This is a genomic window from Solidesulfovibrio alcoholivorans DSM 5433 (assembly GCF_000702665.1).
GTDB lineage: Bacteria > Desulfobacterota > Desulfovibrionia > Desulfovibrionales > Desulfovibrionaceae > Solidesulfovibrio > Solidesulfovibrio alcoholivorans.
In genome coordinates, this window is the sequence record NZ_JNJA01000019.1 from 1 (window position 1) to 56,018 (window position 56,018).

Sequence of the window (56,018 nt, forward strand, 5' to 3'; positions counted from 1 at the left end):
CGGGAGGTCTCACCCCCCCCTTGAAAGTTTTTCGGGGAAGGAGGGGGCGTGGGGGAGGAAACCCCCTTTTTTCAAAAAGGGGGTTTCCTCCCCCACATCTCACGCTTTCTTCCGCTCCGCCGCGAGCCACGCCGCCAGGCGGTCGCAGCCGGCGTCGATGTCGGCCTCGTCGCCGCCGCAGGACAGGCGCAGGCTTTGCGCGCCGCCCGGGCCGAAGCTGTCGCCCGGGATGACGATGACCTGCGCCTCGCGGATCAGGCGCGTGGCCACGTCCATGGGCGCAAGGGGCAGGTCGTAGCGGGCCATGGCGTAGAACGCGCCGGCAGGGCGGTTGAAGCCGACGGCCGGGGCCATGGCGGCCAGGCGCTTGACCAGGCGGTTGCGCCGCGCGGCCAGGGCGGCGACGAAGCCTTCGTAGATGCCCTGGGGGCCGGTCAACGAGGCCAGCGCGGCGATCTGCGCCGGGGTGGGGGCGCAGATCGCCGCGCAGTCGTGGACCTTGAGCATCTGCGCCATGATCGGCTCCGGTGCGAAGGCGAAGCCGACGCGCCAGCCGGTCAGGGCGTAGCGTTTGGAAAAGCTGCCCACGGCGACCAGGCGCGGCCGCAACTCCGGCACGCTGGCCAGGGAGAAGGCCGGCGCGTCGTAGGAGAGCGCGTCGTAGGTGTCGTCGCAGATGACGCACAGGTCGTGGCGCAAGGCGATTTCGGCCACGGCCAGGAGGTCTTTTTTGGCGAACACCGCGCCCGTGGGGTTGTGGGGCGAGTTGATGACGATGGCCCGGGTGCGCGGCGTCACGGCCGCGGCCACGGCGTCGGGGTCGAGGCCCCAGTCGTCGCGGCGAAGCGCCACGAAGACCGGCACGCCTTCGGCGAGGAGCACCTGCTCCACGTGCGAGGGGTAGAAGGGCTCGGGCACGATGACTTCGTCGCCGCGCTCGCACAGGCAGAGGATGGCGCACAAAAGCGCCTCCATGCCGCCGACGGTGATGGCGATTTCGGTTTCCGGGTTGGCCGAAAGGCCTTTTTCTACGGAAAGGCGCTCGGCCACGGCCCAGCGCAGTTCGGGCATGCCGGGCTGGAGCGAATACTTGCCTGCGGCCGGGGAGTCGCGCAGCGCCCGACACACGGCCTCGACCACGTGGGCCGGCGTGGCGAAGGAGGGCACGCCCTGGCCCAGGGAGACGCAGTCCCCGACGCCCGCGGCGAGCATGGGCATGAGCTTGGTGGCCGATATCTTGATGTTGCGGGCGCGGGTGGAAAACACGGGGGCGTCGACGGGAGCCATGGAATCGTCCTTTGCGGGGGGCTAGTTGCCGAAAACCATCTTGGGCTGCGCCGGAGCGGCCTTGCCGGCGGCGGCCAGGGCCTTGTCGAATTCGGCCGTGGAAAAGCCGGGGATGACGATGTCGCCGATGATGACCAGCGGGACGCCGCGCACGCCGTACTTCTGGTAGCGCATGTTGGCGACCGGGTCGTTTTCGATGTCGAAGGCGGTGTAGGGAACGCCCTTGGCGTCGAAGTAGGCTTTGGCCTTGGAGCAGTAGGGGCACCCTCTGGTGACGAAGAGTTCCACCTTGGGCGGGCCGGCCAGGGCCGGGGCCTGGAAGGCGAGCAAAGCGGCGAAAAGGACCAGGGCCGGGACGAGGGAATGCGGGAACAGTTTGGCGGGCATGGGGAATCCGGGGTTGGAAAGTTGCGAATGCCTGGTGGTAGCGGCGGCGGGGAGCCGCGTCAAGCGGGAGGCTTCTTGCCAGCCTTTGGCGGGGGTGCTAGGAGGCGCGGCATGCCGGGTTTCAAGACGCACATTGCCGGCGCGGCGGTGGTCGCCGCCGGGGCGGTGGCCGGCACGTCGTGGCTTGGCATCTACCGCCCCGGATTCGAGACCATGGTCTGCCTGGGGCTTTTCTCCGTCCTCGGGGGCCTTTTTCCGGACGTGGACACGGACTCCAAGGGGCGGCGCTTCTTTTACGGCGCGGCCCTGGTGGTGGACGGCATCCTCATCTTTCGGCAGCAGTACCGCTACGCCTCGGTGCTGGGCTTTTGCGCCCTGTTGCCGGCCATCGGCTCCCACCGGGGCTGGACCCATTCGTGGTGGGCGGCGCTGCTCATCCCCTGTTCCGTGCTGCTTGCGCCCATGCTGCTGCTCGGCCTGCCCTGGAAGCCCTTCTTTCCGTACTACCTGGCCACGGTGCTCGGGTACTTCTCCCACCTGTTGCTGGACCGCAAATTCTGAGCCTCCGCCGCGTCCCTAGTGGCGCATTGCCGCAAGCTGCCGGCCGCGTTGCGCGGCCTCGCCCATGAATTCCCCGATGGCGGCGTCGAGGCGCGCCAGGACGTCCGGAGAAACACTCAGGTCGCACATGACGTGACGGAGGTTGCCGGGCGGGGCGTCCGCCAGGGGACACAGGCGCACCGCGGCGGCAAGGGCCTTGTCCTGCCCCGTGCGCCAGGAGAATTCCTCGGGCTCGATGAGAACAGCATCCAGCCGGCCCTTGGCCAGCAAGGGGAGCATCCGGGCGGGGTCGGACAGGCGGTGGAGGCGTCCTTCGGGCAAGGCGGCGAGGAGCGCGTCGGCCTGGGGGCCGTAGGAGAAGGCGTTGCGCAGCCCCCAGTGCGGTTTCGCGGCCAGGAAATCGGCCAGGGTGGCCTTGTCCGGACAGGGGGCAGCACCCACAGCCACGGCCAGGGGGCGGTCGCGGGATATGGGCACGCTGAAGCGCGCGAAGGCCGCACGGTCCGGGGTCTTGAACCAGCCCACGGCGCAGGCGACGGTGTCGCGGTCGCGGAAGGTGGAGAGCACGCGCCCGGGCGGCATTTCCTCCACGACGTAGGGAATGCGCGCCCGTTCCAGAAAAGCCAGGGTGTTGTCGAGCAGAAAGCCGCCTTCCGGACGGCCGTCCTTCAGGCGGTAAAACGGAGGCCTGTCGAAGACGAGAAGCGTGAGCGTCGGCTCGCCTGCCGCGCCTGCGCCGTGTGTCAGGCCGCAAAGGGCGGCGAGCGCCGCGCAAACGCCATGGAAAAGACATTTCCACATGACGCCCATCCCCGGAATAATGGAGGAAAGATGTGAGCGCATCGCGCGCGATGCCTCATTACTCTCCATGACGCCATGTGATCGCGGCGTCAAATGGAAATACGTTGAACGCGGCCTTGCCTTTTGGGGCGGCGACGGAATAGACTGGCTACACGTCGCCCCCAGACGGCCCCCTTCCCGTCATCCCTGCGGAGCCCCGGTACCATGAGCAACACGAACATCCTTCTCGAATCCGGCACCAACGAACTGGAAATCGTCGAATTCTATCTCGAGGAGCCGTTGCCTTCCGGCAAGACCTATGTGGGCTATTACGGCGTCAACGTGGCCAAGGTCCTGGAGATCATCCGGCTGCCGAAAGTCACGGAAATGCCGCAGACGCCCCATCCCTGCGTGCTTGGCACCTTCAATTTGCGCGACAAGGTGGTGCCGCTGGTCGATCTTGCCATCTGGCTCGGCAAGGACCGCTCGGACAACGCCTCGGACAAGGTGGTGGTGACGGAGTTCAACCGGGTGGTCAGCGCGTTTCGCGTCTCCGGCGTCACGCGCATCCATAGGCTCAGCTGGGAGCAGATCGAACCGCCGAGCATCCAGGTCCAGACCTATTCCGGCAACTCCGTCACGGGCGTGGTTCGGCTGGAATCGCGGGTGGTCTTCATCCTCGACATGGAAAAGATCGTGGCCGAACTCAACCCCGGCCTGGCCCTCAAGGAACTCGACGAGGAGGTCTTCGTCGAACGCCGCAAGGAGCTGCCCGACAAGGACATGACCTTCAAGGCGCTTATTGCCGACGACTCCACGACCATCCGCCGCATGATCGGCACGTCCCTGGAGAAGGCCGGCTTCGAGGTCACGCGCACCATCAACGGCCGCATCGCCTGGGACCAGCTCACGGAGTGGAAGGAGGCCGCGGCCAAGGAAGGGCGGCCCATCACGGATTTCGTGCACATCCTGGTCTCGGACATCGAGATGCCGGCCATGGACGGGCACAGCCTCACGCGCAAGGTCAAGGAGGACCCGGTGCTCAAGCAGTTGCCGGTGATCCTTTTCTCTTCGCTCATTACCGACAGCCTGCGCCACAAGGGCGAGGCCGTCGGCGCGGACGACCAGATCTCCAAGCCCGAGATGCTGCAACTGGCCGAGCGGGCCCGGGCGTTGGCCTGGGAGCGCCTGGCCGCCACCGTCTGAGCCGCTCTAACGTCCTTTTTCCCCGTCACACCAGACCGCGACCGCCCGGGCGATGGCTTGGGCGGTTTTTTGTCGCCGCTGCGGCCCGGACAGGGCGATTTCCTCGTCCCGGTTGACGATGACCCCGGCTTCGACCAGCACGGCGGGCATATGCGCGCCGGCGAGCACCGCCAGCCCGTCGTAGCGGTAGACGCCCACGGCGTCGTCCACGAGTTCCCGGCGTTCGCCCGGGAGGTCGGCGGCGTGGTGGCGGGTGAAGGCGAGCCCGGCCGCGGTCAGCTCTCGGCCGATTTCCTTGGCCAGGGCCAGGCTTTGGCCCGCGAAGGCGTTGCGCGTGGAAAAAAAGAGCGAATACCCGGCGTAGCGGTCGCAGTAGCGCCGGTTGCGGCCGTCCACGCTCCAGGTTTCGAGGAACTGCGGCTGGACCGAGTCGTGATGGATGGAAACAAGCAGTCCCGCCTTGGCGGTATTGGCCCTGGCCGCGCGCGCCGCGGGCGGCAGGTCGCTGCCCTTGGGGTCGAGGAGGAAGGCCTTGGGGAAGCCGGCGGCGGCAAGGGCCGCGACCACGTCCCTGGCCAGACGCAGGTTGAAGTCGTATTCGGGCGCGCCGCGGGCGCTGGTCGCGCCCGGGACTTTTGGCCCGTGCCCGGCGTCCACGGCGATGGCCAGGGACGCCTTGGCGCAGGAAGCCCTGGCCGCATCCGCCGCCGGAGCGGCGGATGCGGCCAGGAAAACGCACAAGAGCAGGGTGGCGAGAACCGGGCGCATGTGTGGCCCTTTATCCGCAAGCCCGGTCAGGCCAGCTTGCCGGCGTCCTTGAGCGCGGACTTGAGCCCGCTTTCCTGGAGGTCCTGGGGCGCGGTGAGCAGCTGGTGCAGGAATTCGCTGGTGTTTTCCGAGAGCCAGGCGTCCTTGTCCAGGGTCTCGATCAGGCGCAGGCGCTCGGCACGTTTTTCCGCGGGCTGGGACTTGTCGGCGTCCAGGCGGTGCTTGAGGAAGTGCACGAAGAGGTTCGCGCCGAAAACCGAGGTCTTGGGGTCGAGGTTCACGAACACCCGGTGCAGGTCGTCGCGGGTGCGTTCGGCGGCGATGCCGCGCAGGAAACGCCAGGGGGACGTGCCGCAGGTCAGGGAGGCCCAGAAGTAGCGCAGTTTGTAGAAGCGCCGGCCGGTGGAGAAGGCCTGCTCCAGGTCCGTGCCCGTGCAGATGCCGTCCACGCAACTGCGCAGCGCCCGCCGGTAGGGCAGCTCCATGGCGGCCAGGACGACCTGCCACAGCAGGTAGAGGTTGATCAGCGTCATGATGAGGATGCTGCTGTTGCGCAGCGTCGGATTGACGTCGCTGGCCCAGTTGAGGAACAGGTAGATGAAGATAAACAGCAGCACGGCGTAACGCAGTACGTTGGCGAGCACGTGGCCGAGTGACCCCATCTTCCATTGCAGCCGCAGCAGCAGGGCGATGAAGATGAGAAATACGACGGTCTGGAAGTAGATGCTCATGTCCATTTTCGCCAACTGATCGAGCATGGCTCACTCCTCGAAGGTTGCGTGGTAAGAGGGGGCGCATGCCGGCGGGAGGACCGCCGGCCGGGCCGGGCTGCTGTTGTCGCGTGTCGCTTCCGTGTACCGCCGCAGGGGGGGCTTGGCAACGGTCGCGGCCCGGCTGCGGCGGGCGCTACAGTTTTTCCTCCACCGCGCGGACCTTGGCCGCGAGCCGGCCGGACGGGCCGTCGCGCAGGTCCACCCGGATGACCACGTGGATGCGGCTACAGTCCGTGGCCAGCGCGTCCTTGCAGCGGGTGACGAGGGCCATGACCTCGTCCCATTCCCCTTCCACGCTCGTGGACATGGGGGAGAAGACATAGGGCAGCCCGCTTTCCTTGATGATGCGCACGGCCCTGGCCACGTACTCCGAAAGGCTGTCGCCCTTGTCCAGCGGAAAGATGGAGAAATCCAAAACGGCGCTCACGAGAGTCCTCCTTGTTATTCGACGCCCACGGTCACGGCGTCGCTGCGTCCCTGGTCGTCGACGCACACCACGCGGTGGCGGCCGGGGCTCGGTTCCCAGAAAAGCCGGTCGCCGGGCGGTCCCTGGGCGGCCAGTTCGCCGTCCACATACCAGGAAAGCCGACGGCTGTCGGCAGGGGCCGCGGCGGCAAGCGCGATGCGCTGGAGCGAGGCCGGCACGTCGCGCCGAAAGACGTAGGGCGTGGCCGCGCTCGGCGAGACCACCCGGGGCCCGGGCCCGGCCGGCGCGCCGCAACCCGGCGCGGGCGCGGGCGGGGCCTCGAAGGGGATGCCCACGGCCCGCCAGTAGGACACGAGCTCGGCCGGATAGCGGGGCACGACCACGGAGGTTGCCTCGTGGCTGCCCAGACAGTCGGCGGAAAGGGCCAGTCCCGTGGCCGCGTCCACGAGCTGGCGGCGGTGCACCGGGCAGGGGCCGAGGTGCGTCACGCCGGGGATGATCCTGGCCGTCACGCGGCGGGGGCAGTCCGGGCCGGGCAGTTGCCGGCTTTCGGCGCAGACTTCCACCTCGCGGATGTTGCACCACAAAGGCGTGGCCAGGCGCGAGCCGTGGGGCTCCACGGCGCGGAAGAGCTCGAACAGGATCGGCCCGGCGTGGACCGCGCCCGAGATGCCCTTGACCGGCGTGCCGTCCATGTTGCCGACCCAGACGCCGACGACCTTGTCCGCGCTGTACCCCACGGCCCAGGCGTCGCGGTGGCCGTAGGAGGTGCCGGTCTTCCAGGCCACGGCCGGCACGGCCAGGGCGCGTTCCCAGGACGTGGGCAGGTCGGGGCGCTCCACCTTGGCCAGCATCTCCGTGACCAGCGCGCTGGCCTCGGGGGAGTAGAGGCGCGTCGCGGCCCCGGCCGGGCCGGCCAGGAGCTTGGGCGGGCGGTGTTCGCCGCCGCAGGCCAGGTCGGCGTAGGCGTCGGCCAGGGAGAGGAGCGTCACCTCGCCGCCGCCGAGGACCAGCGACAGGCCGTAGTAGGAGGCCGGCTTGTCCAGGGTCGAAAGCCCTTCCTTGCGCAGCAGGTCCAGGAACCGCGCCGTGCCCACGTCGTTTAATAGCCGCACCGCCGGCACGTTGAGGGAGGCCGTGAGCGCCTGTTCCGTGGTCACGCGGCCGCGAAACAGGCCGTCGTAGTTTTTCGGCTTGTAGCCGCCGAAGGCGGTGGGGATGTCCAGGAGCTGGCTTTGGGGAAAGACGAGCCCGGCGTCCATGGCCATGGCATAGAGGAAGGGCTTGAGCGCCGAGCCGGGCGAGCGGCGGATGGTCGCGCCGTTGATCTGGCCGAAGCGGGCGTCGCTGAAAAAGTCCGTGGACCCGACCATGGCCAGCACGTCGCGGCTGGCGACGTCGAGGACCACCGCGGCCACGGCCCCGATGCCCTGGGCGGCGAGCGCGCTTTTGCGGCCGCGCAGGATGTCCGCCGCGATCTTTTGCAGCGCGGGGTCGAGGGTCGTGTCCACGCGCGCGGCGCTTCCTGCCGCCTCGCGCGCCAGATCGCAAAACTGCGGCGCGACAAAGGGCGGCTCCATGAGCTTTCGCGGCACGGGCGCGGCCATGGCCGCGGCGGCGTCGGCGGCAGTAAGCACGCCCCGGCGGGCCATGCCCGCAAGGAGCGCGTCGCGGGCGGCCTTGGCCCGCCTGGGATGGCGCAGGGGGTCCAGGGCGTTCGGCGCGCGCGGCAGCACGGCGAAGAGCGCGGCCTCGGCCAGGGAGAGGCGGTCCGGGGTCTTGCCGCAATAGAACATGCTGGCCGCGCCGATGCCGACGATGTTGCCGCCGTAGGGAGCCATGTTGAGGTAGCGTTCCAGGATGGCGTTCTTGGACAGCCGCCGTTCCAGGGCCAGGGCGGCCAGGGCCTCGCGGCATTTGGCGAGAAGCGTGCGGGACTTGGGCTCGGCGAGCCTTGCGAGCTGCATGGTGATGGTCGAGCCGCCGGAGACGACGCGCCCGGCGCGCAGGTTGGAGACGGCCGCGCGCGCAAGCGCCAGGGGATTGACACCGGGGTGGCTGTGGAAGTGCCTGTCCTCGGCGGCGATGACCAGCCGGGGCAGGATGGGGGCGATGGCGGACAGGCGCGTGGGAAAACGCCAAGCCTCGTCCGGGGCGAGGTAGAGGCGAAGCGGCACGCCGTTTCGCGCCGCGACCACCGTCGCGCCCGGCGGCGCGAGCGCGGCCAGGGGAAAGGGCAGCCGCGACGTGGCCAGCCACAGGCCGCCTGCGGCCAGGAGCGCGAGCGCGACGACGCACGCGGCGGCGCAAAGAAGACGGCGTTTCGTGGCGGCGCCTGTTATTGGCCTGCCCTGGCGCACAGTTCGCGGTAGTTGGCCAGGATTTCCAGCATGTCGAGCTGCTGGTGTACCCGGCAGATGCATTCCTCGACCTGGACGGGCTTGACCAGGAAGTCGTTGGCACCGACCTTGAGGAACTTGACGGTCTGCGTCCCGCCCTCGGCCGAGACGCCGATGACGGCCAGCTTGTCCTTGGCCCAGGTGGCGCGCAACTCCTCGATGAGCCCGAAACCGTCGAGGTGCGGCATGTTGTAGTCCGTTACCACGAGGCTCACGTCGCCTTCCCGGCGCAGCACGTCGAGGGCCTGCCTGCCGTCCTCGGCCTCGAGGACCTGCAGGTTGAGGTTGCCGAGCAGCTTCGTGAGGTGCAGCCGGAACAGCCGGGAATCGTCCACCACCAGCGCCTTGAGGAACTGGTTCTTGTACAGCCGCTCGATGAGCCGTTCCATGGCCGTCATCTCGGACATGGTCTTGACGAAATAATCCACCACGTTCTGCTCCAGGAGCTTCTGGCGGACCTCCTCGTCGAAGGTGGCGGTCATGACTACGGAGGGGATACCGAGCGATGTGGCCAGGGGCACGATGCCGCCGTCCTCGTCGTCGGGCAGGTTACGGTCGAGGATGGCCACGAAGATGGCGTCGCGCTTTTCCGTCATGGCCTCTTTGGCCTCGGCCAGGGTGTGGGCGACGAGGGTGGGGAAGGGCGTGGCTTCGGCGATGTGCTGGCTGATGATCTTGGCCTGGACGCGGCTGTCTTCCACGACCAGGACATGGCGCAATTCGTTCATGACACCATCCTTATGCGTCCCGAATCATGGGGAAGCATAAGAGATGGGACGGCCGGTGGCAAGCCGGCCGCGACGCGCTACCAGTGGCGGGCCATGGTGTAGGGGATCATTTCCCGGCGGAATGTCTCGGCATCGACGGTGGAGACCGTGGGCGTGGAAGAGGACGCTCCCGGCCCGCCGAGCGCGCCCACCGTGGCGTCCATGGGCAGGGTGCGGTTGGCCGCGGCCACGATGTTGTTGTTGCGCGCGTCGATGACCTCCAGGGCGAAGCGCACGCCGCCGGGCGTGACCACGTAGGTGCCGGCCACGACCAGGGTCGCGGTGGCGCGCCCCACGGCCAGGGCCTTGGCGTCGCGGGTCAGGGTGAATTCGCCCTGACCCCGGCTGACCATGATGTCCCCGGCCTTGCGGATCTCCTGGACGTTGTAGCCGAGCGCCACCAGGGCCGTGGACAGCTCCTGGCCGAAAAGCCGCGCCAGGGGCGAGGCGCGGCTCAAGTCGCTCAAATCCGCCGGCGTGGTCACCACCACCCAGTACAGCCCCCGGCTGTTGTCGCGGGTGTACATGCCAAGGCGCGGCACGAGCTGGCGGTCGAGCTCCCCGGCCAGGGCCATGGCCACCTCGGGGTATTGCGGCTGGGGCGGCGCTGTGTTGCCGCCGCACAGCGCGGCCATGAGCAGCGGCGCGAACACGAACGGCAGAAGCAGAAGTGGCAGGGCGCGAAGAGCGTATTTCATGGCGGCCTCCTTGGTCATTGGCCTTGGGCCGGCTTGGGCGCGGGTTGCGGCGCTTGTCCGGGAGCGGGTTGCGACGCGGCATTCGGGGCCGGGGCCGGCGCGGGCTCGGGCGGGAATTCCACGGGCGAGGGCTTCGCGCCGCCCGCTCCCGCCGGGCCGTCCTTGGCCGGCGCGGCCGCCGGCATGGGGGCCTGGGCCGGAACGGGGTCCAGGGGAATGATGGATTCCGTGGGCGGCTCGTAGCGTTGTTCGAGCTTGGGCCCGGCCGGGGCCTGGGCCTTTGGCGCGGACTGTTGCGGCGCGGGACGCGGCTGGCGCTTGCGCGGCTTTTTCACCCGCCGGCGCTTTGCCGGAGCGGGAGCCGGCGTGAAGGGCAGCGGCGGCGTGTTCGGCGTCGGCGGCGCGTTGATGTCGCGGATGGGAATCTGCGTCGGCAGCGGCGCGGGCATGCCGGCCTCGGCCGTGTCGCGGGTTTCGACAAGGCTTGCGGCGGCGATGCACGCCGCCAGGACGCAGGGCAGGAGCGTTCGCGCTGGGTGCATGGGGTTTCTCCACGGGGCCCCCTTGGGCCTCCTGTCCCTGTCATCGGTCGGTTGGGGGAAATCTTTACGGCTGCGGGGACAGCCGTTGCGAAGGTGTTTCCGTTGCGCCCGGGGGTTGCGCAAAGAGCCGGGAAGTGGTTTATGGAACCATAAGGTGTTGCCCGCTCCGCGCGCCTGGTTCTCCCCGGCCGGCCCGCGCGAGAAAAGACTATCGGGGATCAGAAGGAGTGTAGCAAATGGCTAAGCAGCTGGAAATCTACAAGTGCGAAGTGTGCGGCAATATCGTCGAGGTCCTGCATGGCGGCGACGGCGAACTGGTCTGCTGCGGGCAGCCCATGAAACTCATGACCGAGAACACCGTGGACGCTTCCAAGGAGAAACATGTTCCGGTCATCGAGAAGACCGCCGACGGCTATCTGGTCAAGGTCGGCGCGGTGGCGCACCCCATGGAGGCCAAACACTGGATCGAGTGGATCGAGTTGGTCGCCGACGGCAAGGCCTACCGCCAGTTCCTGAACCCCGGCGACACCCCCGAGGCGACGTTCTGCGTCAAGGCCGAGAAGGTCTACGCCCGCGAATACTGCAATATCCACGGCCTGTGGAAGAAGGACTAGCCCCATGCTGTCCCCGACCATGGTGAAGGCGCTCAACGATCAGGTGCATTGGGAACTGTATTCCGCCTACCTGTACGTGTCCATGGCCACCTATTTCGAGGACAAGGGTCTCATGGGGTTTGCCAACTGGATGCATGTGCAGGACCAGGAAGAGAAGTTCCACGCGCAGAGGTTCTACAACTACATCGTGGAGCGCGGCGGCCGCGTGATTTTGCAGGCCATCGAAGCGCCGCCCCACGACTGGGCCTCGCCACTGGCCGTGTTCGAAGAGGCTCTGTCCCACGAGGAAGGCGTCACGGCCCGCATCTACAAGCTGATGGACTTGGCGCTCGAGGAAAAGGACCACGGCACGGCTTCGTTCCTCAAGTGGTTCATCGACGAGCAGGTCGAGGAAGAGGCGAGCGTGGCCGATGTCATCTCCAAGCTCAAGCTCGTGGACCAGACCCCGGGCGGGGCATTCATGCTCGACAAGGACCTGGCCGCGCGGGTCTACGTGCCGCCGACCACCGCCGCCTAGCCGTTTCGGAAAATATGTCCAACCCCGGCCGCCCGCGCCCGTCGCGGGCGGCCGTCCTTTTGCGCAAGGGAGCGAGACATATGGGCGCATCCGCCATCAACATCGTCATCGGAGGCGAAGCCGGCCAGGGGCTCGTGACCGTGGGGGAATTTCTCTCGCGGGCGCTGGTGCGCGCCGGCTACGCCATCGTCGTCACCCAGGACTACCAGTCCCGCATCCGGGGCGGCCACAACACCTTCGCCATCCGCGTGGGCAGCGAAACCGTGGCCGCGCCGACCGAGGGCATCGACCTGCTCGTGGCCCTTTCCGCCGACGCCCTGGCCATCCACAAAGAACACCTCACGGACCGCGCCCTGGTGCTCGCCGACGCGGCCCACGGCCTGGCCGGGTCGCCGGGACTGGCCATTCCCTACAAGAAACTGTGTCCCAAGCCGCTTTACGAGAACATGGCCGCGCTCGGCGTGCTCGGGGAACTGCTGTGTCTGGACCCGGCCTTCCTCACCGGGCTTGTCGCCGAGAAATTCGGCAAGAAGGGCGAGGACGTCGTCGCCGCCAACCGCCAGGTGTTCGCGGCGGCCGCGGACTGGACGCGCGCCCAGAAGGCCTCCTTCGCCTGCCTGGCCCCGCCCGCTTCGCGCGGCAAACGGGTCATGCTCCACGGCAACGAAGCCATCGCCCTGGGCGGCATGGCCGCGGGCGTCAATTTCTGCTCCTTTTACCCCATGACCCCGGGCACCTCGGTCATCCAGACGTATATCGACCACGCCGACCGTATGGGCATCGTCTGCGAACAGGCCGAGGACGAGATCGCCGCCGTCATCATGGCCCTTGGCGCGTCCTACGCCGGCGCGCGGCCCATGGTCTCCACCTCGGGCGGCGGATTCGCGCTCATGGTCGAAGGCGTGAGCCTTTCCGGCATGCTGGAAACGCCGGTCACCATCGTCGTGGCCCAGCGCCCCGGCCCGGCCACGGGCCTGCCCACCCGCACCGAGCAGGCCGACCTCGACCTGGTCCTTCATGCCGGCCACGGTGAATTTCCACGCGCGATCTTCGCGCCCGGCACCCTCGGGCAGTGCTTTCATCTGGCGCACAAGGCCGTGGATACGGCCGAGCGCTTCCAGTCGCCGGTTTTCATCCTGACGGACCAGTTCCTGGCCGACAGCTACCGCGACGTCGCGCCCTTCGACCTGGACGCCTTGCCGGCCGTGTCCCGGGCGCTGACGACCGTTCCCGACCCGGCCGGCTACCTCCGCTACGCCGTGACCGAAGACGGCGTCTCGCCGCGCCTCGTGCCCGGGTTTTGCGAGGCGACCGTCGTGCTCGACAGCGACGAACACACCCCGGACGGCCACATCACCGAGGACCTCGCCGTGCGCGTGACCATGCAGGACAAGCGCATGCGCAAGCTCTCCGGCCTGGCCCAGGCCGCCTTGCCCCCGGACGTCTACGGCGACCCCGACGGCGCGACGCTTCTCGCCTGCTGGGGCTCGACGCTTGGCGCGGCCCTGGAAGCGGCCGAGGCGCTTCACGAAAAGGGGGAAAAGGCGGCGGTGCTGCATTTTTCCCAGCTCTGGCCGCTTGCGCCGGACGCCTTCCTGCCGACCCTCCGCAAGGCCCGGCGCACGGTCATGGTCGAGGGCAACTTCGCCGGCCAGTTGGCAAGGCTCATCCGCCGCGAAACGGGCTATGCCTTCGACGGCCGCGTCAACCGCTACGACGGGCTGCCGTTTACGGCGGCGTACATCCTGGAAAGGCTATAGGGAGGACGCCATGGTGACTGCGCAAGACTACGGCGAATTCGAAACCGCCTGGTGTCCCGGCTGCGGGAACTTCTCCATCCGCAAGGCCGTGGTCAAGGCCCTGGTGGAACTCGGGCTGCCGCCCCACAAGGCGGTCTTCTCCACGGGCATCGGCCAGGCGGCCAAGGCCCCGCACTACATCCGCGTCAATGCGTTCAACGGCCTGCACGGCCGCTCCCTGCCCGCCGCCACGGGCATCAGGCTCGCCAACCCGCAGCTCGCCGTGTTCGCCGAATCCGGCGACGGCTGCTCCTACGGCGAGGGCGGCAACCACTTCCTGGCGGCGCTTAGGCGCAACATCGACATCACCTACATCGTCCACGACAACCAGATCTACGGCCTGACCAAGGGCCAGGCCAGCCCGACCACGCCCAAGGGCCAGAAAACAAAGACCCAGCCCCACGGCGCTCCTTCGAACGCCTTCAATCCCGTGGCCGTGGCCGTGACCATGGGCGCTTCCTTTGTCGCCCGGGGCTTTGCCGGCGAGATCGACCACCTGGCCGGGCTCATCGCGGCCGGAGCGCGTCACCCGGGATTTTCCCTCATCGACGTGCTCCAGCCCTGCGTTTCCTTCAACAAGGTCAACACCTACGCCTGGTACAAGGAACGCTGCTACAAGCTCGGCAACGACCACGACCCCTCCGACCCCCGCGCCGCCCTGGAGAGGGCCATGGAGTGGGGCGAGCGCATCCCCATCGGCATCCTGTATACCAACGACCGCCCGGCCTTCGGCGTGGGCGCGAAAACGCCGCTCGCGACGCAGGAGCCCGACAGGGGCGCGCTGCGGGAGATTATCGAGGGGTATGCGTAGGAAGGGGAGATAAGGGGAGATAAGGGATAAGAGAGAAGAAATGCCTCCGGCGGCCAGGAGGGGCCGAGGGCCCCTCCTGGACCACCCCGAAAGGGGGGATGCTTGAGACTGGCAGACAACGGAGAACTGGTGGCGAGGCGTTTTCTTGGGGAGGTGAGGGATGCGGTTTGATTTGAAGTTCTTCCTGAAGGACACGGTGCGCAAGATGGTGGACTTTTCCACCACCGCGCAAAATCGCGGCCTGCCCGCGCCGCCGCTAGAGCAGCCGTATCCGGCCGGGGCCGCGCTCGTGGCGCTGCCGGGGCCGGGCGACGGCTGGCCCGGGATCGCGCCGGTTCCCCTGGCGGCGGCCATTGCCGGCCGCCGTTCCAGGCGGGTTTTCGACGATGCGCCGCTTTCCCTCGAGGAACTGGGCTTTCTGCTCTGGGCCACGCAGGGCCTGCGCAAGGCCCCGGGCGCATCGGGGTTCCGCACCGTGCCCTCGGCCGGCTGCCGCCACGCCCTGGAAACCTATCTCGCCGTCTTCCGCGTCGCAGGCCTGGAAAAGGGTCTCTACCGCTACCTGCCCGTGGAGCACGCCCTGGTGCTCGAGGACGCGCCGGAGCAGCTGGAGGCGCAGGTCAGTCGGGCCGCGTTCGACCAGCGGTTCGTGGCCAGGGGGGCGGTGACGTTTTTCTGGACCACGGTTCCCGAGCGCATGGAGTGGCGCTACGCCGAGGCGTCGTACAAGGTGATCGCGCTTGACGCCGGCCATGTCTGCCAGAATTTGTATCTGGCCTGCGAGGCCGTGGGCGCGGGGACGTGCGCCGTGGCCGCGTATGACCAGGAAGCCTGCGACGCGCTTTTGGGCGTCGACGGCGAGGAGGAATTTACCGTATATCTGGCCCCGGTCGGCAAGATCGCGGCCAAGGGAGAAAAGTCATGAAGAAGGTGGCGCTTTTTGCGTTTCGCGGCGATATTTCCTGTTTCGTCCACGTGCTGTTAAACGCCCTGGAATTCCGGGAGAAGGGCTACGAGGTCAAGGTGGTGCTCGAGGGCGAAGCGACCAGGCTCGTGGCCGTGCTGGCCAAGGCGGACAACCCTATGCATGGGCTGTTCGAGCAGACGAAATCCCTGGGGCTTTTCGCCGGCGTCTGCCGCGCCTGCTCGCACCAGCTCGGCAGCCAGGAAGCGGCCGTTGCCGAGGGCTTCGCGCTGCTTGACGACATGCACGGCCACCCCGGCATGGCCCCCTACACCGACGACGGCTACACCGTCCTTATTTTCTAGCCCCATTCTTTCCCATCAAGGGGGTCCGGGGGGGATTATCCCCCCCCGGCCGCCGGAGGCCTCTTCCCTTATCTCCCTCTCTCCCTCCCCCTAATCGTATTTCACAGCGCTGATTTCCATCAGCTTGTCCAGCCGGATGCGCGTTTCGATGCGGCGCATGGTGCCGGTCTTGCCGCGCATGACCAGGGAGTGGGTGATGGCGTGGGTGCCGGTGAACTGCACGCCTTCGAGGAACGTGCCGCCCGAGATGCCGGTCGCGGCGAAATAGGTGTCGTCGCTGTTGACGAGCGTCTCCTCGGTGAAAATCCGGTTGCAGTCGATGCCGGCCTCGGCCAGGGCCAGCTTTTCGTCTTCCAATTGCGGATCGAGGCGCGCGAGCAGCCGCCCGCCGAGCGCCCGGATGGCGCAGGCCGAGAGCACGCCTTCGGGCGTGCCGCCGGTGCCGAGCATGACGTCCACCACGTTTTCGGGATCAACGGCCATGAGCGACCCGGCCACGTCGCCGTCGGTGTGCAGCTGGATGCGCGCGCCAACGGCCCGGATGTCGGCGATGAGGCTCTTGTGTCGCGGCTTGTCCAGAACGAAGACCACGAGGTCGTCCACGTCCTTGCCAAGGGCCTTGGCGATCTTTTTCAGGTTGTCGCCCACGGGCGCGTCGAGGTCCGCGGCGTCGCGCGCCTCGGATGGCACCACGAGCTTTTGCATGTAATAGCTCGGCCCGGGGTTGAACATGGAGCCGCGCGGCGCGATGCCGACCACGGAGATGGCGTTGGGCCGGCCGTAGGCGAGCAGGTTCGTGCCCTCGACCGGGTCCACGGCGACGTCCACGGCATGGCCCTGGCCGCTGCCCACGCGCTCGCCGTTATACAGCATCGGGGCCTCGTCCTTCTCCCCCTCGCCGATGATGATCATGCCCTCGATGGGCAGGGTGTTGAAGGAAAGGCGCATGGCGTCCACGGCGGCCTGGTCGCCGGCGTTCTTGTCGCCGCGCCCGAGCCAGCGCGAGGAACTCAGCGCCGCCGCTTCCGTGACACGTACCAGATCCAAGCCGAGATTTCTGTCCGGCGCTTCCATGCAGGCTCCTTTGCAGTGGGGGAAAACGAAGAATGTGGGGAAGAGCTTCCATGCCCCTTTGCTGCGGGCTGCGTGGCCCGGGTTCCCTCCCCGCGCCCCTCCTTCCCAAAAAACTTTCAAAGGGGAATAGAGGAAACGGCCCCGAAAGTCGAAGCTTTCGGGGCCGTTTGAAGACGTTTTTGTCGAAGCTGTGTCGCTTGCGCTAACTCCGGTTCGTCCGGAAGGCGCACAAGGGTTTATTCGTTCTCCCCTTTGAGGAGGTCCAGGAGGGGGTCACCCCCGCTTGGCCGCCGGAGGCATTCTTCTCTCGTCTTTTCGCTTCACTTTCTCCGCTACTTCGCAGCGTAGGCTTCTTTTATCTTGCCGGCCAGGTGTTCGGGCGTGAAGCCGTAGAGGTCGGCCAACTTGCCGGCCGGGGCCGACGCGCCGAAGTGGGAGATGCCGTAGACCCGGTCGAGGCTGCCCGTGTACTGGCACCACAACTCGGGCCGGCCGGCCTCCACGGCGTAGCGGAAGGCGACGGTCGGCGGCAGCACGGCCTTTTTGTAGTCCTCGGGCTGCTCGTTAAAAAGCTCCAGGCACGGCATGCTGACCACGCGGATGGCGATTTCGGGCAGGAGTTTGGCCGCGGCCTGGGCCAGGGATACTTCCGAGCCCGAGGCCAGAAGCAGCATGTCGGGTTTGCCGCCCGGGGCTTCATCGAGCACGTAGCCGCCGCGCGCGACCCCTTCCTTGAGGCCCGGATAGACGGCCGGGTCGAGGATGGGCAGGTTCTGGCGCGTGAGCAGCAGGCAGGTGGGCCGGCTGGTCTGCTTGAGCGCCGTGTCCACGCAGGCGGAGGTTTCGTTGGCGTCGGCCGGGCGCATGACGAGCATGTTGGGAATGAGCCGCAGGGAGCTCACCTGCTCGATGGGCTCGTGGGTCGGACCGTCTTCGCCCACGTAGAAGGAATCGTGGGTGTAGACGTGCAGGGCGGGCACGCGCTGGAGCGCGGCCATGCGCAGGGCGTTCCTGGCGTAGTCCGAGAAGATGAGGAACGTGGCGCTAAAGGGCAGCAGGCCGCCATGCAGGGTGATGCCGTTGACGATGGCGGTCATGGGGAATTCGCGCACACCGAAGCACAGGGCACGCCCGATGCGGTCGGCCTTGCCGAAGATGCCCGTGATGTCGCGGAACTTCTCGGTCATGTTGGACGGGTCGAGGTCGGCCGAGCCGCCGACGAGCAGCGGCAGCTGGTCGATGAGGCCGTTCAGGGCCGCGCCCCAGGCCGAACGCGTGGCCACGGCCTTGGCCGGCTCGAACACCGGCCAGGAGAGCGTGCGTTCGGGGCGGGGCTTGGTGATTTCGCGCCACAGCGCCTCGAAGGCGGCGTCGCCGGCGAACTTGTCGTCCAGGGCCTTGTCCCAGGCGGCGCGGGCGGCGGCGAGCTGCGGGAAGCGGCCCTGGAAATGGGCCAGGACGTCGTCGGGCGCGAAGAACGCCTCGTCCTCGGGCAGTCCCAGGTGCTTCTTGGTCGCCTTGATCTCGTCTTCCTTGAAGGGCGCGCCGTGGGCTTCGTGCTTGCCTTCCATGGAAAAAGCGCCCTTGGCGATGATGGTGTTGCCGATGATGATCGTGGGCTTGGCCGTTTCGGCGCGCGCGGCGTCCAGGGCGGCATGGATGGCGGCGTGGTCGTTGCCGTCGATGTCGATGACGTGCCAGCCGAGGCCCTCGAAGAGCTTCACGTGGTTGGTGGCGTCGCACACGCTCGTGGCGCTGGCGAGCTGCACTTTGTTCTTGTCGAAAAGGACGATCAGCCTCCCGAGGCCCCACAGGCCGGCCAGCGCGGCCGAGCCCAGGAACACCGGGGCCTGCACGTCGCCGTCCGAGGACACCACGTAGGTGTAGTGCCCGGCGACGTCCTCGCCCAGGCGCGCGCGCAGCATCTCTTCGGCCACGGCCATGCCCACGGCCATGGAAAAGCCCTGGCCCAGAGGGCCGGTGGTGCATTCCACGCCCGGGGTCTCGTAGTTCTCGGGGTGGCCCGGGGTGCGGCTCCCGAGCTGGCGGAACTGTTTGAGGTCGTCCATGGTCAAAACACCGCGCAGGTAGAGCAGGGTGTATTGCAGCATGGATTCGTGGCCGGCCGAGAGCACGAACCGGTCGCGGCCGAACCAGGCCGGGTCGGCCGGGTCGAAGCGCAGGTAGTCCTTGAATAGGACGTAGGCCATGTCGGCCGAGGACATGGCGCCGCCCGGGTGGCCGGATTTGGCCTTGAAGGTGGCGTCCATGATCAGGCCTTTGATGACGTTGACGGCCTTGGCATCGATGGCGGCGGGAGCTTGCATGGGTATCCCTCGAAGAAGTTTGGCGTTTACAGCGGCGCGGCCAGTCCGCACGACTCGATGAGGTCCACGCGGCGCTGGTGGCGGCCGCCCTCGAAGCCCGTTTCGAGAAAGACGTCGGCGATGGAGGCGGCAAGGCCCGCGCCGATGACGCGCTCGCCCAGGCACAGCACGTTGGCGTCGTTGTGGAGCCTGGTCATGCGGGCCAGATATTCGTTGACGCACAGCGCGGCGCGGATGCCGCCGATGCGGTTGGCGGCGATGGACATGCCGATGCCCGTGCCGCAGACGAGGATGCCGGCGCTTTCCGGCGCATCCAGGACGTTGCGGCACACGAGCTTGGCGAAATCGGGGTAGTCGACGCTTGTCGCCTCGGTGGGGCCGAGATCGACCACTTTGTGCCCGGCGGCGGCGAGATGGGCGACGAGCGCGGCCTTGAGGTTCAAGCCGGCATGGTCGGAGCCGAGGAAAACGGTTTTGGGCATGGGAACGGGGCCTCCGGGTTTGGCGATGCACGAATGCCCGGCCGCGCGGGCGACGGGGCTACAATTCCGGCAGGGACGGCTCGTCCCCGCTCCCGTCCAGGGCGTGTTCCGCGGCGGTGGGAGGGACGGGCAGCTCCAGGTCGGCGACCGGGTAGGGCGACGGGCGCGGCTGCAGGGCCTTCACGCGCACGACAAGCGTCGCGCCGCCGGGCGTGGTCAGCGTGATCCTGCGGGCCACGGGCGCGGCAAATCCCGGCGCGGCTTCGTCGTCGGCGAAGTCGATGCGCCAGGGCTCTATGCCAACTCCAACCAGATGGCGCGGATTCCCGGCGAAGTCAAGGGTGAGCGACGACAGCCGGGAATTGCCGGAAAACGCGTACTCGTAGCCGTCGGCCGTTTTTTTCGCCGCGGCGTAATGCGCCGGTGCGAGGGCGGAAAAGCGCCCCGCGACCAGGGCCGCCATTTCGCCCAGGGTAAAGGGCAGGGGCATGCCGAGCTTGGCCGCGCCCTGGCGGGTGTCGCCGTGGCGGTAGACGGCGTTTCTATCCGGCACGAAAGCGAAAAAGCCGTGGTTGTCCTCGAACAGCAGGGCGTAGGACCCGCCCACGGGCGTGGTCAGGTCCAGGCGCGTCGCGCCGCCGGCGTTGCCGTAGAGGCGGTAGTTGAGCCTGCCCGAGCGGTTGCCCCGGGAAAAGCTCATGGAGCCGGCCAGGGAATAGGCCGGGGCCGTGTCCTTGCCCTCGCGGGCGGTAAAGGCGGCGAAGACGGCCTTGGCTTCGCCGCCGGCCGTCGGCCCGGGCTGCTTGGCGGCGCAGCCGGCAATCCCGGCGACGAGGGCGAACAAGGCGAGGGTGCGCAACAGCGCGGCAAAGGGGCGCATGCTACAGGGCTCCGAGTTTTTTCTTCACGTCGCCGGGGTTTTCCGGGCCGAGTTCCAGGGCGGTGCGGTAGGCCTTGCGGGCCGTGTCCTTGCGCCCGGCGGCGGCGGCGATGTCGCCGTAATGCTCCCAGATGACGGCGTCCTTGATCTGATGGCCCATGGCCCGGTCCATGGCGGCCAGGGCTTCCTGGTAACGCTCGAGCTTGTACAGGGTCCAGGCCAGGGAATCCAGGAAGAAGGGGTTGTCCGGCTCCTTGGCCAGGGCCGTGCGGATCATGTCCAGGGCCTTGTCCAGGTCGCGGCCTTCCTCGGCCATGGAGTAGCCGAGGTAGTTGAGGGCGTCGGGGTTGGTCGGGTCCTTGGCCACGATCTTTTCCATCACCACCCTGGCCTCGTCCCGGCGTTTGAGCTTTTCCAGGGCCACGCCGTAGCGGTAGAGCAGGTCCGTGTCGTCGGGCGCGTCGGCCACGGCCTTTCCCAGCAGGGCCGCGGCCGCGGCGGTGTCGCCGCGCCGGTCGAGCAGGGCCGCTTCCAGGGCCAGGAATTCCTTGTTGTCGGGATAGCGCTTCCTGGCCTCGGCCACCAGGGACTGCGCCTGGTCCTGGTCGCCGATTTCCGAGGCGATCTGGATGCGCACGCCGAGCGCCTTGTCGTAGTTGGGATTGTCGGGCGTCACCTGCGCCAGGATGGCCAGGGCCTCCTTGGGTTTTTTCTCGCCCTCGTAGGCGATGACCGCCTGGTAGAAGGGCAGGTCCGGGCTGCCGGGGATGGCCGCGGCGAGCTTGGCGAGCACTTGGCGCGCCTGCTTGGGATGGCCCGCCTCGAGCAGCGCGGAAATGGCGTCGAGCATGCGCGACTTGTCCGCGGGTTCTTCGTCCAGGGATTTGAGGGCCTGGGCGGTCTTTTTCTGTTTGATGAGCACCCGCACGAGCCGCGCGCGCACTTCGGAGGCCTCTTCGCCCTGGGCCAGCATGCGGCGGTAGCAATCCTCGGCTCCGGCCAGGTCGCCTTTCTCCTCGAGCAGCGCGGCCAGGTCCGACCAGGCGGACATGAGCGCGCTGTCCGCGGCCACGGCCCGGCGCAGCAGCGCGATGGCCGCGTCGGTTTTCTTGAGCCCCGCCGTGGCCTTGGCCATGAGGTACAGGGTCGTGGCGTCGCGGTCGGCTTCCGGGATGCGCGAAAGTGTCGCCAGGGCTTCCTTGTGCTGGCCGGCGTCCCCCTCAAGCGAGGCCAGTTCGCGCAACGCGGCGGCGTCGCCGGGATGCGTGGCCACGAATTGCGTCAGCACGGCCATGGCCTGCTCGGGCATGCGGCGCATCTGGTAGGCGCTGGCGAGGTAGAACGTGAGCTGGCGCGAGTTCGGAAAAAGCCGCGCCGCGTCCTCCAGGGTCTTGGTGGCCGTTTCCCGCTCGTTCAGGCCCCATTGCAGGTTGGCCAGCTCCACGGCCACCTCGGGCGAGGGGTGGACGCGCGCGAGGGCGGCGAGGGTTTTCGCCGCCTCCTCCTTGTTCCCCTGGCGCAGGTAGTCCTGGTAGACCAGGAACTGGTAGGCGCTTTCGGCCTCGGGGCTCAAGGATTTTCCGGCGTAGGCCAGCCGCGCCGACCGGCTGGAGGCGCAGGAGTTGGAGAGCAGGCAGGGCAAAAGCGCCAGGACGAGCAGAAAAGGCAGGTGCGAGGACTTGGCGCGCGTGGTCGGTTCAGGCATGGCCGGCATCCGATGCGGCGCGCGGCGCGGGCCGGTTCCGGTCCCGCCGCGCTTGTGGCCGCTATTCTTCCTTGTGAATCCAATCCGAGGAAAAATCCTCGATGCGTCTGGACAGATGGTCCTTGAGCTTTTCGAGCAGCCGCGCCTCGATCTGGCGCACGCGCTCGCGGGTGATGCCGTATTTCGCCCCGATCTCCCGCAGCGTCACCGGCGAATCGGACAGGATGCGGCTGTCGAGCAGGTCGAGTTCCTTTTCGTTGAGCTTGGGCCGGATGCTCTGGATGTGCTTTTCGAGCTGGAGCGAGATCTCGTCCCCGGCCAGGATCTCCTCGATGCCCGGGGTGAGCGCGGGCAGGAAATCGAGGCGGGTGGACGAGGAGTCGTCGCCGAGCGTCACGTCCAGGGACACGTCGTTGCCGCTTAAGCGCTGGTCCATCTCCACGATGTCGGACTCGGTGACGTTGAGCGCCTCGGAGAGCTGGGAGGCGCTGGGGTCGAAGCCCAGGGACTGGAGGCGGTGGCGCTCTTTGTTGAGGTTGTAGAAGAGTTTGCGCTGGGCCTGCGTGGTCCCGATCTTGACCATGCGCCAGTTGTCCATGATGTATTTGAGGATGTAGGCCTTGATCCAGTAGGCGGCGTAATAGGAGAACTTGATGCCCTTGTCGGGGTCGAACTTGGTCACGGCGCGCATGAGACCCACATTGCCTTCCTGGATGAGGTCAAGCACGTTTTGCATCCAGCGGCGCTGAAAGTCCATGGCGATTTTGACCACCAGGCGCAGGTGGGAAGAAATGAGCCGGAAGGCGGCTTTCTGGTCCCCGGCGTCGCGCACGCGCCGGGCGAGTTCCTGCTCTTCCTCGGGGGCGAGCATGGGGAATTTGGAGATTTCGCGCAGGTAGAGCTGCAACGGGTCGCGCGTGGTCAGCGATCCGCCCGAGCTCGCTCGCGGGGCCGGCAGGCGGAAATCGTCCACGGGCGCCACGTCTATGGCGTCATCGCCGTCGTCAGCGATCTCGGCGACCTCGTCGGGTTCGTCGGGCTCGACGGCGTCGAATTCCTCGGGATCTTGTTGTTCCAGTTCCGCGTCGTTTTGGGAAAGGTCTTGATCGTCTCGCTGTTCCATCGGATATTGACCGGGTTATGAGGCGTGGTCTGGCCGTTTGGGAGGTTTTGGCGAATCGGAGCCGCCTCCCGGAAGCGCCGTCTCGCACGTCTATCTTTCCGTGTAAAGTTTTGGTTTGTCCTTTTCAACGATTTTCAGTAGACGAGCCGCGTTTCGGCAAACGGCCGGGCAACCGGCAACCAGAAAGGAGCGGGCGTGGGCGATTTCAGAAAAGCGCTTGGCGATTCGGGCATCCTCGTCTTCGACGGGGCCATGGGCACCTTGCTCCAAGGGCGGGGCTTGGCCGCCGGGCAATCCCCGGAACTCTTCGGCCTGGAGCGTCCCGACGCCATCGTGGCCACACACCGGGAATACATCGAGGCCGGCTCGCGCGTCGTCACCGCCAACACCTTCGGCGGCTCGCGCTACAAGCTCCCCGCCGGCACGGACGTCACGGCGCTTAACCGCGAGATGGCGAAACTCGCCCGCCGCGCCGCCGGGGACGCGGCCTTCGTCGCCGGCTCCGTCGGTCCCACGGGCCAGTTCGTCGCACCGCTCGGCAAGGTGACGCTCGCCGAACTCGTGGACGCCTTCGCCGAGCAGATCACGGGCCTGGCCGAAGGCGGCTGCGACCTGATCGTGGGCGAGACCCATTTCGATCTGGCCGAGGCCAAGGCCCTCGTGCTCGCCGCCCGCCGGGTCTGCACGCTGCCCGTGGCCGTGTGCATGACCTTCGAGGGCGCGGCCAGCCTCACCGGCTCATCGCCGGAAGTCTTCGCCGACGCCATGGAGAATCTCGGCGTCGATCTCGTCGGCGTCAACTGCGGCGCGGGCCCCGACGACATGCGCCTGGTCGGCGAGGTGTTCTCGCGCCGCCTGAGGACGCCGTTTTTCGTCAAGCCCAATGCCGGCATGCCGCGCCTGGAAGGCGGGCGTACCGTTTTCCCCATGGGGCCGGAGGAATTCGCGGAAAAGACCGCGCGCTTCGCCGACCTCGGCGCCAAGGCCCTTTCCGGCTGCTGTGGCACCACCCCGGCGCACATCGCCGCGCTTGCGCGGGCGCTTTCCGGTCGCTCGTGGACGCGCGGCGAAGCCCCGGACCATCCGGTTCTGGCCGTGGCCTCCCGGGCCACGACCGTGACGCTTGGCGGCAAAAGTCCCTGCGTGGTCATCGGCGAGCGCATCAACCCCACGGGCAAGGCCGAGCTGGCCGCCGAGCTCGCGGCCGGGGAGTTCACGCGCGCCCTGGCCTTTGCCGAGGAGCAGGTCGCGGCCGGCGCGGGCATCCTCGACGTCAACGTGGGCGCGCCCATGGTGGACGAGGTCGCCGTGCTGCCGGGGCTCGCCATGGAACTCACCAAGCGCCAGCGCGTGCCGCTGTGCCTCGATTCCAACAACGCCGAGGCCCTGACCGCCGCGCTGTGGGCCTCGCCCGCGACACCGCTCGTCAACTCCATCAGCGGCGAACCCGGCCGCATGGAGCTGCTCGGCCCCATCTGCCGCGACCACGGCGCGCCGTTCATTCTCCTGCCGCTCAAGGGACGCAAGCTGCCGGTCACGGCCGCCGAGCGCCTCGGCATCATCGAGGAGCTGCTGCTGCAGGCCGATTCCCTGGGCATCCCGCGCCGGCTCATTCTCGTCGACGCCCTGGCGCTCACGGTTTCGTCCAAGTCCGAGGCCGCGCTGGCCTGTCTGGAGGTCATCCGTCACTGCCGCGACGCCTGGGGCCTGCCCACGGTGCTCGGGCTCTCCAACATCTCCTTCGGCCTGCCCGCGCGCGAGCTGGTCAACGCCGCCTTTTTCGCCATGTGCCTGGGCGCGGGACTGGCCGGGGCCATCGCCAACCCCAATGTTTCGCGGCTGATGGAAACGTCCGGGGCCTGCGAGGTGCTGCTCAACCGCGATCCGCAGGCCGGCCGCTTCATCGGCCGCTACGCCGGCTGGAAGGCGTCCGCGCCGACGGCGGCGACCGCCGCCGCAACCACGGCGAGGGAGGAGGGCAGCCCGCTGCGCCAGGCCGTGGTCCACGGCCGCAAGGCCGAACTGGCCGAGCTCATCGAAGCCGCCCTTGCCGAGGGACGCGCTCCCGCCGCCATCCTGGGCGAGGAGCTGATTCCGGGCATCATGGACGTGGGCGAGCGCTATGAGCGCAAGGAATTCTTCCTGCCCCAGCTGCTTGTCGCCGCCGAGGCCATGCGCTCCGGTTTCGAGCGCCTGGAACCGCTTTTGGCCGAAACCTCCGGCGCGGAAAAAGCCCGCATCGTCATGGCCACGGTCGAGGGCGACATCCACGACATCGGCAAGAACATCGTCTGTCTGATGCTCAAAAACCACGGTTTCGAGGTCATCGACCTGGGCAAGGACGTGCCCGCGGCGCGCATCGTCGAGGAAGCGGCCACGTGCGACGCCGACGTCATCGGCCTGTCGGCGCTGATGACCACGACCATGGTGCGCATGGAGGACACGGTGCGCCTCGTGCGCGAGCGCGGCCTGCGCGCCAAGGTCATGGTGGGCGGGGCCGTGGTCACCGAGGCCTTCGCCAAGTCCATCGGCGCGGACGCCCATGCCGCGGACGCCGTGGACGCCGTGCGCCAGGCCAAGACCCTTATCGGCTGCATCGCCTAAAAAACGCTGGCAAGCGCCGGCCGCTTTGGATTAAACCGGCCCTGACGGCCGGTCGTCCGGCCGCTTGCAATGAAGCGCGGAGGTTTGTTCGTTGCGCAAACGTCTTTTCGCAGTCCTGCTGCTGGTCCTGGCCCTTGCGCCGGCCAGCCGCGCGGCGGCCCAGGATGCGGGCCCCATCCACGGCCAGGCCGTGCTCGACACCGTCGTTGCGGCCCAGGGCAAGGTGGTGGTGGTGGATTTCTTCGCTTCCTGGTGCCGGCCGTGCCTCATGGAAATTCCGGACTTCATCGAGGCCCGCAAGCATTACCCGGCCGACAAGGTCGTCTTCATCGGCATCTCCCTGGACCAGGACCCGGGGGAATACGCGCGGTTCGTCAAGCAGACGCCGTTCAATTTCCCGGTGCATCTGGCCGATCCCGACGTGATGGCCGCCTTCGGCGTCAAGATGATCCCGAAGACCCTCATCTACGACGTCACGGGGCAGCAGGCCGTCAACCATTCCGGCTACATGCCCGGCGAACAACTCCGGCAGGCCATCGACGGCCTGTTGCAGGCGCCGCCGCAATGAGCGGCCTTTTCATCCGCAAGGCGCGCATCCAGGACGTCAAGCATATCCACGCGCTGCTCATGCACTGCGCGAACAAGGAATTCCTGCTGCCGCGCTCGTTCAACCAGCTCTACAGCCACCTGCGGGATTTCTTCGTCCTGGCCGAGCACGATACGCCGGGCATCCTCGGTTGCTGCGCCCTGTCCATCACCTGGGACGACATCGCCGAGATCCGCTCCCTGGCCGTGGACGAGCGCATCCAGAAGCAGGGCTGGGGCGGCAAGCTGGTCGAGGCCTGCCTGTCCGACGCCGTGACGCTCGGCATCTTCAAGGTCTTCACCCTGACCTACCGGCCGCATTTCTTCGAACGCCTGGGTTTCGCCCCGGTGGAAAAGGAGAAGCTGCCCCAGAAAGTCTGGGCCGATTGCATCCATTGCCCCAAGTTTCCGGAGTGCGACGAAAACGCGCTGTTGATGGAAATGTAGGGTGGCGATCGCTTAAAAAGTGATGCACTTTTTGAGCGGAAAAATAATAATTCGATACGGCGTTCCCGAAAGGCGCAGAAAACGGGTTTCGGGAACGCGGTGAAATGGCGGCCGGCGACGGCCGCCGCAATCCGGATTGCGGGGAGACATGGCGGAAACGTTGCGCGAAGTGTTCGGGGAGGCGGCCGTGGCCGCCCGCGTGGCCGAGCTGGGCCGCGAGATATCGGCCCATTACGCCGCCGTCGGGGCCGCCGACGGTGACGTGGTCATGGTCGGCGTGCTCAAGGGCGCGCTGCCGTTCATGGCCGACCTGCTGCGCGCCCTCGATTTCTGCCCGACGCTCGATTTCGTGCGCGTGGCCAGCTACGGCGCGGGCACCTCGCCCGGCGCGCTCAAGTTCCTCATGGACCTCGAAACCGACATCGCCGGCCGCCACGTCCTCGTGGTCGAGGACATCGTGGACACCGGCCGCTCCCTGGCCTATCTCCTTGGCATGCTTCAGGAGCGTTCACCGGCCAGCCTCAAGGTTTGTTCGCTGCTCGACAAGGCCTACCGCCGCGTGGTCGACGTGGCCGTGGACTTCGTGGGGTTCGAAGCGCCGCCCGTTTTCCTGGTCGGCTACGGCATGGATGTGGGGGAGCGGCTGCGGCGTCTGCGCGGCGTGTACGAACTGGTGCAATAGAAAGTGGCCCCGAATTTGCATGATGGTTGCGAAAAAATGCAACCCACAGTGGGAAAAGCGCCATGATTGTTGCCTGCCCGAATTGCCATTCCAAGTTCAGCCTGCCTGACGACAAGATCGGAGCCTCCGGGGCCAAGCTGCGTTGCGGCAAATGCCGCCACGTGTTCCACGTCGATCCGCCGGCCGCCCCCGAGATTCCGGACGCCGGGGGGCTTGCGGACTTCGATTTCCCCGACGACCTCGCGCCCACGCCTCCGGGTCGCCAGGAGCGGCCCGCCGCGCCGCCTGCCGCCGAAACGGCCAAGGCCGCCATGCCCGACGACGACGTGCCGCCGGACCTGTTCCACTCGGAAACCTACGAAGGCAAGGACGACGACGGCGACGCAGTGGACAACGGGCCGGTCAAACCCGGGTTCAGCCTCGACGACGTGGCCAACATAACCCTGCCCGGCAGTTCGGTGTCAAAAGAACGACGCAAGCGCGTCGCCGTCATCATGGGCGCGGTGCTGCTCATCCTCGCGGCCACCGTCGCCGCCGTGTATTTCCTGAACCTCTGGCCCGGCAAGAAGGCGGCCAAGGACGCCGCGCAGCCGCCGGCGGCCACGGCCCCGGCCACGCCGGGACAGCCAGCGGCGGAAAAGGCCGCCCCGGATAAGCCGGCCGCGGAAAAGCCCGCGCCTGCCGCCGACGCCGCGAAAAAGCCCGGGGAGACGGCCAAGGTCAAGGACATCATGTTGCAAAACGTCCGCCAGTACTACGTTTCCAACGAAAAGGCGGGGCAGCTGTTCGTGATCGAGGGCAAGGCCGTCAACAACTTCAAGACGCCCAAGGAAATGATCAAGATCGAGGCCACGCTCTTCGACGAAAAGGGCGGCTCGCTCGCCAGCCAGGAGGAACTCGCCGGCAACACGGTGTCGCTTTTCCAGCTCCAGGTCATGACCCGCGACGAACTGAAAAACGCCCTGACCTCCCAGGTCGGCGTGCTCACCAACAACACCAATATCGCCCCGGGCGGCGAGACGCCGTTCATGGTCGTGTTTTTCGATCCGCCCGAAGCCGTCAAGGAGTTCGGGGTCAAGGTGGTGGACGCCAAGGACCCGCCCCGGCAGTAGCATGGCGGGCAAGCCCAAGCGGATTTTCACCTGCTCGCAGTGCGGCGGCGTCGCGCCGACGTGGCACGGACAGTGCCCCCGCTGCGGGGCCTGGAACACCCTGGTCGAGGGCATGGCCCGGCCCAGGGCCGGCGGCGCGGCCGGGCTTGCCGCCCCGGCCGGCGCGCCCATCCCCCTGGGCGAGCATCCCGACGAGGATTTCCGCCCCTTTCCCACGGGCCTCCCCGGCCTCGACCGCGTACTCGGCGGCGGGCTCACCCCGGGCGGCGCGGTGCTGCTCGGCGGCGAACCGGGCATCGGCAAATCCACGATCCTGCTCCAGCTGGCCGGCATGGCCGCGGCCGCCGGCCGCCGCGTGGTCTATGTTTCGGGCGAGGAATCCCTGGCCCAGCTCAAGGCCCGGGCCGAGCGCCTGGGCGTGCTCCACGAAGGCCTGCTCGCCGCCGCGAGTACCGACGCCGGCGCGGCCGTGGACGTTCTCGGCGCAACTCCCGCCCCGGACCTCGTCATCGTCGATTCCGTGCAGACCATGCACGTCGCCGGCGTCGAGGGCGCGGCCGGGTCCGTGTCCCAGGTGCGCTCGGTCGCGGCCTCGTGCGTGGAAGCGGCCAAGCGCGGCCAGGCCTGCCTCGTCCTCGTCGGCCACGTGACCAAGGACGGCCAGATCGCCGGCCCCAAGCTGCTCGAGCACATGGTCGACACCGTGCTCTATCTCGAAGGCGAGCGCCGGCATCTCTTTCGCATCCTGCGCGTGCTGAAAAACCGCTACGGCCCGACGGACGAGCTGCTCGTCATGGAAATGCGCGAGCAGGGCCTGTCCGAGGTGCCCGATCCCTCGACGTTTTTTCTGGGCGACCGCGATCCGGCCGTGTCCGGTTCGGCCGTGGTCATGGCCGTGGAGGGGCGGCGGCCTTTTGCCGTGGAGGTGCAGGCCCTTGCGGCCAAATCCTTCCTCTCCGTGCCGCGCCGGGCGGCGCTCGGGCTCGACGTCGGCCGGCTGCACCTGCTTTTGGCGGTTTTGGAAAAGCGCCTGCGCCTCAATCTCGGCCAGGCCGACATCTACGCCAAGATCGGCGGCGGGCTCAAAATCCAGGACCCCGGCCTCGACCTCGGCATCGCCGCTTCTGTCCTGTCCTCGTTCTACGACCGTCCCCTGCCCGCCGGCGCGGTTTTCTGGGGCGAGGTGGACCTCTCCGGCCGCATCCGCCCCGTTTCCGGCCACGAGGTACGCCTCAAGCAGGCCGAACGCCTGGGCTACGGGCCGGTGCTCGGCCCCGACGCCGGCCGCCTCGGCCCCAGGCTGGGCGACCTCGGCGAACTGGCGCGCCTGCTTTTCTCCAAAGCGTAACCACGCCGGTTCGCCGCTGCCGAATCGCGGTTTGACCCTGGCCGGGCTTTGGTGCATACAAAAAGGTATGCAACGAATGCTCTCCGGGTCGTTGCCGGTCGGCCCGCAAAAAACCGGCCCCGCCACCTGGCGCTTCACCGTCTGGGCGCCCAAATGCAAACGCCTTGCTCTGCTTCTCGACGCCACAGGCGTCACAGTGCCCATGGAACCGCTGCCGGGCGGCTATTACACGGCGGAAGTCCCGGGCCTGGCGGACGGGGCGCGCTACTGGTTCGTGCTGGACGGCGGGACGCGCCGCGCCGATCCGGCCTCGCGCCACCAGCCGGACGACGTCCACGGCCCTGCGGCCCTGGTCGATACCGACGCCTTCGCCTGGACCGACGCCGCGTTTGTGCCGCCTGCCCCGGACCGGCGCGTCTACTACGAAATCCACGTCGGCACGTTCACGCCGCAGGGCACGTTCGACGCCGTCATCGACCGGCTGCCGCATCTGCGCGCGCTCGGCGTCACCTGCCTCGAGCTCATGCCCGTGGCCCAGTTCCCGGGCGGGCGCAACTGGGGCTACGACGGCGTCTTTCCCTTTGCCGCAAGCGAAGCCTACGGCGGCCCGGCCGGACTGGCGCGTCTCGTCGACGCCTGCCACGGCGCAGGGCTGGCCGTGGTCCTCGACGTGGTCTACAACCACCTCGGCCCCGAAGGAAACTACCTGCGCGATTTCGGGCCGTACTTCACCGACCGCTACCGCACGCCCTGGGGCGAGGCCGTCAACTACGACGGTCCGGGCAGCGCGGGCGTGCGGGAGTTTTTTATCCAAAACGCCTTGTATTGGTTGCGCGATTTCCACATCGACGGCCTGCGCCTGGACGCGACCCACGCCATCTTCGACCAGGGGCCGGTCCATGTCCTGGCCGAGTTGGCCGGCCGCGTGGCCGACTGGCGCGCGCGCGCCGGGCGGCAGGCGTTTCTCGTGGCCGAAACGCACGTGAACGACCCGGCGGTCATCACCGACGCGGCCGTCGGCGGCATGGGCCTCGACGGCGTGTGGAACGACGATTTCCACCACGCCGCGCACGCGCTGTTGACGGGCGAGCGGCGGGGCTATTACGCGGACTACGGTTCCCGCGACGACCTGCTCCTGGCCATGGCCGACGGCTTTGCCTACGCCGACCGCCCAAGCCCATTTTTCGGCCACGTGCGCGGCCACTCGGTCGCGCATCTGCCGGCCGACCGCTGCGTCAACTGCATCCAGAACCACGACCAGGTCGGCAACCGCGCCAGGGGCGAGCGCCTCGTCTCGCTCATCGGCCCGGCCGCCGCTCGCGTGGCCGCCGCGCTGCTCCTTCTTTCCCCGGGCTCGCCGCTTCTTTTCATGGGCGAGGAGTGGGGCGAGACGCAGCCGTTTCTCTATTTTATCAGCCACCTCGATGCCGGGCTGGTGGACGCCGTGCGGCGGGGGCGCAAGAAGGAATTCGCAAGCTTTCGCTGGCGCGGCGCGGTGCCCGACCCCTTCGACGTGGCCACCTTCGCCGCCAGCCGGCCGGACTGGGCCAGGCCCGCCGCGCCCGGCCATGCGGCCATGCTCGCCTGGTACACGGCGCTCCTTGCCCTTCGCGCCGGGAGCCCGGCCCTTTGCGAGACGCGGCGGGAGCGCGCCAACGTATGGCCCCTGGACGGATTTGGAGCCCTGGCCATGGAGCGCCGGGGCGCGGACGGGCGTTTCCTGCTCCTTTGCAACTGCGGCAAGCGGGCGACGCGCGTCAGCGTCGGCGCGTCCGCTCCGAACCGCGACTACACGCGCCTGTGCGACAGCGACGAGGCGCGCTTCGGCGGCGCGGGCGCGCGCCTGCCGGGACGCCTCGCCGCGACCATCACCCTGCCGCCCCTTTGCGCCGTGGTGTACAAATGCGAGGAGGGCTTTGGCGCATGAACCGCTATGTCTGCATCCACGGCCATTTCTACCAGCCGCCCCGGGAGAACCCCTGGCTCGAGGAGGTCGAGGTCCAGGATTCGGCCCACCCCTACCACGACTGGAACGAGCGCATCACCGCCGAATGCTACGGCCCCAATTCCGGCTCGCGCATCCTGGACGGCGACGGCTTCATTGTCGATATCGTCAACAACTACTCCAAGATCAGCTTCAATTTCGGTCCCACGCTGCTGTCCTGGCTGGACAGGCACCACCCGAGGCTCCACCAGGCCATCGTGGACGCGGACCGGCTTTCCATGGAGCACTTCGACGGCCACGGCTCGGCCCTGGCCCAGGCCTACAGCCACATGATCATGCCGCTGGCCAACCGGCGCGACAAGATCACCCAGGTCAAATGGGGCGTGGCGGATTTCCGCGCCCGCTTCGGCCGCGACCCCGAAGGCATGTGGCTGCCCGAAACCGCCGTGGACCTGGAAACCCTCGCCATCCTGGCCGACGCCGGCCTCCGCTTCACGATCCTGGCCCCGCGCCAGGCCGCGCGCGTGCGCCGCCTGGACGAAAGCGGCGGCGACTGGTGGGACGTGTCCGACGCCCACGTGGACCCCACCGCGCCCTACCTCGTGCGCCTGCCGGACGGGCGCGATTTCACGGTTTTTTTCTACGATGGCCCCATCTCCCAGGACATGGCCTTCGGCGACATGCTGGAAAGCGGCGAGACCATCCGCGACCGGCTCATGGCCGCGTTCAGCGACGACCGCGACTGGCCGCAGATCGTAAGCGTCGCCACGGACGGCGAAACCTACGGCCATCACCACTCCTACGGCGAGATGGCGCTCACCTACTGTCTGTCGCTGCTTGAGGCCGACCCTTCCGTGGAGCTGATCAACTACGCCGCCTACCTCGACCGTCACCCGCCCCGGCACGAGGCGGAAATCTTCGAGGACTCGTCCTGGAGCTGCATCCACGGCGTGGAGCGCTGGCGCGCGGACTGCGGCTGCAATTCCGGCATGCACCGGGATTGGGGCCAGGGCTGGCGCGCCCCCCTGCGCGAGGCCATGGACTGGCTGCGCGACGCCTGCGCGGCGATCCTCGACAAGGAGGGGCGGCGCTGCTTCACTGATCCGTGGCAGGCGCGCGACGCCTACGTCGCGGTGGTCGGAAACCGCGAAGAGGCGAGCCTGGACGCCTTTTTCGCGGCCCACGCGAAAAAGGGCCTGACCCCGGGCGGGCGCATCGAGGCGCTCAAGTTCATGGAGCTTTCGCGCCACGCCATGCTCATGTTCACGAGTTGCGGTTGGTTTTTCGACGAGGTCTCGGGCATCGAGACCGTACAGATCCTCCAGTACGCCGCGCGCGCCATCCAGCTTGCCGGGGAGCTCGGCGGCGGAGACCTCGAAGGGCCTTTTGCCGCGATCCTGGAAAAGGCCCCGAGCAACGTCCTTTCCTCGGGCAGGGAAGCCTACGAGCGCCACGCCAAGCCCGCGGCCGTGGACATCATGCGCGTGGGCGCGCATTTCGCCATCTCCTCGCTGTTCGAGGCCTACGACGAGCACTACGCCTACGGCTGCTACCGCGTGAGCGGGCGCGACGAGAAGCGCGAAACCGCCGGCCGCGCGCGTCTGCTCACCGGCCGGGCCGTCATCGAATCCGTGATCACCGGCGAACGCCTGGACGCCACCTTCGCCGTGCTCCACGTCGGCGGCCACAACCTGACCTGCGGCCTGCGGCGCTACCGCGACGCCGCGAGTCTCGCCGCCATGGAAGCCGACCTGCGCCGGGTCTTCGAGCGCGGCGACCTCGCCGAAACCATCCGCGCCCTGGACGCCCATTTCGAGACCCACACCTTTTCCCTCCGCGACCTGTTTCGCGACGTGCAGCGCAAGGTGGTGGCCGAGGTCCTCGCCCCGGAATTCGACGCCGCCGAAGCCATGTACCGTCGCATCTTCGAGGACGACTACCCCATCCTCAATTTTCTCCACTGGATCTCCATGCCCGTGCCGCGCCACTTTCTGGACGCCGCCGCCTTTGTCGTGGAAACGGACATCCGGCGGCAGCTCGCCGGCGAAGTCATCGACCTCGAACGCCTGGACGGGAGCATCGAGGACGCCAAGCGCTTCGGCCTTTCCCTGGACTACGAGCGCCTCGGCATGGAAGGGGCGCGCTGGGTCAACCGCTTTGTGGAGGCCTTCGGCGAGGACTTCGAGAACATCGCGCTGCTGACCAACGTCAAGGAGGCCCTGGACAGGCTGCGCACCCTGCCCATGGGGCTCAACCTGTTCAAGGCGCAAAACGTGGCTTTCGAACTGTCCCGCAGCCGCTATCCCGGCAAGCGGGACGAGGCTGCCGCCGGGGACGAAGAGGCCGGGCGTTGGGTGGCGCTTTTCTCCGTGGTGGCCGAAGCGCTCAAGGTGAGGTTGCCGCAATGAACGCGCCCGTCGCCACCTACCGCATCCAGTTCACGAAGGAGTTCGATTTCGTCCGCTGCCAGGGCATCCTCGACTATCTCGCCGCGCTCGGCGTCTCCCACATCTACGCCTCGCCGATCTTTCGCGCCCGGCCCGGATCGACCCACGGCTACGACGTGTGCGACCACAGGGAGATCAACCCGGAGCTCGGCGGCGAAGCGGAGTTCCGCGCCCTGGTCGCGGCGGCCGCGAAGCGCGGCATCGGCTGGATCCAGGACATCGTGCCCAACCACATGGCCGTCTCGGGCGAAAACCGCATGCTCGTGGACGTGCTCGAAAACGGCCCGTCCTCGCGCTACTACCAGTCCTTCGACATCGACTGGGACCATCCCTACGAGAGCATCAAGGGCCGCATGCTGGCCCCGTTTCTGGGCAACTTCTACGGCAGGGTCCTGGAGGCCGGGGAGATCGCCATCGGCTTCGACGCCGACGGCTTTTTCGTGCGCTACTACGACCTGCGCTTTCCCCTGCGCATCGATTCCTACGTGCGCCTGCTCACGCTCGGGATGGGCAAACTGCGCGCGAAAATCGGCCGCGACTCCCCGGACTACATCAAGCTCCTGGGCGTGCTCTACACCATCAAGTCCCTGCCCGCCGAGGATTCCAAGGACGAACGCTACGACCAGATCTTTTTCGTCAAACAAATGCTCTTCGAACTCTACGAGAAAAGCGCGCCCGTGCGCGCCCACATCGTCGCCAACCTCGCCCAGGCCAACGGCACGGCGGAGGAGGGCGAGGATCGCCGGGCGCTTCTGGAAAGCCTGCTGGCCGAACAGTATTTCCGGCTCTCCTACTGGAAGGTGGCCGGGGAGGAGATCAACTACCGCCGCTTTTTCTCCATCAACGACCTCATTTCGCTGCGCGTGGAGGATGAGGCGGTCTTTCGCCAGTCACACGGCAAGCTGTTCGAACTGGTCCGGGAAGGGCTTTTCTCGGGGTTGCGCGTGGACCACATCGACGGGCTCTACGACCCGGCGCGCTATCTGCGGCGGCTGCGCGAGGCCGTCGGCGACGCCTACCTCGTGGTGGAAAAGATCTGCGTGGCCGGTGAGCCCTTGCCGGCGTTCTGGCCCGTGGCCGGTTCCACGGGCTACGATTTCATGAACGCCGTATGCGGCCTGTACGTGGACACGACCCAGGAAAAGGCCTTCGACCGCATCTATGCCGGCTTCACCGGCCGCCGCCAGCTGCCCGAGGACGTGGTGGTCTGGAAGAAGCGCCGCATCATCGAAACCCACATGTACGGCGACGTGGAAAACCTGGCGCGACTGATAAACGCCGTCTCCAGCCTCGACCGCCAGGGCTTCGACATCACCCTGCGCTCGACCAAGCGGGCGCTGACCGAAGTGCTGGCCCATTTCCCGGTCTACCGGACCTACATTTCCCCGGACGCCATCCGGCCGGCGGACATCGACTACGTGCGCACGGCCATCCGCCGCGCCAAGCGTCACAACGCCGACCTCGCCTACGAGCTCGATTTCCTGGAGCGTTTCCTTCTGCTGCAATACGACGCGAACCTGAGCGACGAGCAGAAAGCGCAGTGGACGCGGTTCGCCATGCGCTTCCAGCAGGTCAGCGGCCCGCTGATGGCCAAGGGCGTGGAGGATACGGCGTTCTATGTGCTCAACCGTTTGCTGTGCCTCAACGAAGTGGGCGGCGAGCCGGGGGGCTTCGGCCAGACGCCCCGGGCCTTCCACGAGGCCATGGCCGCGCGGGCCAGACAGTGGCCCCGCGCCATGAGCGCCACGGCCACCCACGACGCCAAGCGCGGCGAGGATGCGCGCCTGCGCCTGGCCGCGCTGTCGGAGATGCCCGACGCCTGGAGGCTCGCGCTGGGGAAATTCTACCGCATCAATCTGCGCCGCAAGACGCAACTCGGCGATCGGGCCGCGCCGGACAAGAACGACGAATACATGCTCTACCAGACGCTGCTCGGCCATTATCCCGACCGGCCCGAGGACCTGCCCGGCTTCGGCGAACGGCTTGCGGCCTATCTCGTCAAGGCCGTGCGCGAGGGCAAGGAACATTCCACGTGGCTGAGCCCGGATCTGGAGTACGAAAAGGCCCTGACGGAATTCGCGGCCAAGCTTACGCGCGACGTGCCCAAAAACGCCTTCATGGACATCTTTCTGCCCCTTTGCCGGCGGCTCACCTGGGTCGGCTACTCCTATGGCCTGGCGCAGGTCGTGCTCAAGGCGGCTTGTCCCGGCATCCCGGACATCTACCAGGGCGTGGAGTGCTGGGACCTGTCCTTCGTCGATCCGGACAACCGCCGGCCCGTGGATTTCATGGTTCGGAAAAAGACGCTCGGGGAGCTGAACGCGGCGTATTCCGCCGACCCGGTCGCGCTGTGCCACAGGCTGCTCGCCTCGCCCGGGGACGGTTGCATCAAGCTCTTCACGCTCTGGCGGGCGCTTGCGGCGCGGGGCGCGGACCCCGAGCTCTTTACCGTCGGGACCTATGCGCCGGCCGCGTTCGCCGGGAGCCTTGCCGGGAACGTGTTCGGTTTCTGGCGCGCCTTCGAGGGCAGGACGGCCCTTGCGGTCGTGCCCTGGCGCATCGCCAACCTCGGCGCGGCGCAGGGCGCGTTCGTGCTCGGCGAAGCCTGGGAGGGCACGCGCGTCACGGACATTCCGGCAGGATGGGGGCCTCTCACCGACGTCATGACCGGGCGGACGTTTTCCGGGGAGGGCCTCGCGCTGCGGGACCTCTTGCGCGATTTCCCCGTGGCGCTGCTTACGGGCGGGACCGCGGGCGGGATGTGAGGCCGGCGGAGAGTTCCAGCACGTCTCCCGGCCTGGCGTAGGCGAACACGGTTGTGCCGGGGCGGCGCAGGCGGTCGGCGAAACGCTCGATGTAGTGCGTCTTGCCGTTTACGTGCATGGGCACGAACACGGCGGGCGCGAGCTTTTCCACAAAGTCCGGCGCGCCGGCGAGGCTTTGCAGGCGCGGGTCCATGTTGGAAAAGGCCACGTCGAGCGGGCGCGCGGCAAGGGCCTTGAGCAGCCGCCGCCAGGACATGCCCACGGCGCGCCGGGCGGCCGGGGACTGCCCGGGCCAGTCCCAAAGCGCCATGTCCCCGCCGAAATAAACCGACAGTCCTTCCAGTTCGATGCGGTAGGAAAGGCCCATGTCGTTGCTTTCCAGGGCATGGACCGTCAGGCCGGCCACGTCTTGCGCGTCGTCTGGCTCCATGACGCGCGTCTCCGGCGGCAGGCGGTCGCCGTAGAGGTCGGCCACGTCGTCGGAAACCACGAAGCGGCGCGTGGCCGCATCCTGCGTTGCGGCGACGATGTCCGGGTCGCAATGGTCGTCGTGGCTGTGGGAGACGAATACAGTCAGGTCCGCGCCGGCGATGTGCGCGGCGGCTGCTTGCGCGGCTTGCGGCGGCAGGTAGGCCGGGGCAGGGTAGTCGAAAAGGAGCGTCTTGCCGCCCGCGCGCAGGAGAAAGCAGTCGTGGTGGATATAGACGATGCTGGCGGACATGAAAAAGCCTTGAAACAGAATCCTTATCCCTCGTCGCACTAACGGCGCGGAACCTCCCGCGAGTCCGGACCTCTCCCCCCTTTCGGGGTGGTCCAGGAGGGGCCCTCGGCCCCTCCTGGCCGCCGGAGGCATTCTTTTTCTCTTCTCTTTCGCCTTTCTCTTCCTTCTCCCCCTACGCCACGTCCCAGCGGGGCCCGGCGGGGGTGTCCATGACGGTGACGCCGAGGCCGGCCAGTTCGTCGCGGATGGCGTCGGAGCGGGCGAAATCCTTGTTCTTGCGGGCGTCCTGGCGCTCGGCCACCAGCGCTTCCACGCGCGCGGCGTCGATGCCCAGGCGTGTCGCGCGGCTGGCCTTGAGCGCTTCGAGGAAGACCTCGCTTGCGCTGCCGAACACGCCCAGTTCGTCGCCCCAGTCGGCCAGGTCGGCCTGGATGCGGCGCAGAATGTCGGCCGTCTCGCGGCTTTTGGCGAGCGTCTTGTCTTCCATGAGCCGGCCGGCCAGGCGCACCGCGCCGAACACGTGGCCCAGGGCCTGGGCGGTGTTGAGGTCGTCGTCCATGGCCGCGGCGAAGCCTTCCTCGAGCTTGGCCAGTTCCTGGGCGACGTCGGGCGGGAGCTTCGTTTCCGACCATTTGGCGCGGGTGAGGGCCTGGTCCATCTGCGCCATGGCGGCGTAGATGCGCCTGAGGCCTTTTTCCGCCTCGTCGAGGGCCTGGTCGGAGTAGTCGAGCGGGCTCCTGTAGTGGGAGGAGACCAGGAAAAAGCGCAGCACTTCGGGCAGGTAGCGCTTGTAGATGTCGCGGATGGTGACGAAGTTGCCGAGCGACTTGGACATCTTCTCGGTGTTGATGCGCACGAAGCCGTTGTGGACCCAGTAGCGGCAGAATTCGCCGCCGATGGCCGCCTCGCTCTGGGCGATCTCGTTTTCGTGGTGGGGGAAGATGAGGTCCTGGCCGCCGCCGTGGATGTCGATGGGCATGCCGAGGAGCTTTTCGCTCATGGCCGAGCATTCCAGGTGCCAGCCGGGCCGGCCGGGACCGAAGGGGCTGTCCCAGACGGGCTCGCCGGGCTTGGAGGCCTTCCACAGGGCGAAGTCGAGGGGGTCTTCCTTTTCCTCGCCCGGGGCGACCCGGGCGCCGGAGCGCATGTCCTCGATATCGCGGCCCGAGAGCTTGCCGTAGCCGGGAAACGAGCGCACGCGGAAATAGACGTCGCCGGAGGCCGTGCGGTAGGCGTGGCCGTTTCCGATCAGGCGTTGGGCCAGGCGCGCCATCTCGTCGATGTACTGCGTGGCGCGGGGCTCGGCGTCGGCGCGCAGGATGCCGAGCTTGTCCATGTCCTCGTAAAAGGCCTCGATGTAGCGCTCGGCGATGACGTCGGACGTGACGCCCTCGGCATTGGCCTTCTTGATGATCTTGTCGTCGACGTCGGTGAAGTTGCGCACGAAGGTCACGTCGAGGCCTTTCTTGCGCAGGTGGCGCACGAGCACGTCGAAGACCACGGACGAACGGGCATGCCCGATGTGGCAGAGGTCATAGGCGGTGATGCCGCACACGTACATGGCCACCTTGCCCGGATTGTGGGGAGCGAAGGCTTCCTTGGACCGGGTCATGGTGTTGAAAAGCTGCATGCCAAGCCTCCCTGGAAAAGTCCCCACCCTTTGCAAAGGGGAGGCGTAAAGTCAAGCGACGGGCGCACGGGGGCGCTTGCCCGGCCGCCCCCAACGACGAAGGCCGGCGGTTTCCGAGGAAACCGCCGGCCTTGCGCATGCGCTTCCGGGGAAGCGCTAGTCGGTGACGACCATGACGCTGGAAGCCTTGACCATGGCCTTGACCTTGGCGCCGGCCTTGAGGCCCATGGCCTCGGCGGATTCCTTGGTGATGACGGAGACGATCTCGACGCCGGGGGCGGCTTCGATGACGACTTCGGCGTTGACCATACCGATGTTGACCTTCTTGACGGTGCCGGGGATCAGGTTACGGGCGCTGACTTTCATGGCTGCGTCTCCTTTCGGGTTATACGTTGGAGGGATGCGACAGGTTTTTGCCGTTGTTGTTCGTGTTGGAAAAGAGATAGGGCATTTTTAAGTCACACGCAAATTATTTTTTTCGTGTGAATTATGTTTTTTATAACATTTAATTTTTACAGAATGTTATCAATTTTGAATCACGAATACAAAAAAAGAGTGACACTTTGGGTAAAAACGACACGATTGCTTTTTCACCATACCGCCATGCTGCCCGAAACTCCTTTCCAGTCCTGCCTTTTTCGGTGACAGCTCGGCTGTCCATGGGGAACGACGGCAACACCATGCACAGCAGCGCGGGAGCGGGGCGGCGCGAGCAGGGCGTGTCGGACGGCAGGGACCTGCATCTCCGGCAGGCGGTTTCCCGAAGCCGCGGGCGCGAAGGTCGGTGAAGGAAGCCGCGCCCGGCATCGGGACCGGGACGCGGGAGGGCGTCACGGTTGCGGCGGCCGCCATGCCTCCTGCCGCTGTGGCAAGGGGGATGTCGGCCGCCGTCGGCCTCTGGGCCGCGCCTAGCCCTTCCAGTCCAGGCGCACGACCACGGTCGGGTCGAGCACCTGGAAGGTGAAGGATTCCAGGAAGAAAAGCGCCACTTTCTCGGTGTCGTGGGAGGCGTAGCCGATGGCGATGTCGCCGCCGAGGGTCATCTCCAGGTCGCCGCCGCGCGTGGACAGGAGGTAGGCCTCCTCCACGAAGGGGCTGACGATCACCTCGCCGCCGAGCATGGTTTCCAGGTACTGCGACAGCGGGTAGCCGCGCACGTGCCCGGACAGGGCGACCCAGGTCTCGGGGCCGACCACCAGGGCGTAAGGGCCTTCCACCGAGGTTTTGCGCAGGGCTGTCAGGCCCATGGACACCTTCTCGGCGATGTCCTCGGGGTCTTTGGTCAGGGGCATGCGCGTCTGGCTGGACACTTCCGACAGGCCCTTGATGCCGGCCGGGGCGAAGCCGTGGTAGATGGCCTCCTCCTCGAACCGCGCGAGCCTTTCGGCGGCTGCGTCCAGGGCGGCGAGGTCGATGTCCTTGCCGCCGCGGGCCGCGTTGTCGATCTCGGCGATGTCCAGTGTGAACGGCACCTTGACCTCGACCAGGGGTTTGACCTGGTGCAGGCCGTAGGTGATGCCGGAGACGGACTGCGTCTTGGCGTATTCGATGCGCCCCAGCGGCACGGCGGCGTATTCCCAGCCGAGCGGCCCGGCCACGTCCACGACCCGGCGGGCCGAGAGCATGCTGGTCAGCGTCTGGCGGGCGCGGCTGTCCACGGCCTGCCAGGCGGCGGCGGTGATGGGCGCGAGGTCGCGTTTCAGGATGTCCATGACGTCTCCTCCTGTTTAGCGGTTGCCCTTGAGGCTGCCGATGCCGAGCGAGCTGCCGGAAGCCGGGGCCTTGCCCGGGGCGGCCTCGCCGCCTTCGCCGCCCGTGGCCGCGTCTTCCAGGGCCGTGATGTCGCCCGCGGTGAAAAGATAGGTGCGCATGGTCTCGTCCCAGACGGGCATGTTGCGGCGCAGCCACTCCAGGCCCATGACGGCATGCTCGATTTCCTCGTCGCGGTTGTGGGCCATGATGGCCTTGATCTGCGGATCGCTGGCCGCGACCACGCGCTGGTGGTACCAGTTGATGGCCTCGAGCTCTTCCTTGATGCTGTTGAGCGCCCGGACGAAGTCGCGGTCCTGGGGCGAGAGTTCTGCAACCGGCTCGTGATATTGATCCATGGGGCATGCTCCTTACGCGTCCCCCGTGCCGGAGGACGAACGATTGGAGGCACTATGCCACAGGCCGGACGAAATGCAATGCCGGGCCGGTGAAAAACGGGCAACGCCTTGCGCCGGATGGCTAGAAGAGAATCAGATCCTTGATCTCATTGACGTCGTCTTCGCGCGGGGGGAAGGCGGCCGCAAGGGACTGCGCCAGGCCCGCCACGGCCGCCGCTATGGCTTCGGCCGGCCGTCCCCCGCGGATGCCGGCGGAAAGGGCCGCGGCCGCGGCGTCCAGTTCCCGGGCGTCGAACTTTCCGGCGAGCCCCGTGTCCGGGAGCAGGAAGACCAGGCGCTCGAAGACCGAAACGTAGACGAGCAGGGCGTTGCGCTCCCGGGTCCGCGTCAGGCCCTGGCTGAAAAACGCGGCCTGGGCCGCTTGCAGGGTTTCATGGCTGGCGCGGGCCGGCGAAACGAAGGGACGCAGGAGCGCCGGCAGGCGTTTGGCCGCCTGGAAGGCGAGCAGGGCGAATACGCCGAAAAAAGCAAGGAACACCCACATGTTGCGCGTGCCGCAGGCCAAGCAGGCCAGGACCGCGCAGACAAGACCCACGGTTAGGGCGCAGGCGAGCTGCGCCTTGGGGTAGCTGTCGCTGGCCCCGACGATCATGGGCACGATCTCGGCCGAGGTTTTCGCCTCGGCCGCGCGTACGGCATCGCGGATGGCGTTGCGGTCGGCCTCGGTCATAAACTGCGTCACAAGTCTTCGCATCGTCGCCTCCTACCAGCTTCCCGAGGACCCGCCGCCGCCGAAGGAGCCGCCGCCGCCGGAAAAACCGCCGCCGCCCGATGACCCGCCGCCGCCGCCGACATAAAACCCGCCGCCGCCGCCCCGGCCCGAACTGAAAAGCCATGGCCCGACGAGCCCGAGCACCACCCCGGCCACGCAGAGAAGCCCCAGAAAGCCGAGCCCCAGACCGAAAAGCGCGCCCGCCCCGGGCAGTACCAAGCCGAAGATTCCGGCCCGCGCCAGCGCCGGCAGCCGCGACAGGAAGGCCGTGAGCAACATCGCCAGGATGAAAAGTCCGAACACGGCGTTGTCGTCATGGCCGGAGCCCTTGGCGTTATGTTCCGGCCCGCCCTTGTATTCGCCGCGCACGGCTTCCATGATCGCGGACACGCCGCTTTCGATGCCGGCGTCGAAATGCCCGGTCTTGAACGCCGGGACAATGGCGTAGTCGATGATGCGCCCGGACAAGGCGTCCGTCAGCCGCCCCTCCAGCCCGTAGCCCACCTCGATGCGCACCTTGCGGTCGCCCTTGGAGACGAGCAGCAGCACGCCGTTGTCCTTGCCTTTCTGGCCGATGCCCCAGGCCTGAGCCACCTTGATCGAATACTCCTCCAGGGACTCGCCCTCGAGCGAGGGGATGGTCAGCACCACCACCTGCGTGGAATCCGACCGCTCGAAATCGGCCAGCTTGGCATCGATGTCGCGCACGGCGTCCGGCGAAAGCATGTGCGCCGTATCCACCACCCGCCCAGTCAGGCGCGGCACACCGAGGGCGGCGGCGGATGTGGTGGAGAGGAGAGAGGAAAAGAGCAGGAGGAAGAAGAGGAAGATGCCTCCGGCGGCCAGGAGGGGCACTGCCCCTCCTGGACCTCCCGAACGGGGGGAGGTGGGCGGGTCGGGGCGGACGGATGGGAGCAGGGGCATGGGGCCTCCGTGAAAATCGACAGGGGAAAAACAAGGGCCGGCGATGATGCGACCGGCGGCATGCTTTCCCCTTACCCCCCTTCGAGGGGGTCCGGGGGGGCATCATGCCCCCCCGGCCGCCGGAGGCCTCTTAATTATTTCTTTCTCCTAAAACTTCACCTTGGGCGCTTGTTTGGCGGCTTCGTCGGCCTTGAAGTATTCCTTGGCCTTGAGGTGCAGCAGGAGGGAATTGGTGAGGGAGTTGGGGAAGGTGCGGATGGAGGCGTTGTAGGTCTCCACGGCCTGGTTGTAGCGTTGCCGGGCCACGTTGATGCGGTTCTCCGTGCCTTCGAGCTGGTTTTGCAGGTCGCGGAAGTTCTGGTCGGCCTTGAGCTGCGGGTAGTTTTCCACCACGGCGAGCAGGCGGGACAGCGAGGACTGCATCTGCCCCTGCGCCTGCTGGAAGGCGGCCATGGCTTGCGGGTCGGCCAGGGTTTCGGGGGTGATTTTGACCTGCGTGGCCTTGGCCCTGGCGTCGACCACGGCGGTCAGGGTGTCCTTTTCGTGGCTGGCGTAGCCTTTGACCGTCTCCACGAGGTTGGGGACAAGGTCCATGCGGCGTTGCAGGGCGGATTCCACGTTGCCCCAGGCGGCGTTGACCGCCTCCTCATTGGTCTGCATCTGGTTGTAGCCGCAGCCGGAAAGGCCGGCCAGGACGAGGATGGCGCACAGCAGTCTGGCGAGTCGGGTCATGGGCTCTCCTTGGCGGGAATACGGATAATGAAAGCACCATAAGCCCTGGGGCAGCCTTGGGCAAGGCCTTCCCAGGGAAAGCGTCTCCCCGTTTGGCAGGATCGGACAATTTTTATCCCGGATTAGGCGTTTTTCCCCACCCGTGGTTCGAGTATTCAGGCTCCATCTCCAGGGCCGCCTCCAACGGCGGAGACGGCCAAACCCGAATGCTCCGGCAAAAGGAGAAGCTCCCCATGCTGTATCGGACCATGCCAAAAAACGGAGACAGGCTCTCCATTCTCGGTTTCGGCTGCATGCGCCTGCCCGCCACGCCCGAAGGGGCCATCGACGAGCCGCGCGCCATCGCCCAGATTCGCGCCGCCATCGACGCGGGCGTCAATTACGTCGACACGGCCTGGCCCTACCATGCCGGCGCGAGCGAACCCCTGCTCGGCAAGTCGTTGCGCGACGGCTACCGCGAGCGCGTGAAACTCGCCACCAAGCTGCCGTCCTGGCTCGTGACCAGCCGCGCGGACATGGACCGGTTCCTCGACGCGCAGCTTTCGCGCCTGGAAACCGACCACATCGACTACTACCTTGTCCACGCCCTGGACGGGCCGCTGTGGGACGCGGTCGCAGCCCACGGTGTGGCGGATTTCCTGGACGCGGCCAAGGCCGACGGCCGTATCGTCAACGCCGGTTTCTCGTTCCACGGCCTGCTGCCGGACTTCAGGCGCATCGTGGACGCCTATCCCTGGATTTTCTGCCAGATCCAGTACAACTACCTGGACCAGCAGTTCCAGGCCGGCACGGAAGGGCTGCGCTATGCCGCGGCCAAAGGCCTCGGCGTGGTCGTCATGGAACCCCTGCGCGGCGGCATGCTGGCGCGGTCGGCCCCGGCCATCGCCGCCCTGTGGGACGAGGCCGGGGCACGGCGCGAGCCCGTGGACTGGGCGTTGCGCTGGGTCTGGAACCACCCCGAGGTCACGCTGCTGCTGTCGGGCATGAATGAGGAAGCCCACATCGCGCAAAACGTCGCCGTGGCCGGGCAGGCCCTGCCCGGGGCGCTGACCGACGCCGAAACGGCGCTCGTGGACCGCGTCGCGGCGACCTACAAGGAGCTGCTCAGGGTCGGCTGTACGGGCTGCGGCTACTGCATGCCGTGCCCCATGGGCGTGCAGATTCCCAAGTGCTTCGATGCTTACAACGCCCTGCACCTCTCCGGCGATGACGAGTCCGCGAAGTTCCGCTACGTGGTGAGCGTGGGCGGCGTCATCGGCGTGGACGCGCCGGGGTTCGCCTCGCGGTGCGTGGCCTGCGGCGAGTGCCTGGAGAAGTGCCCGCAGCACATCGAAATCCCCGAGGTGCTCAAGTCCGTGGTCGCCGAACTGGAGGACGAGGGCGTGCCCGCGCGCATGGAAGCGGCCAGCAAAATGTTCAAGGTCCGGCCGCAGTAGGGCGCGCCGCAAGCGCCGGAAGGCGCGGCCGTTGGGCCGCTTCCGACGTTGCGCGCGGTATGCGTCCATGAAACAAGACGCGGACGTCGTCCGAAAAAACAGTATCCTCGAATCCTGCATCCGAACGTCGCATTCCCCGAGGCGGCCTTGTGCGCCGCCTTGGGGATCACTGCCGTATACGGCGAGGGAACGGATTGATGAAAATCCTCTATTACGATTGCCGCGCCGGCATCAGCGGCGACATGAACCTGGCCGCCATGCTCCATCTCGGCGTGGACCCCGCGCATCTGCGCATCGCCCTGTCAAAGCTCGGCCTTGACGCGGAATTCGACCTGCGCGTGGCGCAAGCGGCAAAAAACGGCATCGCCGGCCTGCGCGTGGATGTGGTCCTTGCGGATGGCACGCCTGCGGACGCCGCGCCCGGTCACGACCATGACCACGACCATGACCACGACCACGACCATGGGCATGACCAGCTGCACGAGCACGACCATGGCCATGGGCACCGCCACCATGCGCACGCCCATGGCGGGCATGGCCATGCGCACGGGTCGCACCGGTCGCTTCGCGACATCGAGGCGATCATCGAGGGCAGCGGCCTGGACGCGGCGGTGCGCCGCACGAGCCTCGCCATCTTCCGCCGCCTGGCCGCGGCCGAGGCCAAGGTGCACGGCGTCGCCGTGGAGGCGGTCCATTTCCACGAAGTCGGGGCGACGGACGCGCTGGTGGACATCGTGGGCGCGGCCGTCTGCCGCCACGCGCTTGACGTGGACGCGGTCTGGAGCTCGCCGGTGGAACTCGGCGGCGGCTTTGCGCGCTGCGCCCACGGCGTCATTCCCGTGCCGGCCCCGGCCACGGTGGAACTGCTCCATGGCATTCCAACCACGCACGGGGCGGTCCCGGCCGAGACCGCCACGCCGACCGGCGCGGCCATTATCGCGACGCTCGCCGACCGCTTCACCGCCGCGCCGGCCCTGACCACGGAAAGGACCGGCTACGGCGTCGGCCACCGCGACATGGCCATCCCCAACCTCCTGCGCGTGCATTTGGCGCGCGCGGAGGTGGCGTCCTCCAGCCCCTGCCGGCTGTTGCAATGCAACATCGACGACATGAGCGCGGAGCTGCTCGGCGCGGTCCTGGACCTGCTCATGGACGCCGGGGCCATGGACGTGCATTTCACGCCCATCGTCATGAAAAAGAGCCGGCCGGCCACGTGCCTGTCCCTGCTGTGCGGCGAGGACGACGCGGCGCAGTTTACGGAAATGCTCCTGCGGCACACGACCACGCTTGGCGTGAAAAGCTTCCCCCTGGACAAGACGGCGCTCGAAACCGCCTTCGAGACCCTGGACACGCCCCTTGGCCCGGTGACCATGAAAAACGCCCTCATGGGCGGGGCGGTGCTGCGCGCCAAGCCGGAATTCGAGGACTGCCGGCGGCTGGCCAGGGCGCACAACCTGCCGCTGACGGCGGTCTACGCCGCTATCGCCGCGTGCCGGAAGCCGTCGTGAGCGTGGCGCACGATCTTCCGGCCGGGGCGCGGGAACGGGCCGATGCCCTGCGCCGCGCCCTTGGCGCTATGGGCCGCGTGCTCGTGGCCTTTTCCGGGGGCGTGGACAGCACGTTTCTCTTGCGCGCCGCCCTGGACGCCCTGGGGGCGGAGAACGTCCTGGCCGTGACCCTGGACCCGCCCTATGCCGCGCGCAGCGAAATCGGCGAGGCCGTGCGCCTGGCCGCGAGCCTCGGCGCGTCGCGGCACACGCTTGTGGACGTGCCGTTTCCCGAGGCCCTGCGCGACAATCCCCCCGAGCGCTGCTACCTGTGCAAGCGCCTGCTTTTCGCGCGCCTGCTCGAAATCGCCGCCGCGGCGGACGTCGCCCATGTGCTCGACGGCACCAACCGCGACGACCTCGGCGACCACCGCCCCGGGCGCAAGGCCCTGGCCGAGCTCGGCATCGTCAGCCCGCTGCTGGACGCCGGCCTGGCAAAGGCCGACATCCGCGCCCTGTCCCGGGAGTGGAGGCTGCCCACCTGGGACAAGCCTGCCGCTCCGTGCCTGCTCACGCGCCTGCCGCATGGCGCGTCCGTGGACGCGGCGGTCCTGGCGCGCATCGAACAGGGCGAGGCGCTGCTTCGCGAACTCGGTTTTCCCGGTGCGCGCCTGCGCCTGCACGGCGACCTCGCCCGCATCGAGGCCCCGGCGGCGCGCCTGGGCGAACTGGTCGCGGCCGCTGCCGCAAGCGGCCTGGCCGAACGCCTCGGCCGCCTCGGCTGCCGTTTCGTGACCGTGGACCTTGCCGGCTACCGCATGGGCAGCCAAAACGAACCCGCCACAGGCGGAGACAAGACGGATTCCCGAGCGATGGACACCCAAGAAAATCTGTTTGCGCTGCTGACCGCCGTGAAAAACGGCGAACTGGACGTCGCTGCCGGCATGGAGCGCCTGCGCGACCTGCCGTATCTGGAAATGGGCCATACCAAGATCGATCTGCACCGGCCGCTTAGAAACGGCTTTCCCGAGGTGGTCTACGCCGCGGGCAAGACGGCCGGTCAGGTCGTCGAGATCTTCATCCGCCTGCGCGACCGTGGGCCGGTGCTCGCCACGCGCGTGCCCGAGGAAACCGCGAGCCGGGTGCTTGCGGCCTGCCCCGAGGCCAGGCACAACCCTCTGGGGCGCACCCTGACCATGGGCGAGGATCAGGTGGTGTTCGGCGAAGGGGAGATCGGCGTGGTCACGGCCGGCACCTCGGACCTGCCCGTGGCCGAGGAGGCGCTCGAGACCTGCCGCATGTTCGGCCACCGCGCCTTTCTCGTCAGCGACGTGGGCGTGGCCGGCCTGCACCGGCTGCTCGACCGCATCGACCTCCTGCGCCGGGCGCGGGCGCTCATCGTCATCGCCGGCATGGAAGGTGCGCTGGCGAGCGTGGTCGGGGGGCTCGTCGCCCAGCCGGTGGTGGCCGTGCCCACTTCCGTGGGCTACGGCGCGGCCCTGTCCGGGTTCACGGCGCTTTGCGGCATGCTCACCTCCTGCGCCAGCGGCGTGACCGTGGTCAACATCGACAACGGCTTCGGCGCGGCCTGCGCCGCCTGCCGCATCAACACCCTGTGCCGCCAGGGGCAGGACGCATAGGAAGCGGGGCAGGGCGACGCGGTGTCGCCCCGGCGGACGGGGAGAACCCCAGGCCCGCACGCAGCAAACGGCCGGCGCATCCACAAGGATGCGCCGGCCGTTTGCGTTCGCATTGCATGCCGGCAGAGGCCCGACACGGCGCGGCCGTGCGGGAATGCCTTAAAAAGACTTCGTCTTCCAGAATTCGGAGCGTCTCTTGAGCGTCTCTTCGAGCTTGGCCAGTTCGCGCCGGTCGTCGTCGCTCTTGGCCGCGGCCTTGGCCTTTTCCAGCTGGAACTTCACCTGGCGCGGGTTGTTTTCGTAGATGGCGGCGTAGGTCAGGTTGAGGTAGGCGTGGAAGACGTCGCCGGCCTGGCCGAGAATCTGGCCGTAGGTGGCCCGGATCTCGGCGTTTTCCGGCACCCGCAGCCGCACCTGTTCGAGGTAGGCGGCCGCGGCCTTGTAGTTGCCTTCCTGGGCCAGCATGCGGCCGTATTCATAGTTGGCGTCGATGTCTTTGGGATTGGCCCGCAGCGCCGCCTCGAGCAGGGACTTGGCCCGGGCGAAGTCGCGGACCTTCAGGAAATAGCGGCCCGATTCGCGGAGCACCAGCGGGTCGTTGCCGCCGCAGGCCAGGGCCGCCTCGAAAGCCGAGCGCGCCTGGGCCACGTCCTCGAGGGAACGGGACAGGGCGACGGCCAGCCCGAGTTTGTCCAGGCACGTGGCCTTGTCCCCGAGCTTGCGGAAATAGGACACGGCGTTTTTGGGGTCGGTGTAGCGGGCGCGCACGAGCATCTGCGCGCGCTTGAAGGCCGCGTCGTTGTCTTTTCTGTCGCGGATGTTCGCGGGCATCTTGTTGATGCGGTCTTTCAAGTAGTTGATGCGTTCTTCCAGCCCCGGGTGGGTGCTGAGGTAGGTGGGAATGGTCCCGCCGCCCTGCATCCAGCGCAGTTTGCGCAGAATCTCGAACGCGCCGACGAGCCCCTGCGGGGGATAGCCGGCCGCGATCAGGGCGTTCATGCCGACCTGGTCGGCCTCGCGTTCGTCGTCACGGGAATACTTGAGGTAGGCCTGCGCCGAGGCCGCCTGGGAGCCCATGGCTACGGCCGCGCCGAGGTCCCTGTTGCCCGTGGTCTGCCCAAGGACCACGCCGGCGAGCACGCCGACGAGCTGGCCGATGGAAAGCGCCTTCATTTCGCCCACGCGCTTGGCGATGTGGCGCTGGCTGACGTGCCCAAGTTCGTGGGCGAGCACGCCCGCCATTTCGGATTCGTGCTCCATGTTGAGGATCAACCCCGTGAACACGAACACGTAGCCGGCCGGGCCGGCGAAGGCGTTGACGGCGTTGTCGTTGATTACGCTGACGGTGATGGGGAAGGACATGGGGGCCTTCACCCCGATCAGCCGGTCCACCACGCCCTTGACGTAGTCGTTGACCTCGGTGTCCTCGATCAGCGGCATGCGGGCGCGGATGAGCGCGTTGAACTTTTCGCCGAGCTCGCGTTCGTCCTTGAGATCGAAGGAAAACAGGTCGGCCCGTGCGACGGGCACGGCCAGGATCGAAAAGAGGAGGAGCCAGCCGGCGAGACAGGCCACCCCCATTCGCCACAACACGCCAGAAGCGCAGGGAAAGCTCTGGATACGCATTCCCGACGCATAGCGCGATCGGGCGGCGTTGAAAAGATGGGGCGCTGACGCGGGGGCGCCTTGTAATGGGCCGGACAGGTTGTGGACAGAAACGGCCGGCGTCGTCGACCGGGGCGTGCGCGAAGCCGGCGACGGGGCGTGGCGGCGCGCCTCAGTTGCCGGCGTGCCTGGTCAGGAAGATGTCGAGCTGGTTGGCGAAGGCTTCCCGGTCGCGGTTCCCAAGCGGCGGCGGACCGCCGGTGACCACGCCCGCGCCGCGCAGTTCGTAGAGCAGGTTGCGCATGGCCAGCCGGCCCTCGATGTTGTCCTTGGTGTACAGCTCGCCCCTGGGGTTCAGCGCATGGGCGTCTTTTTCGATCACCCGGGCGGCGAGCGGAATGTCCGCCGTGATGACGAGGTCGCCGGGGAGCACCTGTTCCACGATGGCCGTATCCACCACGTCGAAGCCCTGGCCCACGCGCACGGCGCGGATGTAGGCGGAGGCGGGGACGGTCAGGGTCTTGTTGGCGACCAGGGTCAGCCCGAGGCGCAGGCGTACGGCGGCGCGGAAAAGGATTTCCTTGATCGGGTTGGGCAGGGCGTCGGCGTCGGCGTAGATGTGCATGGGGACCTTGGGGCGTTGTCGCGGCGACGGCCCCCCGGCGACGCAGCGTGAAGCTGGCGTCGCCGGGGGGCCGTCGCGGAAAGCGGCAAGCCGAGACGCGGAAGCGGCCTGACGCCGCCTCCCGGCTAGCGGTTCATCAAATCCAGGAACTCGCGATTGGTCTTGGTGCCGCGCATCTTGTCGAGCAAGAATTCCATGGAGTCGATGGGGCTCATGGGCGCGAGCAGCTTGCGCAGGATCCAGACGCGGTTGAGCACGTCGGTTTCGAGCAGCAGCTCTTCCTTGCGCGTGCCGGACCGGTTGATGTCGATGGCCGGGAAGACGCGCTTTTCGGCCAGATGGCGGTCCAGGTAGATTTCCATGTTGCCGGTGCCCTTGAACTCTTCGAAGATGACTTCGTCCATGCGGGAACCGGTGTCGATGAGCGCCGTGGCGATGATGGTGAGCGACCCACCTCCCTCGATGTTGCGCGCCGCGCCGAAGAAGCGCTTGGGCCGCTGCAGGGCGTTGGCGTCGAGGCCGCCGGAGAGCACGCGCCCCGAGGAGGGGGTGACGGCGTTGTAGGCGCGGCCCAGGCGCGTGATGCTGTCGAGCAGGATCACCACGTCGATCTTGCGTTCGACCAGGCGCTTGGCCTTTTCGATGACCATCTCGGCCACCTGCACGTGGCGCTGGGGCGGTTCGTCGAAAGTGGAGGAAACGACTTCGGCCTTGACCGTGCGTTCCATGTCCGTGACTTCCTCGGGCCGCTCGTCGATGAGCAGGACGATGAGGAAGACGTCGGGCCGGTTGGCGTTGATGGAGTTGGCGATGGTCTGGAGCAGCATGGTCTTGCCGGTGCGCGGCGGGGCGACGATGATGCCGCGCTGGCCGTGGCCGATGGGGGTCAGCAGGTCGATGACGCGGGAGGAGTAGTTCTCGGCGCCGTTTTCCATGACGTAGCGCTTGTCGGGATACAGCGGCGTCAGGTTGTCGAAGAGCACGAGGTTGCGCGAGGCCTCGGGCGGGGCGAAACCGATCTCGCCCACGCGCAGCAGCGCGAAATAGCGCTCGCCTTCTTTGGGCGGGCGGATCTGGCCGGAGACGACGTCGCCCTTGCGCAGGCCGAAACGGCGGATCTGGGAGGGCGAGACGTAGATGTCGTCGGGGCCGGGCATGTAGCTGTACATCGGCGAGCGCAGGAAACCGAAGCCGTCGGGCAGGATTTCCAGCACGCCCTCGCCGAAAATGGCGCCGTTTTGTGAGGCGCAGCTTTGCAGCAGGGCGAAGATCAACTCCTGCTTGCGCATGCCGTTGGGGTTTTCGACGTTGTACTGCACGGCCAGGTCCATCAGTTCGGGCATGCTCTTGAGCTTGAGCTCGGAGAGGTTCATGGAGGATTCCATGATGCCCGGTTTGATGGTGGACGGTTGTAGAACGTCGTCGCTTTCGATGGGATCGGAAAGCACGGGCGCAGGGGGGGACTGGGGAGGACGTCCGCGGCGTTTGGGTGCGTTGCTCACAGGAATAGCCCGGCGCGGAATAGCGCAATATTGAAGTGAACGATAAAACCCGATGCAGCGTGAATTCAGTATGACCGTTCGCTGAGGAAGCGGCGAATACTCGCTTGTTTACGGGGACCAGGGTAGTGGAGGACAGACCGGTTATGGCCTGGAACGATCCATATACTTTTTCCGGGGACTGTCAAGGGCGCGATGGCCCGCGGCCGCAATCGCCCGACATCATTCCACGGGTTTGGGAGCCAGGACGTCTGCGAAGATCTCGTTGATGACGTCCTTGATCTCCTGTTGGTCCTTGTCGAGGGCCAGGGCCAATTCCAGGGTGAGCAGGCTCGTGGCCTGCTCGAGCAGCCGGCGCTCGCCGAAGGAGAGCTCCTTGTTCTGGCCAATAAGGAGCAGTTCCTTGAGCACGTAGGCCACATCGGAGAGGTCGCCGCTTTTCAGCTTCTCGGAATACTCGCGATAGCGGCGGTTCCAGTTCTGGCCGGTGTAGCCGGTGAAATCCGAGCGGTCCTTGAGGGATTCGATGATGGCCTCGCCCTGCTCGGCGGTGCACAAGGGACGGAGCCCGACGTTGGCGGCGTTTTTGACCGGCACCATGAGGGTGACGTTGTTGCTCAAAATGCGGACGATGAAAAAGTCGGCCGAGGCGCCGCCGATCACCTGGGTCTCGATACGTTCGACCCTGCCCACTCCCTGGGCCGGATATACCACCAGCTGGTCCTCGGAAAACACGGTAGACTCCTTGCCGGAAAACGCACGCCACAGAGCGCACCTGTCGTCTACGAGCCAAGTTACCGTACTTGCCGCCATGTGTCCACGGATTCCGGTGGCAAGAACGGCAGGCGCGGGAGGAGCCGGGGGGAGGATGGGCGATCAGGCGGTGGCGTCGAACGCGCCCGCCTTGCGCATGACGGCGTCGAGCCCTTCTTCGAGGAAGGTCATCACGGCGTCCACGGCGGCCGGAACCACCCGGCGCACCACGGCAAACTCGTCGTTGCGGAAGGGTTCGAGCACGTAGCCGGCCACGTCGCGGCCGGGTTCGGGGCGGCCGATGCCCAGGCGCAGCCGGACGAAATCCGGGGTGCCGAGCTCCTGGGTCACGGATTTGAGGCCGTTGTGGCCGGCGTTGCCGCCGCCGCGTTTGGCGCGCATGCGCCCGAGCGGCAGGTCGAGCTCGTCATGCACGACCAGGACGTCGGCCGGGGTCAGGCCGTAGAAGTCCATGGCCCCGCGCACGGCGCGACCGCTCAAATTCATGAAGGTCAGCGGCTTGACGCACAGGAACTGGGCGAAGGCCCCTCCCGGCAGCACGGGCAGGGATATGGTCGCGGCCTCCATGTCCTTGCGCGAGGACAGCGCCGCGCGCGGCGCGCCGCCGAGCTCCCTGGCCCGTTCGATCAGCGCGTCCAGGGCCATGAAGCCGAAATTGTGGCGGGTGGCGGCGTAGCGGGGGCCGGGATTGCCCAGCCCGACGAGGAGCGCGGTAACGGCCATGGCTGTGTCCGGGGTTGTCGCGTCAATGGAAAAAGAGGCGGGGCGCGTCGACCGCGCCCCGCCCGCATGGCAGCAAAGATGTTCCGGTCGCCCGTCTAGGAGGCGGGAGCGGCTTCGGTTTCCTCGGCCTCGGGCATCAGCACGGCCAGGATGGCGAAGTTGTCGTCATAGACGGCCGTGACGCCCTCGGGCAGCTTCAGGTCGGCCACCTGCACGCTTTCATTGACGTCGAGGTCGGTGATGTCGATGATAACCTTGTCCGGGATGGTCAGCGGCAGGGAGGCCACCTCGATGCTCTCACGGTGGATCTCCAGGGCGCCGCCCTTGACCTGGCCCTTGGCCTTGCCGGTCACTTCCACGGGGATGTGCACGCGGATGGGCTTTTCCAGGTCCACGCCGTAGAAATCGACGTGGGTGATGCGCGCCTTGGTCGGATGGTGCTGGAGCTTCCAGACCAGGGCCGGCTTGATCTCCTTGCCGGATTCGCCAGCGATGTCGAGGTGGAAGACATGGGCGGACGAGGTCTTGGCATAGAGCTTTTCCAGGGGGAGGTGCTCGACCATGACCGGGATGTTGGCGCCGGCGGCGTCGTAGTAAACGCCCGGGACCATGTCCGTGGCGCGCAGCTTCCTGTTGGCGCCCTTGCCAAGGCCCGTGCGGGTCGTAACGGCCAGGGTTTGCATCTCTTTCATAGCGTCTATCTCCTTGTCGCCCGGGGGCGAAACATGATTTCCGGTCAGGCGTGGCGGCTTAGGTGAAAAGCACGCTCACCGAGGACTCGGTGTGGATGTTGTGGATGGCCTTGGCCAGGAGCCCGGCGATGGACAGTGTCTTGATCTTGCTGCAGGCCTTGGCCTTTTCGCTTAGGGGGATCGTGTTGGTGGTCACGATCTGGGTGAAGGGCGAGGCTTCCAGGCGCTCAATGGCCGGGCCGGAAAGCACGGCGTGGGTGGCGGCGGCCATGACTTCGCTGGCGCCGTTTTCCAGGAGCACAGTGCCGGCCTGGCACATGGTGCCGGCGGTGTCGATCATGTCGTCGAGGACCACGCAGAGCTTGTCCTTGACGTCGCCGATGACGTGCATGGCCTGCGCCTGGTTGGGGGCGTCACGGCGCTTGTCGATGATGGCGAGGCTGCCGCCCAGGCGTTTGGCAAAGGCCCGGGCCCGCTCCACGCCGCCGGCGTCCGGCGAGACCACGCAGAGGTTCTTGCCCTGGAATTCTTTGAAATATTCGGCCATGATCGGCGCGGAAAAGAGGTTGTCCACGGGCAGGTTGAAAAAGCCCTGGATCTGCCCCGCGTGCAGGTCGATGGTGAGAAGCCTGTTCATGCCGGCCACGGTGAGGAAGTCGGCCACGAGCTTGGCGGAGATGGGCGCGCGGGGTGCGACCTTGCGGTCCTGCCTGGCGTAGCCGTAGTAGGGGACCACGGCGGTGACGCGCTGCGCGCTGGCGCGCTTCAAGGCGTCGAGGATCAGGCACAGCTCCATCAGGTTGAAGTTGACCGGATAGGAGGTGGATTGGACCACGAAGATGTCCGAACCGCGCACGTTGGCGCCGATTTCGACGCGGATCTCGCCGTCGCTGAACGTGCCGACCTTTGCCGGAAGCAGCGTGCAGCCGAGGTGGTCGCAGATGGCGGCGGCCAGGACGGGGTTGGACGTGCCGGTGAGGATTTTCAAGTCGCCTTGCGCCATGTTGCGGGCCTCGGGATTCTTTGGGCCGTCGGACGGCCTGACGGCAGCGCCGCCGCAGCGGACGTTGTTCATACAATATCTATGGCTGGGGTGGTAGGACTCGAACCCACGAATGCGGGGACCAAAACCCCGTGCCTTACCAACTTGGCGACACCCCAGCAAGCCGGCCCGCCCTGGGGCGGACGTACACGCGAACTTGCGCCCCGCGCGGATTACAGCGACGCGAGGAAGACGCGGGCCCCGTTTCCGGACAGTTGCGCCATGGCCACCACGGCGGCGTGGCGCGTACGGAAAAGCCCGAAGACCGCGGAGCCCGTTCCGGAAAGAAGGGCGCCCGCCGCCCCGAAGGCCAGCAGGCGTTCCTTGACCCGCCCGATCTCCGGGTGGGCGGCGAACACGACGGGTTCGAAGTCGTTTCGCAGAGGCGCTCCGGTCACGCAAAAGGGCTTTTTATTGCCGTCAAAAGCCCTTGTCAAGCACTGTGCCCCGAGTTTTTCGGGGAAAGTGCGCGCCGCG

The 56,018-nt window shown here is 67.4% G+C and carries 52 protein-coding genes, 1 tRNA gene and 1 pseudogene (1 of these 54 running past the window's edge); 21 read left to right on the top strand and 33 right to left on the bottom strand.

The window, feature by feature from the left end; genetic code table 11:
- Positions 1-99: 99 nt before the first annotated feature.
- Both Q368_RS0120065 and Q368_RS0120070 read right to left on the bottom strand, forming a co-directional pair.
- Complete coding sequence (locus tag Q368_RS0120065) at positions 100-1,287, bottom strand: pyridoxal phosphate-dependent aminotransferase (RefSeq protein ID WP_029460826.1); 1,188 nt, start codon at positions 1,285-1,287, stop codon at positions 100-102.
- Positions 1,288-1,308: 21 nt separating this feature from the next.
- Positions 1,309-1,674 (bottom strand): glutaredoxin family protein, encoded by a 366-nt coding sequence (locus Q368_RS0120070; RefSeq protein ID WP_029460827.1) that lies wholly within the window; start codon positions 1,672-1,674, stop codon positions 1,309-1,311.
- Between the two features lie 111 nt (positions 1,675-1,785).
- On the opposite strand from Q368_RS0120070, the gene Q368_RS0120075 reads away from it, so the two are divergent.
- Entirely contained in the window at positions 1,786-2,235 is a 450-nt protein-coding gene (locus Q368_RS0120075; protein ID WP_029460828.1) for a metal-dependent hydrolase, read from the top strand.
- A 15-nt stretch (positions 2,236-2,250) separates the two neighbouring features.
- Here Q368_RS0120075 and Q368_RS0120080 read toward each other — a convergent pair whose 3' ends face one another.
- Entirely contained in the window at positions 2,251-3,036 is a 786-nt protein-coding gene (locus tag Q368_RS0120080) for a type 2 periplasmic-binding domain-containing protein (RefSeq protein WP_052360311.1), read from the bottom strand.
- Between the two features lie 204 nt (positions 3,037-3,240).
- Between Q368_RS0120080 and Q368_RS0120085 the strand changes: the two genes are divergently transcribed.
- Complete coding sequence (locus Q368_RS0120085; RefSeq protein ID WP_029460830.1) at positions 3,241-4,221, top strand: chemotaxis protein; 981 nt, start codon at positions 3,241-3,243, stop codon at positions 4,219-4,221.
- Positions 4,222-4,227: 6 nt separating this feature from the next.
- Here Q368_RS0120085 and Q368_RS0120090 read toward each other — a convergent pair whose 3' ends face one another.
- From Q368_RS0120090 to Q368_RS23470, 7 genes are all read right to left on the bottom strand, one after another.
- A complete protein-coding gene (locus Q368_RS0120090; protein WP_029460831.1) occupies positions 4,228-4,989 on the bottom strand; it encodes an N-acetylmuramoyl-L-alanine amidase family protein in 762 nt (253 codons plus the stop codon).
- A 26-nt stretch (positions 4,990-5,015) separates the two neighbouring features.
- Positions 5,016-5,747, bottom strand: coding sequence for a hypothetical protein (locus tag Q368_RS0120095; protein WP_029460832.1), 732 nt, complete (start codon positions 5,745-5,747; stop codon positions 5,016-5,018).
- Between the two features lie 148 nt (positions 5,748-5,895).
- The gene (locus tag Q368_RS0120100) at positions 5,896-6,189 is read right to left on the bottom strand and encodes an MTH1187 family thiamine-binding protein (RefSeq protein ID WP_029460833.1); all 294 of its coding nucleotides are present in this window, start codon (positions 6,187-6,189) and stop codon (positions 5,896-5,898) included.
- Positions 6,190-6,203: 14 nt separating this feature from the next.
- Positions 6,204-8,549 (bottom strand): penicillin-binding protein 1C, encoded by a 2,346-nt coding sequence (gene pbpC / locus Q368_RS0120105; RefSeq protein ID WP_245611417.1) that lies wholly within the window; start codon positions 8,547-8,549, stop codon positions 6,204-6,206.
- On the bottom strand, positions 8,528-9,316 hold the full coding sequence (locus Q368_RS0120110) for a response regulator (protein ID WP_029460835.1): 789 nt from the start codon (positions 9,314-9,316) through the stop codon (positions 8,528-8,530). Before Q368_RS0120110 ends, pbpC begins: the two co-directional genes overlap by 22 nt.
- Before the next feature lie 77 nt (positions 9,317-9,393).
- Positions 9,394-10,053 (bottom strand): FlgO family outer membrane protein, encoded by a 660-nt coding sequence (locus tag Q368_RS0120115; RefSeq protein ID WP_029460836.1) that lies wholly within the window; start codon positions 10,051-10,053, stop codon positions 9,394-9,396.
- A gap of 14 nt (positions 10,054-10,067) precedes the next feature.
- Positions 10,068-10,595 (bottom strand): hypothetical protein, encoded by a 528-nt coding sequence (locus Q368_RS23470; RefSeq protein WP_156955796.1) that lies wholly within the window; start codon positions 10,593-10,595, stop codon positions 10,068-10,070.
- A gap of 236 nt (positions 10,596-10,831) precedes the next feature.
- Here Q368_RS23470 and Q368_RS0120125 point away from each other — a divergent pair, with 236 nt between their 5' ends.
- The 6 genes from Q368_RS0120125 to Q368_RS0120150 all read left to right on the top strand — a co-directional run bounded on the left by Q368_RS0120125 (position 10,832) and on the right by Q368_RS0120150 (position 15,605).
- Positions 10,832-11,209 carry a desulfoferrodoxin gene (locus Q368_RS0120125; RefSeq protein ID WP_029460838.1) on the top strand — a complete coding sequence of 126 codons (378 nt, stop codon included), beginning with the start codon at positions 10,832-10,834 and terminating at the stop codon, positions 11,207-11,209.
- A 4-nt stretch (positions 11,210-11,213) separates the two neighbouring features.
- Positions 11,214-11,726: a ferritin gene (locus Q368_RS0120130; RefSeq protein WP_029460839.1), complete on the top strand. Its 513-nt coding sequence runs from the start codon at positions 11,214-11,216 to the stop codon at positions 11,724-11,726.
- A gap of 80 nt (positions 11,727-11,806) precedes the next feature.
- A complete protein-coding gene (locus Q368_RS0120135) occupies positions 11,807-13,486 on the top strand; it encodes a 2-oxoacid:acceptor oxidoreductase subunit alpha (RefSeq protein ID WP_029460840.1) in 1,680 nt (559 codons plus the stop codon).
- Between the two features lie 10 nt (positions 13,487-13,496).
- Complete coding sequence (locus tag Q368_RS0120140) at positions 13,497-14,336, top strand: 2-oxoacid:ferredoxin oxidoreductase subunit beta (RefSeq protein ID WP_029460841.1); 840 nt, start codon at positions 13,497-13,499, stop codon at positions 14,334-14,336.
- Positions 14,337-14,496: 160 nt separating this feature from the next.
- Positions 14,497-15,261: a SagB/ThcOx family dehydrogenase gene (locus Q368_RS0120145; protein ID WP_029460842.1), complete on the top strand. Its 765-nt coding sequence runs from the start codon at positions 14,497-14,499 to the stop codon at positions 15,259-15,261.
- A complete protein-coding gene (locus Q368_RS0120150; protein WP_029460843.1) occupies positions 15,258-15,605 on the top strand; it encodes a hypothetical protein in 348 nt (115 codons plus the stop codon). Before Q368_RS0120145 ends, Q368_RS0120150 begins: the two co-directional genes overlap by 4 nt.
- Positions 15,606-15,695: 90 nt before the next feature.
- Here the strand turns inward: Q368_RS0120150 and glpX are convergent, their stop codons facing one another.
- The 6 genes from glpX to Q368_RS0120180 form a co-directional block, all read right to left on the bottom strand.
- A complete protein-coding gene (gene glpX / locus Q368_RS0120155) occupies positions 15,696-16,679 on the bottom strand; it encodes a class II fructose-bisphosphatase (protein WP_029460844.1) in 984 nt (327 codons plus the stop codon).
- 332 nt (positions 16,680-17,011) lie between these two features.
- On the bottom strand, positions 17,012-19,006 hold the full coding sequence (tkt, locus tag Q368_RS0120160) for a transketolase (RefSeq protein ID WP_029460845.1): 1,995 nt from the start codon (positions 19,004-19,006) through the stop codon (positions 17,012-17,014).
- 26 nt (positions 19,007-19,032) lie between these two features.
- Positions 19,033-19,488 (bottom strand): ribose 5-phosphate isomerase B, encoded by a 456-nt coding sequence (rpiB, locus tag Q368_RS0120165; RefSeq protein WP_029460846.1) that lies wholly within the window; start codon positions 19,486-19,488, stop codon positions 19,033-19,035.
- A 58-nt stretch (positions 19,489-19,546) separates the two neighbouring features.
- Positions 19,547-20,368 (bottom strand): hypothetical protein, encoded by an 822-nt coding sequence (locus tag Q368_RS0120170; RefSeq protein WP_029460847.1) that lies wholly within the window; start codon positions 20,366-20,368, stop codon positions 19,547-19,549.
- Position 20,369: 1 nt separating this feature from the next.
- Positions 20,370-22,073: a tetratricopeptide repeat protein gene (locus Q368_RS0120175; RefSeq protein ID WP_029460848.1), complete on the bottom strand. Its 1,704-nt coding sequence runs from the start codon at positions 22,071-22,073 to the stop codon at positions 20,370-20,372.
- Positions 22,074-22,134: 61 nt separating this feature from the next.
- Positions 22,135-23,196, bottom strand: a complete 1,062-nt coding sequence (locus Q368_RS0120180; RefSeq protein WP_029460849.1) for a sigma-70 family RNA polymerase sigma factor — start codon at positions 23,194-23,196, stop codon at positions 22,135-22,137.
- Positions 23,197-23,391: 195 nt separating this feature from the next.
- On the opposite strand from Q368_RS0120180, the gene Q368_RS0120185 reads away from it, so the two are divergent.
- From Q368_RS0120185 to treY, 9 genes are all read left to right on the top strand, one after another.
- Positions 23,392-25,800, top strand: coding sequence for a homocysteine S-methyltransferase family protein (locus Q368_RS0120185; protein ID WP_029460850.1), 2,409 nt, complete (start codon positions 23,392-23,394; stop codon positions 25,798-25,800).
- 91 nt (positions 25,801-25,891) lie between these two features.
- Complete coding sequence (locus Q368_RS0120190) at positions 25,892-26,368, top strand: TlpA family protein disulfide reductase (RefSeq protein WP_029460851.1); 477 nt, start codon at positions 25,892-25,894, stop codon at positions 26,366-26,368.
- Positions 26,365-26,832, top strand: a complete 468-nt coding sequence (locus Q368_RS0120195) for an N-acetyltransferase (protein WP_029460852.1) — start codon at positions 26,365-26,367, stop codon at positions 26,830-26,832. Before Q368_RS0120190 ends, Q368_RS0120195 begins: the two co-directional genes overlap by 4 nt.
- 148 nt (positions 26,833-26,980) lie before the next feature.
- Positions 26,981-27,514 (top strand): hypoxanthine phosphoribosyltransferase, encoded by a 534-nt coding sequence (hpt, locus tag Q368_RS0120200; RefSeq protein ID WP_029460853.1) that lies wholly within the window; start codon positions 26,981-26,983, stop codon positions 27,512-27,514.
- 62 nt (positions 27,515-27,576) lie between these two features.
- Positions 27,577-28,626, top strand: coding sequence for a DUF3426 domain-containing protein (locus Q368_RS0120205; RefSeq protein WP_029460854.1), 1,050 nt, complete (start codon positions 27,577-27,579; stop codon positions 28,624-28,626).
- A gap of 1 nt (position 28,627) precedes the next feature.
- Complete coding sequence (gene radA, locus Q368_RS0120210; protein ID WP_029460855.1) at positions 28,628-29,974, top strand: DNA repair protein RadA; 1,347 nt, start codon at positions 28,628-28,630, stop codon at positions 29,972-29,974.
- 67 nt (positions 29,975-30,041) lie between these two features.
- Positions 30,042-31,901, top strand: coding sequence for a malto-oligosyltrehalose trehalohydrolase (gene treZ, locus Q368_RS0120215; protein ID WP_029460856.1), 1,860 nt, complete (start codon positions 30,042-30,044; stop codon positions 31,899-31,901).
- Positions 31,898-34,327, top strand: coding sequence for a DUF3536 domain-containing protein (locus Q368_RS0120220; RefSeq protein WP_029460857.1), 2,430 nt, complete (start codon positions 31,898-31,900; stop codon positions 34,325-34,327). The genes treZ and Q368_RS0120220 overlap by 4 nt, the downstream gene beginning before the upstream one ends.
- Positions 34,324-37,131 carry a malto-oligosyltrehalose synthase gene (gene treY / locus Q368_RS0120225; RefSeq protein ID WP_029460858.1) on the top strand — a complete coding sequence of 936 codons (2,808 nt, stop codon included), beginning with the start codon at positions 34,324-34,326 and terminating at the stop codon, positions 37,129-37,131. Before Q368_RS0120220 ends, treY begins: the two co-directional genes overlap by 4 nt.
- On the opposite strand, the gene Q368_RS0120230 is transcribed toward treY, so the two are convergent.
- From Q368_RS0120230 to Q368_RS0120265, 8 genes are all read right to left on the bottom strand, one after another.
- Positions 37,103-37,852 carry an MBL fold metallo-hydrolase gene (locus Q368_RS0120230; RefSeq protein ID WP_052360312.1) on the bottom strand — a complete coding sequence of 250 codons (750 nt, stop codon included), beginning with the start codon at positions 37,850-37,852 and terminating at the stop codon, positions 37,103-37,105. The genes treY and Q368_RS0120230 overlap by 29 nt on opposite strands.
- 172 nt (positions 37,853-38,024) lie before the next feature.
- A complete protein-coding gene (cysS, locus tag Q368_RS0120235; protein ID WP_029460860.1) occupies positions 38,025-39,482 on the bottom strand; it encodes a cysteine--tRNA ligase in 1,458 nt (485 codons plus the stop codon).
- A gap of 156 nt (positions 39,483-39,638) precedes the next feature.
- Positions 39,639-39,848, bottom strand: coding sequence for a TOBE domain-containing protein (locus Q368_RS0120240; protein ID WP_029460861.1), 210 nt, complete (start codon positions 39,846-39,848; stop codon positions 39,639-39,641).
- A 542-nt stretch (positions 39,849-40,390) separates the two neighbouring features.
- Positions 40,391-41,194, bottom strand: a complete 804-nt coding sequence (locus Q368_RS0120245; RefSeq protein WP_029460862.1) for a family 1 encapsulin nanocompartment shell protein — start codon at positions 41,192-41,194, stop codon at positions 40,391-40,393.
- Positions 41,195-41,209: 15 nt separating this feature from the next.
- Positions 41,210-41,590 (bottom strand): encapsulin-associated ferritin-like protein, encoded by a 381-nt coding sequence (locus tag Q368_RS0120250; RefSeq protein ID WP_029460863.1) that lies wholly within the window; start codon positions 41,588-41,590, stop codon positions 41,210-41,212.
- Positions 41,591-41,711: 121 nt separating this feature from the next.
- Positions 41,712-42,344 carry a hypothetical protein gene (locus Q368_RS0120255; RefSeq protein WP_029460864.1) on the bottom strand — a complete coding sequence of 211 codons (633 nt, stop codon included), beginning with the start codon at positions 42,342-42,344 and terminating at the stop codon, positions 41,712-41,714.
- Positions 42,345-42,353: 9 nt separating this feature from the next.
- Positions 42,354-43,217 carry a TPM domain-containing protein gene (locus Q368_RS0120260; protein ID WP_281174651.1) on the bottom strand — a complete coding sequence of 288 codons (864 nt, stop codon included), beginning with the start codon at positions 43,215-43,217 and terminating at the stop codon, positions 42,354-42,356.
- 216 nt (positions 43,218-43,433) lie between these two features.
- Positions 43,434-44,018: a LemA family protein gene (locus Q368_RS0120265; RefSeq protein ID WP_029460866.1), complete on the bottom strand. Its 585-nt coding sequence runs from the start codon at positions 44,016-44,018 to the stop codon at positions 43,434-43,436.
- A 233-nt stretch (positions 44,019-44,251) separates the two neighbouring features.
- Between Q368_RS0120265 and Q368_RS0120270 the strand changes: the two genes are divergently transcribed.
- The 4 genes and pseudogenes from Q368_RS0120270 (at position 44,252) to larB (ending at position 48,581) form a co-directional block, all read left to right on the top strand.
- Entirely contained in the window at positions 44,252-45,454 is a 1,203-nt protein-coding gene (locus Q368_RS0120270) for an aldo/keto reductase (RefSeq protein ID WP_029460867.1), read from the top strand.
- 197 nt (positions 45,455-45,651) lie between these two features.
- On the top strand, positions 45,652-46,962 hold the full coding sequence (larC, locus tag Q368_RS0120275; RefSeq protein ID WP_029460868.1) for a nickel pincer cofactor biosynthesis protein LarC: 1,311 nt from the start codon (positions 45,652-45,654) through the stop codon (positions 46,960-46,962).
- Between the two features lie 2 nt (positions 46,963-46,964).
- Positions 46,965-47,759 (top strand): annotated as a pseudogene (gene larE, locus Q368_RS24985) (ATP-dependent sacrificial sulfur transferase LarE); the annotation flags it as partial.
- 54 nt (positions 47,760-47,813) lie between these two features.
- Positions 47,814-48,581: a nickel pincer cofactor biosynthesis protein LarB gene (larB, locus tag Q368_RS0120285; RefSeq protein WP_029460886.1), complete on the top strand. Its 768-nt coding sequence runs from the start codon at positions 47,814-47,816 to the stop codon at positions 48,579-48,581.
- Between the two features lie 159 nt (positions 48,582-48,740).
- Here the strand turns inward: larB and Q368_RS0120290 are convergent, their stop codons facing one another.
- The 9 genes from Q368_RS0120290 to ispE form a co-directional block, all read right to left on the bottom strand.
- Complete coding sequence (locus Q368_RS0120290; protein WP_029460869.1) at positions 48,741-50,162, bottom strand: M48 family metallopeptidase; 1,422 nt, start codon at positions 50,160-50,162, stop codon at positions 48,741-48,743.
- A 196-nt stretch (positions 50,163-50,358) separates the two neighbouring features.
- A complete protein-coding gene (locus tag Q368_RS0120295) occupies positions 50,359-50,811 on the bottom strand; it encodes a YaiI/YqxD family protein (protein WP_029460870.1) in 453 nt (150 codons plus the stop codon).
- Positions 50,812-50,936: 125 nt separating this feature from the next.
- Positions 50,937-52,184: a transcription termination factor Rho gene (rho, locus tag Q368_RS0120300; protein ID WP_029460871.1), complete on the bottom strand. Its 1,248-nt coding sequence runs from the start codon at positions 52,182-52,184 to the stop codon at positions 50,937-50,939.
- Positions 52,185-52,532: 348 nt separating this feature from the next.
- Positions 52,533-53,045, bottom strand: a complete 513-nt coding sequence (locus Q368_RS0120305; RefSeq protein ID WP_029460872.1) for a CarD family transcriptional regulator — start codon at positions 53,043-53,045, stop codon at positions 52,533-52,535.
- Between the two features lie 141 nt (positions 53,046-53,186).
- Complete coding sequence (gene pth, locus Q368_RS0120310; protein ID WP_029460873.1) at positions 53,187-53,807, bottom strand: aminoacyl-tRNA hydrolase; 621 nt, start codon at positions 53,805-53,807, stop codon at positions 53,187-53,189.
- A 95-nt stretch (positions 53,808-53,902) separates the two neighbouring features.
- Positions 53,903-54,499 (bottom strand): 50S ribosomal protein L25/general stress protein Ctc, encoded by a 597-nt coding sequence (locus tag Q368_RS0120315; RefSeq protein ID WP_029460874.1) that lies wholly within the window; start codon positions 54,497-54,499, stop codon positions 53,903-53,905.
- A gap of 58 nt (positions 54,500-54,557) precedes the next feature.
- Positions 54,558-55,574 carry a ribose-phosphate diphosphokinase gene (locus tag Q368_RS0120320; protein ID WP_084158917.1) on the bottom strand — a complete coding sequence of 339 codons (1,017 nt, stop codon included), beginning with the start codon at positions 55,572-55,574 and terminating at the stop codon, positions 54,558-54,560.
- Between the two features lie 10 nt (positions 55,575-55,584).
- Positions 55,585-55,660, bottom strand: a tRNA-Gln gene (locus Q368_RS0120325).
- Between the two features lie 54 nt (positions 55,661-55,714).
- A protein-coding gene (ispE, locus tag Q368_RS0120330) for a 4-(cytidine 5'-diphospho)-2-C-methyl-D-erythritol kinase (protein ID WP_029460876.1) crosses the window boundary here: on the bottom strand, positions 55,715-56,018 show its final stretch. Its footprint extends 587 nt past the window's final position; the window shows 304 of its 891 coding nt (coding positions 588-891); its start codon lies beyond the right edge, outside the window — the gene reads right to left on this strand; the stop codon is at positions 55,715-55,717.

Bases quoted from the DNA above. Each gene is read 5' to 3' on its own strand.
- Q368_RS0120250 (WP_029460863.1), bottom strand. From the start codon at position 41,590: ATGGATCAATATCACGAGCCGGTTGCAGAACTCTCGCCCCAGGACCGC.
- Q368_RS0120290 (WP_029460869.1), bottom strand. From the start codon at position 50,162: ATGGGGGTGGCCTGTCTCGCCGGCTGGCTCCTCCTCTTTTCGATCCTG.
- Q368_RS0120320 (WP_084158917.1), bottom strand. From the start codon at position 55,574: ATGAACAACGTCCGCTGCGGCGGCGCTGCCGTCAGGCCGTCCGACGGC.
- Q368_RS0120150 (WP_029460843.1), top strand. From the start codon at position 15,258: ATGAAGAAGGTGGCGCTTTTTGCGTTTCGCGGCGATATTTCCTGTTTC.
- Q368_RS0120135 (WP_029460840.1), top strand. From the start codon at position 11,807: ATGGGCGCATCCGCCATCAACATCGTCATCGGAGGCGAAGCCGGCCAG.
- Q368_RS0120270 (WP_029460867.1), top strand. From the start codon at position 44,252: ATGCTGTATCGGACCATGCCAAAAAACGGAGACAGGCTCTCCATTCTC.
- Q368_RS0120145 (WP_029460842.1), top strand. From the start codon at position 14,497: ATGCGGTTTGATTTGAAGTTCTTCCTGAAGGACACGGTGCGCAAGATG.
- Q368_RS0120075 (WP_029460828.1), top strand. From the start codon at position 1,786: ATGCCGGGTTTCAAGACGCACATTGCCGGCGCGGCGGTGGTCGCCGCC.
- tkt (WP_029460845.1), bottom strand. From the start codon at position 19,006: ATGCAAGCTCCCGCCGCCATCGATGCCAAGGCCGTCAACGTCATCAAA.
- larC (WP_029460868.1), top strand. From the start codon at position 45,652: ATGAAAATCCTCTATTACGATTGCCGCGCCGGCATCAGCGGCGACATG.
- Q368_RS0120080 (WP_052360311.1), bottom strand. From the start codon at position 3,036: ATGTGGAAATGTCTTTTCCATGGCGTTTGCGCGGCGCTCGCCGCCCTT.
- Q368_RS0120295 (WP_029460870.1), bottom strand. From the start codon at position 50,811: ATGCACATCTACGCCGACGCCGACGCCCTGCCCAACCCGATCAAGGAA.
- rho (WP_029460871.1), bottom strand. From the start codon at position 52,184: ATGAACCTCTCCGAGCTCAAGCTCAAGAGCATGCCCGAACTGATGGAC.
- Q368_RS0120230 (WP_052360312.1), bottom strand. From the start codon at position 37,852: ATGTCCGCCAGCATCGTCTATATCCACCACGACTGCTTTCTCCTGCGC.
- Q368_RS0120265 (WP_029460866.1), bottom strand. From the start codon at position 44,018: ATGACCCGACTCGCCAGACTGCTGTGCGCCATCCTCGTCCTGGCCGGC.
- Q368_RS0120205 (WP_029460854.1), top strand. From the start codon at position 27,577: ATGATTGTTGCCTGCCCGAATTGCCATTCCAAGTTCAGCCTGCCTGAC.
- glpX (WP_029460844.1), bottom strand. From the start codon at position 16,679: ATGGAAGCGCCGGACAGAAATCTCGGCTTGGATCTGGTACGTGTCACG.
- Q368_RS0120125 (WP_029460838.1), top strand. From the start codon at position 10,832: ATGGCTAAGCAGCTGGAAATCTACAAGTGCGAAGTGTGCGGCAATATC.
- Q368_RS0120130 (WP_029460839.1), top strand. From the start codon at position 11,214: ATGCTGTCCCCGACCATGGTGAAGGCGCTCAACGATCAGGTGCATTGG.
- Q368_RS0120315 (WP_029460874.1), bottom strand. From the start codon at position 54,499: ATGAAAGAGATGCAAACCCTGGCCGTTACGACCCGCACGGGCCTTGGC.
- Q368_RS0120175 (WP_029460848.1), bottom strand. From the start codon at position 22,073: ATGCCTGAACCGACCACGCGCGCCAAGTCCTCGCACCTGCCTTTTCTG.
- Q368_RS0120170 (WP_029460847.1), bottom strand. From the start codon at position 20,368: ATGCGCCCCTTTGCCGCGCTGTTGCGCACCCTCGCCTTGTTCGCCCTC.
- Q368_RS0120140 (WP_029460841.1), top strand. From the start codon at position 13,497: ATGGTGACTGCGCAAGACTACGGCGAATTCGAAACCGCCTGGTGTCCC.
- pth (WP_029460873.1), bottom strand. From the start codon at position 53,807: ATGGCCGTTACCGCGCTCCTCGTCGGGCTGGGCAATCCCGGCCCCCGC.
- Q368_RS0120085 (WP_029460830.1), top strand. From the start codon at position 3,241: ATGAGCAACACGAACATCCTTCTCGAATCCGGCACCAACGAACTGGAA.
- Q368_RS0120065 (WP_029460826.1), bottom strand. From the start codon at position 1,287: ATGGCTCCCGTCGACGCCCCCGTGTTTTCCACCCGCGCCCGCAACATC.
- Q368_RS0120070 (WP_029460827.1), bottom strand. From the start codon at position 1,674: ATGCCCGCCAAACTGTTCCCGCATTCCCTCGTCCCGGCCCTGGTCCTT.
- treZ (WP_029460856.1), top strand. From the start codon at position 30,042: ATGCAACGAATGCTCTCCGGGTCGTTGCCGGTCGGCCCGCAAAAAACC.
- Q368_RS0120240 (WP_029460861.1), bottom strand. From the start codon at position 39,848: ATGAAAGTCAGCGCCCGTAACCTGATCCCCGGCACCGTCAAGAAGGTC.
- cysS (WP_029460860.1), bottom strand. From the start codon at position 39,482: ATGCAGCTTTTCAACACCATGACCCGGTCCAAGGAAGCCTTCGCTCCC.
- treY (WP_029460858.1), top strand. From the start codon at position 34,324: ATGAACGCGCCCGTCGCCACCTACCGCATCCAGTTCACGAAGGAGTTC.
- Q368_RS0120095 (WP_029460832.1), bottom strand. From the start codon at position 5,747: ATGCTCGATCAGTTGGCGAAAATGGACATGAGCATCTACTTCCAGACC.
- Q368_RS0120255 (WP_029460864.1), bottom strand. From the start codon at position 42,344: ATGCGAAGACTTGTGACGCAGTTTATGACCGAGGCCGACCGCAACGCC.
- hpt (WP_029460853.1), top strand. From the start codon at position 26,981: ATGGCGGAAACGTTGCGCGAAGTGTTCGGGGAGGCGGCCGTGGCCGCC.
- Q368_RS0120090 (WP_029460831.1), bottom strand. From the start codon at position 4,989: ATGCGCCCGGTTCTCGCCACCCTGCTCTTGTGCGTTTTCCTGGCCGCA.
- Q368_RS0120180 (WP_029460849.1), bottom strand. From the start codon at position 23,196: ATGGAACAGCGAGACGATCAAGACCTTTCCCAAAACGACGCGGAACTG.
- larB (WP_029460886.1), top strand. From the start codon at position 47,814: ATGGACACCCAAGAAAATCTGTTTGCGCTGCTGACCGCCGTGAAAAAC.
- Q368_RS0120195 (WP_029460852.1), top strand. From the start codon at position 26,365: ATGAGCGGCCTTTTCATCCGCAAGGCGCGCATCCAGGACGTCAAGCAT.
- Q368_RS23470 (WP_156955796.1), bottom strand. From the start codon at position 10,595: ATGCACCCAGCGCGAACGCTCCTGCCCTGCGTCCTGGCGGCGTGCATC.
- radA (WP_029460855.1), top strand. From the start codon at position 28,628: ATGGCGGGCAAGCCCAAGCGGATTTTCACCTGCTCGCAGTGCGGCGGC.
- Q368_RS0120115 (WP_029460836.1), bottom strand. From the start codon at position 10,053: ATGAAATACGCTCTTCGCGCCCTGCCACTTCTGCTTCTGCCGTTCGTG.
- Q368_RS0120245 (WP_029460862.1), bottom strand. From the start codon at position 41,194: ATGGACATCCTGAAACGCGACCTCGCGCCCATCACCGCCGCCGCCTGG.
- Q368_RS0120110 (WP_029460835.1), bottom strand. From the start codon at position 9,316: ATGAACGAATTGCGCCATGTCCTGGTCGTGGAAGACAGCCGCGTCCAG.
- Q368_RS0120220 (WP_029460857.1), top strand. From the start codon at position 31,898: ATGAACCGCTATGTCTGCATCCACGGCCATTTCTACCAGCCGCCCCGG.
- rpiB (WP_029460846.1), bottom strand. From the start codon at position 19,488: ATGCCCAAAACCGTTTTCCTCGGCTCCGACCATGCCGGCTTGAACCTC.